This window comes from Streptomyces sp. NPDC048623 (assembly GCF_040650755.1).
In the GTDB taxonomy this organism is placed as follows: domain Bacteria; phylum Actinomycetota; class Actinomycetes; order Streptomycetales; family Streptomycetaceae; genus Streptomyces.
On the sequence record NZ_JBEZHV010000022.1, the window covers coordinates 54994 to 110075 of the forward strand.

52 protein-coding genes and 4 pseudogenes (2 of these 56 only partly in view) are annotated in these 55082 nt (G+C 72.8%); 28 read left to right on the forward strand and 28 right to left on the reverse strand.

Features of this window, described 5'->3' with window-relative positions; translation table 11 throughout:
• Both AB0C73_RS27570 and AB0C73_RS27575 read right to left on the reverse strand, forming a co-directional pair.
• Nucleotides 1-502: the start of a ketoacyl-ACP synthase III gene (locus AB0C73_RS27570; RefSeq protein WP_362535314.1), read on the reverse strand. Its footprint begins 527 nt before the window's first position; the window shows 502 of its 1029 coding nt (coding positions 1-502); its start codon is at nt 500-502; its stop codon lies off the left edge, out of view.
• Nucleotides 503-661: 159 nt separating this feature from the next.
• Nucleotides 662-1060 carry a MarR family transcriptional regulator gene (locus AB0C73_RS27575; RefSeq protein WP_362535535.1) on the reverse strand — a complete coding sequence of 133 codons (399 nt, stop codon included), beginning with the start codon at nt 1058-1060 and terminating at the stop codon, nt 662-664.
• 184 nt (nt 1061-1244) lie between these two features.
• Here AB0C73_RS27575 and AB0C73_RS27580 point away from each other — a divergent pair, with 184 nt between their 5' ends.
• The gene (locus tag AB0C73_RS27580; RefSeq protein WP_362535316.1) at nt 1245-2372 is read left to right on the forward strand and encodes an NADH:flavin oxidoreductase; all 1128 of its coding nucleotides are present in this window, start codon (nt 1245-1247) and stop codon (nt 2370-2372) included.
• Between the two features lie 184 nt (nt 2373-2556).
• On the opposite strand, the gene AB0C73_RS27585 is transcribed toward AB0C73_RS27580, so the two are convergent.
• Entirely contained in the window at nt 2557-3669 is a 1113-nt protein-coding gene (locus tag AB0C73_RS27585; protein WP_362535319.1) for a hypothetical protein, read from the reverse strand.
• 151 nt (nt 3670-3820) lie between these two features.
• Between AB0C73_RS27585 and AB0C73_RS27590 the strand changes: the two genes are divergently transcribed.
• Nucleotides 3821-4768: an ankyrin repeat domain-containing protein gene (locus AB0C73_RS27590; RefSeq protein WP_362535537.1), complete on the forward strand. Its 948-nt coding sequence runs from the start codon at nt 3821-3823 to the stop codon at nt 4766-4768.
• Between the two features lie 128 nt (nt 4769-4896).
• On the forward strand, nt 4897-6048 hold the full coding sequence (locus tag AB0C73_RS27595) for a hypothetical protein (RefSeq protein WP_362535320.1): 1152 nt from the start codon (nt 4897-4899) through the stop codon (nt 6046-6048).
• Nucleotides 6049-6059: 11 nt separating this feature from the next.
• On the opposite strand, the gene AB0C73_RS27600 is transcribed toward AB0C73_RS27595, so the two are convergent.
• Nucleotides 6060-7019 carry a LysR family transcriptional regulator gene (locus AB0C73_RS27600; protein ID WP_362535323.1) on the reverse strand — a complete coding sequence of 320 codons (960 nt, stop codon included), beginning with the start codon at nt 7017-7019 and terminating at the stop codon, nt 6060-6062.
• Between the two features lie 153 nt (nt 7020-7172).
• Here AB0C73_RS27600 and AB0C73_RS27605 point away from each other — a divergent pair, with 153 nt between their 5' ends.
• Nucleotides 7173-8399, forward strand: a complete 1227-nt coding sequence (locus AB0C73_RS27605) for a cysteine desulfurase-like protein (protein WP_362535324.1) — start codon at nt 7173-7175, stop codon at nt 8397-8399.
• Between the two features lie 3 nt (nt 8400-8402).
• Here the strand turns inward: AB0C73_RS27605 and AB0C73_RS27610 are convergent, their stop codons facing one another.
• A complete protein-coding gene (locus AB0C73_RS27610; protein WP_362535327.1) occupies nt 8403-9122 on the reverse strand; it encodes a TetR/AcrR family transcriptional regulator in 720 nt (239 codons plus the stop codon).
• Between the two features lie 111 nt (nt 9123-9233).
• Between AB0C73_RS27610 and AB0C73_RS27615 the strand changes: the two genes are divergently transcribed.
• Nucleotides 9234-10427, forward strand: a complete 1194-nt coding sequence (locus tag AB0C73_RS27615; protein WP_362535329.1) for an FAD-dependent monooxygenase — start codon at nt 9234-9236, stop codon at nt 10425-10427.
• A 7-nt stretch (nt 10428-10434) separates the two neighbouring features.
• On the opposite strand, the gene AB0C73_RS27620 is transcribed toward AB0C73_RS27615, so the two are convergent.
• Nucleotides 10435-12075, reverse strand: a complete 1641-nt coding sequence (locus AB0C73_RS27620; RefSeq protein WP_362535332.1) for a hypothetical protein — start codon at nt 12073-12075, stop codon at nt 10435-10437.
• 171 nt (nt 12076-12246) lie between these two features.
• Here AB0C73_RS27620 and AB0C73_RS27625 point away from each other — a divergent pair, with 171 nt between their 5' ends.
• The gene (locus AB0C73_RS27625; RefSeq protein WP_362535540.1) at nt 12247-13983 is read left to right on the forward strand and encodes an immunity 49 family protein; all 1737 of its coding nucleotides are present in this window, start codon (nt 12247-12249) and stop codon (nt 13981-13983) included.
• A 48-nt stretch (nt 13984-14031) separates the two neighbouring features.
• On the opposite strand, the gene AB0C73_RS27630 is transcribed toward AB0C73_RS27625, so the two are convergent.
• Nucleotides 14032-14601 (reverse strand): TetR/AcrR family transcriptional regulator, encoded by a 570-nt coding sequence (locus AB0C73_RS27630; RefSeq protein WP_362535334.1) that lies wholly within the window; start codon nt 14599-14601, stop codon nt 14032-14034.
• Nucleotides 14602-14672: 71 nt separating this feature from the next.
• On the opposite strand from AB0C73_RS27630, the gene AB0C73_RS27635 reads away from it, so the two are divergent.
• On the forward strand, nt 14673-15164 hold the full coding sequence (locus tag AB0C73_RS27635; RefSeq protein ID WP_362535337.1) for an FBP domain-containing protein: 492 nt from the start codon (nt 14673-14675) through the stop codon (nt 15162-15164).
• 53 nt (nt 15165-15217) lie between these two features.
• On the opposite strand, the gene AB0C73_RS27640 is transcribed toward AB0C73_RS27635, so the two are convergent.
• The 7 genes from AB0C73_RS27640 to AB0C73_RS27670 all read right to left on the reverse strand — a co-directional run bounded on the left by AB0C73_RS27640 (nt 15218) and on the right by AB0C73_RS27670 (nt 19976).
• Nucleotides 15218-15556: a hypothetical protein gene (locus tag AB0C73_RS27640; RefSeq protein ID WP_362535339.1), complete on the reverse strand. Its 339-nt coding sequence runs from the start codon at nt 15554-15556 to the stop codon at nt 15218-15220.
• Nucleotides 15557-15748: 192 nt separating this feature from the next.
• Nucleotides 15749-16162, reverse strand: coding sequence for a hypothetical protein (locus AB0C73_RS27645; RefSeq protein WP_362535543.1), 414 nt, complete (start codon nt 16160-16162; stop codon nt 15749-15751).
• Nucleotides 16163-16170: 8 nt separating this feature from the next.
• Nucleotides 16171-16557 carry a roadblock/LC7 domain-containing protein gene (locus AB0C73_RS27650; RefSeq protein WP_362535342.1) on the reverse strand — a complete coding sequence of 129 codons (387 nt, stop codon included), beginning with the start codon at nt 16555-16557 and terminating at the stop codon, nt 16171-16173.
• Between the two features lie 96 nt (nt 16558-16653).
• The gene (locus AB0C73_RS27655; protein WP_362535345.1) at nt 16654-17523 is read right to left on the reverse strand and encodes a MarR family transcriptional regulator; all 870 of its coding nucleotides are present in this window, start codon (nt 17521-17523) and stop codon (nt 16654-16656) included.
• Between the two features lie 227 nt (nt 17524-17750).
• On the reverse strand, nt 17751-18569 hold the full coding sequence (locus AB0C73_RS27660; RefSeq protein ID WP_362535348.1) for an isocitrate lyase/phosphoenolpyruvate mutase family protein: 819 nt from the start codon (nt 18567-18569) through the stop codon (nt 17751-17753).
• 111 nt (nt 18570-18680) lie between these two features.
• Complete coding sequence (locus AB0C73_RS27665) at nt 18681-19307, reverse strand: hypothetical protein (RefSeq protein WP_362535350.1); 627 nt, start codon at nt 19305-19307, stop codon at nt 18681-18683.
• A gap of 69 nt (nt 19308-19376) precedes the next feature.
• Nucleotides 19377-19976 carry a TetR/AcrR family transcriptional regulator gene (locus AB0C73_RS27670; RefSeq protein ID WP_362535352.1) on the reverse strand — a complete coding sequence of 200 codons (600 nt, stop codon included), beginning with the start codon at nt 19974-19976 and terminating at the stop codon, nt 19377-19379.
• Between the two features lie 123 nt (nt 19977-20099).
• Between AB0C73_RS27670 and AB0C73_RS27675 the strand changes: the two genes are divergently transcribed.
• Nucleotides 20100-21113 (forward strand): zinc-binding dehydrogenase, encoded by a 1014-nt coding sequence (locus AB0C73_RS27675; RefSeq protein ID WP_362535354.1) that lies wholly within the window; start codon nt 20100-20102, stop codon nt 21111-21113.
• 36 nt (nt 21114-21149) lie between these two features.
• Here the strand turns inward: AB0C73_RS27675 and AB0C73_RS27680 are convergent, their stop codons facing one another.
• The 4 genes from AB0C73_RS27680 to AB0C73_RS27695 form a co-directional block, all read right to left on the reverse strand.
• Nucleotides 21150-21965: a hypothetical protein gene (locus AB0C73_RS27680; protein ID WP_362535356.1), complete on the reverse strand. Its 816-nt coding sequence runs from the start codon at nt 21963-21965 to the stop codon at nt 21150-21152.
• The gene (locus tag AB0C73_RS27685; protein WP_362535358.1) at nt 21962-22864 is read right to left on the reverse strand and encodes a sigma-70 family RNA polymerase sigma factor; all 903 of its coding nucleotides are present in this window, start codon (nt 22862-22864) and stop codon (nt 21962-21964) included. Before AB0C73_RS27685 ends, AB0C73_RS27680 begins: the two co-directional genes overlap by 4 nt.
• Nucleotides 22861-23082 (reverse strand): hypothetical protein, encoded by a 222-nt coding sequence (locus tag AB0C73_RS27690; RefSeq protein ID WP_362535360.1) that lies wholly within the window; start codon nt 23080-23082, stop codon nt 22861-22863. The genes AB0C73_RS27685 and AB0C73_RS27690 overlap by 4 nt, the downstream gene beginning before the upstream one ends.
• 676 nt (nt 23083-23758) lie before the next feature.
• Nucleotides 23759-26683, reverse strand: a complete 2925-nt coding sequence (locus AB0C73_RS27695; protein ID WP_362535363.1) for a glycoside hydrolase family 48 protein — start codon at nt 26681-26683, stop codon at nt 23759-23761.
• Between the two features lie 273 nt (nt 26684-26956).
• Between AB0C73_RS27695 and AB0C73_RS27700 the strand changes: the two genes are divergently transcribed.
• Both AB0C73_RS27700 and ligA read left to right on the forward strand, forming a co-directional pair.
• The gene (locus AB0C73_RS27700; RefSeq protein WP_362535366.1) at nt 26957-28531 is read left to right on the forward strand and encodes a cellulase family glycosylhydrolase; all 1575 of its coding nucleotides are present in this window, start codon (nt 26957-26959) and stop codon (nt 28529-28531) included.
• A gap of 132 nt (nt 28532-28663) precedes the next feature.
• Nucleotides 28664-30718, forward strand: a complete 2055-nt coding sequence (gene ligA, locus AB0C73_RS27705; protein WP_362535369.1) for an NAD-dependent DNA ligase LigA — start codon at nt 28664-28666, stop codon at nt 30716-30718.
• A gap of 103 nt (nt 30719-30821) precedes the next feature.
• On the opposite strand, the gene AB0C73_RS27710 is transcribed toward ligA, so the two are convergent.
• Entirely contained in the window at nt 30822-30950 is a 129-nt protein-coding gene (locus tag AB0C73_RS27710) for a helix-turn-helix domain-containing protein (RefSeq protein WP_362535545.1), read from the reverse strand.
• A 142-nt stretch (nt 30951-31092) separates the two neighbouring features.
• Nucleotides 31093-31413 (reverse strand): annotated as a pseudogene (locus AB0C73_RS27715) (cupin domain-containing protein); the annotation flags it as partial.
• On the opposite strand from AB0C73_RS27715, the pseudogene AB0C73_RS27720 reads away from it, so the two are divergent.
• The 7 genes and pseudogenes from AB0C73_RS27720 to AB0C73_RS27750 form a co-directional block, all read left to right on the forward strand.
• Nucleotides 31404-31604, forward strand: a pseudogene (locus tag AB0C73_RS27720) (oxidoreductase); the annotation flags it as partial. The pseudogenes AB0C73_RS27715 and AB0C73_RS27720 overlap by 10 nt on opposite strands.
• 311 nt (nt 31605-31915) lie before the next feature.
• A complete protein-coding gene (locus AB0C73_RS27725; protein WP_362535371.1) occupies nt 31916-32383 on the forward strand; it encodes a MarR family transcriptional regulator in 468 nt (155 codons plus the stop codon).
• Between the two features lie 225 nt (nt 32384-32608).
• Nucleotides 32609-33814, forward strand: coding sequence for an MFS transporter (locus AB0C73_RS27730; RefSeq protein WP_362535373.1), 1206 nt, complete (start codon nt 32609-32611; stop codon nt 33812-33814).
• A 25-nt stretch (nt 33815-33839) separates the two neighbouring features.
• Entirely contained in the window at nt 33840-34196 is a 357-nt protein-coding gene (locus tag AB0C73_RS27735) for a nuclear transport factor 2 family protein (RefSeq protein WP_362535376.1), read from the forward strand.
• A gap of 17 nt (nt 34197-34213) precedes the next feature.
• Nucleotides 34214-35062 (forward strand): aldo/keto reductase, encoded by an 849-nt coding sequence (locus AB0C73_RS27740; protein ID WP_362535378.1) that lies wholly within the window; start codon nt 34214-34216, stop codon nt 35060-35062.
• 134 nt (nt 35063-35196) lie between these two features.
• A complete protein-coding gene (locus AB0C73_RS27745) occupies nt 35197-36261 on the forward strand; it encodes a TIGR03571 family LLM class oxidoreductase (protein ID WP_362535381.1) in 1065 nt (354 codons plus the stop codon).
• A 91-nt stretch (nt 36262-36352) separates the two neighbouring features.
• Nucleotides 36353-37363, forward strand: a complete 1011-nt coding sequence (locus tag AB0C73_RS27750) for an aldo/keto reductase (protein ID WP_362535384.1) — start codon at nt 36353-36355, stop codon at nt 37361-37363.
• A 104-nt stretch (nt 37364-37467) separates the two neighbouring features.
• On the opposite strand, the gene AB0C73_RS27755 is transcribed toward AB0C73_RS27750, so the two are convergent.
• The gene (locus AB0C73_RS27755; protein ID WP_362535387.1) at nt 37468-39120 is read right to left on the reverse strand and encodes an ADP-ribosyltransferase domain-containing protein; all 1653 of its coding nucleotides are present in this window, start codon (nt 39118-39120) and stop codon (nt 37468-37470) included.
• A gap of 139 nt (nt 39121-39259) precedes the next feature.
• Nucleotides 39260-39937, reverse strand: a complete 678-nt coding sequence (locus AB0C73_RS27760) for a macro domain-containing protein (protein ID WP_362535390.1) — start codon at nt 39935-39937, stop codon at nt 39260-39262.
• Between the two features lie 191 nt (nt 39938-40128).
• On the opposite strand from AB0C73_RS27760, the gene AB0C73_RS27765 reads away from it, so the two are divergent.
• The 3 genes from AB0C73_RS27765 to AB0C73_RS27775 all read left to right on the forward strand — a co-directional run bounded on the left by AB0C73_RS27765 (nt 40129) and on the right by AB0C73_RS27775 (nt 42520).
• The gene (locus tag AB0C73_RS27765; protein ID WP_362535393.1) at nt 40129-41649 is read left to right on the forward strand and encodes a carboxylesterase family protein; all 1521 of its coding nucleotides are present in this window, start codon (nt 40129-40131) and stop codon (nt 41647-41649) included.
• Between the two features lie 215 nt (nt 41650-41864).
• Nucleotides 41865-42239: a hypothetical protein gene (locus AB0C73_RS27770; protein ID WP_362535395.1), complete on the forward strand. Its 375-nt coding sequence runs from the start codon at nt 41865-41867 to the stop codon at nt 42237-42239.
• Nucleotides 42236-42520, forward strand: a complete 285-nt coding sequence (locus AB0C73_RS27775; RefSeq protein WP_362535396.1) for a hypothetical protein — start codon at nt 42236-42238, stop codon at nt 42518-42520. Before AB0C73_RS27770 ends, AB0C73_RS27775 begins: the two co-directional genes overlap by 4 nt.
• 21 nt (nt 42521-42541) lie before the next feature.
• Here AB0C73_RS27775 and AB0C73_RS27780 read toward each other — a convergent pair whose 3' ends face one another.
• Together AB0C73_RS27780 and AB0C73_RS27785 are read right to left on the reverse strand one after the other, a co-directional pair.
• Nucleotides 42542-43138 (reverse strand): hypothetical protein, encoded by a 597-nt coding sequence (locus AB0C73_RS27780; RefSeq protein WP_362535399.1) that lies wholly within the window; start codon nt 43136-43138, stop codon nt 42542-42544.
• Between the two features lie 106 nt (nt 43139-43244).
• Complete coding sequence (locus AB0C73_RS27785; protein ID WP_362535400.1) at nt 43245-44723, reverse strand: glutamate-cysteine ligase family protein; 1479 nt, start codon at nt 44721-44723, stop codon at nt 43245-43247.
• A 246-nt stretch (nt 44724-44969) separates the two neighbouring features.
• Between AB0C73_RS27785 and AB0C73_RS27790 the strand changes: the two genes are divergently transcribed.
• Both AB0C73_RS27790 and AB0C73_RS27795 read left to right on the forward strand, forming a co-directional pair.
• Nucleotides 44970-45194, forward strand: a complete 225-nt coding sequence (locus AB0C73_RS27790; RefSeq protein ID WP_362535403.1) for a hypothetical protein — start codon at nt 44970-44972, stop codon at nt 45192-45194.
• A complete protein-coding gene (locus AB0C73_RS27795) occupies nt 45187-45945 on the forward strand; it encodes a 2-phosphosulfolactate phosphatase (RefSeq protein ID WP_362535405.1) in 759 nt (252 codons plus the stop codon). Before AB0C73_RS27790 ends, AB0C73_RS27795 begins: the two co-directional genes overlap by 8 nt.
• A 482-nt stretch (nt 45946-46427) precedes the next feature.
• On the opposite strand, the gene AB0C73_RS27800 is transcribed toward AB0C73_RS27795, so the two are convergent.
• Together AB0C73_RS27800 and AB0C73_RS27805 are read right to left on the reverse strand one after the other, a co-directional pair.
• On the reverse strand, nt 46428-47186 hold the full coding sequence (locus tag AB0C73_RS27800; RefSeq protein ID WP_362535408.1) for a hypothetical protein: 759 nt from the start codon (nt 47184-47186) through the stop codon (nt 46428-46430).
• Nucleotides 47187-47269: 83 nt separating this feature from the next.
• Nucleotides 47270-48511 carry an MFS transporter gene (locus tag AB0C73_RS27805; RefSeq protein ID WP_362535411.1) on the reverse strand — a complete coding sequence of 414 codons (1242 nt, stop codon included), beginning with the start codon at nt 48509-48511 and terminating at the stop codon, nt 47270-47272.
• A gap of 174 nt (nt 48512-48685) precedes the next feature.
• Here AB0C73_RS27805 and AB0C73_RS27810 point away from each other — a divergent pair.
• The 5 genes and pseudogenes from AB0C73_RS27810 to AB0C73_RS27830 form a co-directional block, all read left to right on the forward strand.
• A pseudogene (locus AB0C73_RS27810) lies at nt 48686-48959 on the forward strand (NAD(P)-dependent alcohol dehydrogenase); the annotation flags it as partial.
• A 42-nt stretch (nt 48960-49001) separates the two neighbouring features.
• Nucleotides 49002-49121: pseudogene (locus AB0C73_RS27815) on the forward strand (IS5/IS1182 family transposase); the annotation flags it as partial.
• 94 nt (nt 49122-49215) lie between these two features.
• A complete protein-coding gene (locus tag AB0C73_RS27820; protein WP_362535414.1) occupies nt 49216-49566 on the forward strand; it encodes a metalloregulator ArsR/SmtB family transcription factor in 351 nt (116 codons plus the stop codon).
• A complete protein-coding gene (locus AB0C73_RS27825; protein ID WP_362535417.1) occupies nt 49563-50036 on the forward strand; it encodes an SRPBCC domain-containing protein in 474 nt (157 codons plus the stop codon). Before AB0C73_RS27820 ends, AB0C73_RS27825 begins: the two co-directional genes overlap by 4 nt.
• Nucleotides 50033-50632, forward strand: a complete 600-nt coding sequence (locus AB0C73_RS27830) for a TIGR03086 family metal-binding protein (protein ID WP_362535420.1) — start codon at nt 50033-50035, stop codon at nt 50630-50632. Before AB0C73_RS27825 ends, AB0C73_RS27830 begins: the two co-directional genes overlap by 4 nt.
• Before the next feature lie 149 nt (nt 50633-50781).
• On the opposite strand, the gene AB0C73_RS27835 is transcribed toward AB0C73_RS27830, so the two are convergent.
• Entirely contained in the window at nt 50782-51582 is an 801-nt protein-coding gene (locus AB0C73_RS27835; protein WP_362535423.1) for a DUF4389 domain-containing protein, read from the reverse strand.
• Between the two features lie 339 nt (nt 51583-51921).
• On the opposite strand from AB0C73_RS27835, the gene AB0C73_RS27840 reads away from it, so the two are divergent.
• A complete protein-coding gene (locus tag AB0C73_RS27840; protein WP_362535548.1) occupies nt 51922-53022 on the forward strand; it encodes a nitric oxide synthase oxygenase in 1101 nt (366 codons plus the stop codon).
• Between the two features lie 102 nt (nt 53023-53124).
• Here AB0C73_RS27840 and fusA read toward each other — a convergent pair whose 3' ends face one another.
• Nucleotides 53125-55082 carry the 3' portion of an elongation factor G gene (fusA, locus tag AB0C73_RS27845; RefSeq protein ID WP_362535426.1) on the reverse strand. The gene runs 91 nt beyond the window's last position, so the window shows 1958 of its 2049 coding nt (coding positions 92-2049); its start codon lies off the right edge, out of view — the gene reads right to left on this strand; its stop codon occupies nt 53125-53127.

Sequence of the window (55082 nt, forward strand, 5' to 3'; positions counted from 1 at the left end):
CGGACGGGGCGTACCGTACCGCGCGGCTCGGGGTCTCCCCCGTGACGACCAGGGCCCGGCGGGCGCGGCCGGCGAGGATCATCGCCCGGGCGGTGTCGATGCCGTTGACGAAGCTGTTGCACGCGTTCGTCACGTCCAACGCGTGGGCCCGGGAGCCGAGTTCGGCCTGGACGATGTGCGCGGTGGCCGGTTCGACGACATCCCGGGTGGCGGAGGCGAACACCAGCAGGTCCACGTCGTACGGAGTGAGGGAGGCCCGCTCGATGGCCGTACGCGCCGCCCGCACCGCGAGCGTGGAGGCGAACTCGTCCGCGGCGGCGGCCCGGCGCGTGACGATACCGGTGACCCGTTCGAGCATCCGCGCCGGCAGGCGCTGCCCGGAGGCGGCGGTGATCTGCTCCTGGAGCTCCCGCGAGGTCACTTCGCGCTCCGGGAGACAGGAGGCCACTGAGGTGATGCCCACCCGGCGCACCGGCGCGGGAACGGCGTGGTCTATGTGCATGGCCTGGACGCTACGAGCGCGTCGGCACCGTTCGCCTGAGCGCTGGTACTCAACCGGCCTAGGTGATCGGCACGGTGACCGTCAGCGGATCACCCGGGTCAGGGTCGGGGTCACGGTCAGGGTCCGGGTCAGGCGGAGGGGCGGGGCCGGCGGTCCGGGTCAGGCGGAGGGGCGGGAGACGAAGACCCGTTCCAGCAGGGTGTACAGGGCGTCCCGGTCCGCGTCGCCGAGCCTGCTCAGGCCGTCCTGCGTCGTGTGCATCTTCGCGCGGATCGCGTCGGCGACCCGCTCCCCCTCGGCCGTGAGGATGACGTTCTTGACGCGCCGGTCGGACGCGTCGGCCTCCCGGCGCACGAGGCCGCGCTTCTCCAGGCGGTCGATGATCCCGGTCATGTTGGAGGCGTCGCAGGTCAGGGTCTCGGCCAGGGCGCGCATCGCGGCGGGTCCCCGGCGCAGCACGGTCAGCGCCTTGCCCTGGCTCGCCGTGAGGTTCTCGCTCGCCGCGGCGACGGTGAAGTCGCCGTAGTAGACGCCGAGCGACACCGAGAGCAGCTCCATGAGCCGGGCCGTGTCCGCGCCGGCCGTGTCCGCGCGGGGCGCTGCTGTGCGAGGAGCTTCTGTCATGTGGGCCACTCTACCCCGAGAAACTTGACTACCTCAAATATCGACCTCTACCGTCTTCTCGTTGCATGAAGTTCTCAAGCATCAAGGTTGTCAAGTAGTGACCCCGAGGAGCGTCCCTGTGACCGTCACCGCGTCCCCCGCCTCCCGCGCGGCCGAGATCCTGTCCCGGCCCGTCGCGCTGAACGGCCTGACCGTCCCGAACCGCATCGTGATGGCGCCGATGACGCGCATGTTCTCCCCCGGCGGCGTCCCCGGTGAGGACGTCCGGTCCTACTACGCCCGCCGCGCCGCCGCCGGCGTGGGCCTCATCGTCACCGAGGGGACCTACGTCGGCCACGACTCGGCCGGACAGAGCGACCGGGTGCCGCGGTTCCACGGCGAGGAGCAGCTGGCGGGCTGGGCGAAGGTCGCCGAGGACGTGCACGCGGCGGGCGGCACGATCGTGCCGCAGCTGTGGCACATCGGCATGGTGCGCAAGCAGGGCCAGGCGCCGGTTGCCGACGCCCCGGCCATGGGTCCGTCCGGCATCCGCGTCGACGGCACCGAGGGCACGGGCAAGGCGATGACGCAGGGCGACCTGGACGACGTCATCGGTGCCTTCGCCGAGGCCGCCGCGGCCGCCGAGCGCATCGGCTTCGACGGTGTCGAGCTGCACGGCGCGCACGGCTACCTCGTCGACCAGTTCCTGTGGGAGCGGACGAACCGCCGTACCGACGCCTACGGCGGCGACGCCGTGGCCCGTACGACGTTCGCGGCCGAGATCGTGGCCGCGGTCCGCGCGGCCGTCTCGCCCGAGTTCCCGGTGATCTTCCGCTTCTCCCAGTGGAAGCAGGAGGCCTACGACGCGCGCCTCGCCGAGTCCCCGCAGGAGCTGGAGGCGATCCTGGCCCCGCTCGCCGCGGCCGGCGTCGACGTCTTCCACGCCTCCACCCGCCGCTACTGGCTCCCGGAGTTCGACGACTCGGACCTGAACCTGGCCGGCTGGACCAAGAAGCTCACCGGCAAGCCCACCATCACCGTCGGCTCGGTCGGCCTCGACGGCGACTTCATCCGCGCCTTCGCGGGCGAGGGCGCCGAGCTCGGGGGCCTCGACAACCTCCTCGACCGCATGGAGCGCGACGAGTTCGACCTGGTCGCCGTCGGCCGCGCCCTGCTCCAGGACCCGGAGTGGGCGGCGAAGGTCCTGGCGGGGCGGACGGACGAGCTCAAGGCGTACGACGCGGCCGCGCTGAAGACGCTGAGCTAGTCCGCGGTACGGAAGGCCGGCGGGCCGCGGTCTCCTTCGAGCCGTGGCCCGAATCGACAGATGGTTCAGGGGCGTCGATCGCCACGCCTCCGGCGCCGCGCCGGACCAGGGCGGCCGGCGCGGAGACAGCGGGCCGCCGCCTCTTCTTGCCGACGGAGCGCCGCTCGGCCGGGCGGCCGGGGCGTCAGAGCGGCATCGTGACCGTTCCCTTGGAGGTGCCCTGGAGCTTCGCTCCCTTGGCGGCGAGACCCCGGGCGCGGTCGAACGCGGCTACCGCGTCGCCGGACTCGGTCCACGGGTACGCGCCGCACCAGCGTCCGATCAGACGGAACTGCTCCAGGGCCGCGTCGTGACTGCGCGCCGCGAGCAGGTAGTGCGCCAGCAGGTGCCGCAGCCGCGGAAGGGCCTCGTCGTCGGGGGAGACCTGCCCGAGCGACTGGGCCACCCGTTCGAGAACCTCGCGGGACCTGCGGGCTCGCATGCCGCCGGTGCCTCCCCGCTTGTCCAGTTCCTGGAGGGCGTGGAGGTAGATGCCGGCGAGCGGGCTCCCGGCGGGGGCGTAGCCGGCAGCCCGCCTGGCGAAGGCCAGCATCAGCCGGTCCGAGCCGTGCCACTTCCCGCACCAGTACTGCAGGGCCTGCCAGTGGCCGGAATAGTGGTATGGGGCACGGGCGGTCAGCCCCTCCCACAGGGCGCGGAACTGCTTGTGGGAGTACGACATCGCGCGCGCCGCCGTGATCATGACGACCCACGGGCCGGGGTTGCGGGGGTCGAGCTTCGAGGCGTCGACCGCGGCGCTCATCGCCTGCGGCAGCATCGCGCGGAACTGGTTCATGCGATCGGCCGGAACCTCGTCGGCGTACCCGGAGCCCCGGATCTGCCAGGCCCGGTGCAGGAGCAGACTCGCGTACAGCGTGGCCGCGTCGGCGTTCTCCGGCTCCACGGACCGCCACTTCTGCAGCCAGCCGTCGCCCCTGCCCTCGCCCGCGATCTCCTGCAGCACTTCGGTACGGGACCAGCGGGCGTCCCAGTCGTCACCGGCGGCCGCGACGTACGCGGCGGCCGGACGCCAGGCGCCGCCCCAGGCCGCGTCGGCGACGGCCTGCATCTCCTGGAGCCGGTGCGCCGGCTGCGGAGGCCCGGCTCGCCCGGCGTCCAGGACTTCGCGCGGGACGAGTCCGTACGCGGCGGGAGCGAAGTCGGCAGCGGGGCGCCCGGGTCTCCGGGAGCGGGAGCGGTGCTTGCCGGTCAGCACGCCCATGAGGCCGATGACCAGGGCGATGACGAAAATTGACATGCCCCGGATCATCACCGACGGACGTCCCGGGCAGCAACAGAGATCACCTGCTTCGGCCGGGTTGTCAGACCCGTGTGCGAGCGTGTGCATTGCGAGCGTGTGCGGACGGAGAAGCCGTGCGATCGAGTGGTGGGGGGATGCGGTGACAGCGATGAATGACGGCTGGGCCGGTACGGGCTGGGACTGGACCGACCATGACGCCGTTCGCCGGCGCCTCGACGAAGGCGCCGATCCGGAGAGATGGAACGGCGGCCGGCCGCTGCATCGTGCCGCGTTCTCCGGCTCTCCTGAGGTCGTCGCGGAGCTGGCCGCTCGCGTGGAGGACGTGGACGCGCTGGAGAACGGGGTGACGGCCCTGTGGGAGGCCGTCGTCTCCAGAAGGCCGGAGAACGCGCGTGCCCTCGCCGCTGCCGGGGCCGATCCCTGGCGACCGTCGTTCGGCGGCTGGTCACCGGGGCGGCTGAGCCTCGCTGGGCCGACGCCGGACCTCTTCCCACCCGTGGCAGGGGTGTGCCTCACCGCCGCCGAGCGCGCGGCGGCGGAGGAAGCCCGTCGGCTCATCGCGGCACTGGGCGAGTTCCACTACGACGGCACGGGCCTGGCCTGTGTGGCCGGGATCGACGCGGCCGAAGCGGTGCGTCGTCTGGAGGCGGCACCGGTGGAGGACGAAATCGTCGACGAGTTGCTCGAAGACCCGTACGCGTACGACATGGACGAGAGCCTGCGTGTCATCGGCGTGACCTCCGTGCCGGGCGGCTGCATCGTGACACAGCCCTGGGGATACGCGCCGCAGATGCCGGGAGTGCTCACCCGGCTGTCCGCCGGCACCGTCTGCTACGGCCTGTACGCCAATCCCAAGAGCGGCAACCAGGGCAGCATCGCCCGCCACGGAGCCGTCGAGGGCTGGGACCTCCACCCGGGTGGCGGACCGTACGAGAACGACGGCCCCGAAGCGGTGCTGCACTCCTACCTCTACCAGTACAGGGCCGTGGCCTACTCCTGCGCGTTCGCCGGACTGCGTCCGACCGACGCACGCGCCGTGGTCGGTCCTCCGGACATATGGGTCGAGCTTCCGGAGCGCGACTACTGGAGTCACTGACGGGGTGAACCTGTCTCGCCCACGGGCCCGGCCTCCGATTCACGGCGCCGCGAACGGGGTACTGCTTGCCTCGCCCGGGCCGCGGACCATACTGGTCGGGCTGCCCCGATCACCCACCGAACGGTTCCATGGCCAAGAACAGCACTCCACCGACCCTCGTCCCCGACACCGCGTGGCTCGGCCGCGGGCATCACCTCGGCGCCGAGCCCGAGCGGGACGTCCGGCGCAACCTGATCGCCCTCAAGGCGGCCGGGGTGATCGACGACTTCCTGGACCTCGACCCCGTCGAGGCGGCTCGCTCCACCGACCTGTACCCCCGTGACGAGTCCGCCGACCCCGGCCCGTCCGCCCGCCGCCTCTTCGAGGCCCGCTGGCGGGTGGCCGACGGCATCACGGTGCGCGCGCAACTGACCACGTACGAGCCCGAGTCCCGCCGCAAGGAGGGCGAGGGCGTCGCCTGGGTCCTCGCCGCCGAGGCGGAGCAGCCGTGGCAGGCGGGCTGGCCGTCACCGGCCACCGTGTTCTGGCCCGACAGCGACCAGGTCCCCTGGGACCACGAGGACGGGCCGGATGTGCGTCTGCGGGCGGCGAACCACCTGCCGAAGGACGACGACGAGGTGCGCCGTCTGCTGCGGGCCTGCGCCCGGCAGAGCTGGTTCATCCATGTCGTGGTGCACGAGGCGATGACGCCGGACGCGTTGGGGCGGCAGCCGGTCACGGCGTTCCTGCCGCCGAGCCTGCGGCACCGGGTGATCGAGCACCGCGCCGCGCCCGAGCAGGCGCTGATCGCCGACTTCGCGATGAAGCGTGAGCTCGGCGTGGGAATTCCGCGCGGCGGCGCCGTCGTGCTGCCCACCACGCCCAAGGACCCGGGCCACGACGCCGAACGCTTCACCGTGCGCAACGTCTTCCTCGACGGCACCGAACCCACCGAACTCCTCGGCAAGATCAAGGAGTTCGCCGCACTGCCACGGCCGCTGCCGGCCGACGCCGAGCCCGTCCTCACCCGGCTGCGCCAGGGCTGGCACCTGCTGACCCCGGACGAGGAGCTGGTCCACGCGAAGGCCATGGTCACCAGGTACGCCAAGGCGCTCGAAGCCATGACCGCGTCCTGCGACCTGTACCGGGAGGCGGCCGAGTCGGCGCTCGCCGCACTCGCCGAGGCGAACAGCGGCAAGCCCGCGCCCCAGGTGCCCGCACCTGCGGCGGCCAGGCAGGACGCCTCACCGCTGAAGAGCGTCGCGAACGCGTTCTCCCTGTTCCGGGGGCCGAAGAAGTAGGGGTCGCCGAGTCAGGCCGGTTCCACGTACGACGACGGGATGCTCTTCAGCGCTTCGGCCAGGAGCGCCACCAGCTCGTCGATGACCGGCGGGCGGATGCCGGGTCTGCTCACGGCCAGCACCTCGCGGTGGAGCGGTACGGAGCCGGCCGGCAGGGCGACCCGCTGGACGGCGGGCCGACCAGTCTCCTCACCTGGGCCGGTCTCCTCGCCGAGGAGGGTGACCGGGATCAGCCCCACGGCCAGTCCGGCTCTGATCATGGCGAGCATGCTGTGCAGGTCCTCGGTCTCCAGGGTGACCTCCGGAGCGATCCCCAGTTCTCCGGCCCAGCGGTGCAGCAGCCGCCGGTCGGGATTGTGCGGCTGGCCCGAAGTCCATCCCATTCCGAGGCAGTCCGCCAGTTCCAGCGGGCGACGGCCCGGCCGTGCGCCCGCGACGAGGACCAGCGGCTCGAACCCCAGGGAGGTGACGGCCCACTCGGGGGAGGAGGCCGGCGGGTCCTCGGGCAGATAGCGGTAGGCGATGAGCAGATCGAGGTCGCCCGCCTTGACCCTGGGCAGCCCTTCAGGGGTCTCCACGATGACGAGACGGATACGGGCGCCTCGGTCACGGGATTCGAGAGCCGACAGGACTCCGGGCAACAGGTGGCTCACCGCGCTGGGGTAGGCGCCGACACGCAGTTCGGCGATCTCACGGTGCGCGATGCCGTCGGCGGCGTCCTGGAATCGGGCGGTCGCCTCGAAGAGGGTCCGCGCAGCCTGCGCGAGGGAGCGGCCGGCGGCGGTCACGATCAGCCGGCTGCCCGGGCGGCGGACGAGCAGCTCGATGCCCATGTCGCGCTCCAGCGCGGCGATGTGCTGGGACACCGCCGAGGGTACGTAGCCGAGGGCTGCCGCCGCCTCGGCCATGGAGCCGTGGTTCACCACGGCCAGGAAAGTGGAGAGGAGCTTCAGGTCGGGCTGAGGCTTCATGAGCCGTGAACTCTCTCTTCTTGATCCATCGCTTTACGTGTTCCGCCGCCGGTGCCAGAGTCTAGGAAGCCCGCCGGGTGAACGCACCCCACCCGGTGTCCCGTCCCCTCCCGGCGGCCGCGGGACCCGCTGCTCCCTCCGAAAGCCGAGGCCATGGCCATCGACCTGTCCGCTCTGCGAGCCCACTTCCCGTCGCTCGACACCGGCCTCGCCTTCTTCGACGGCCCGGGCGGGACCCAGACCCCCCGCCCCGTCGCCGACGCCATCGCCGCGACGCTGACCGGCCCGCTGTCCAACCGGGGGGTCGTCAGCCCGTCCGAGCTCAACGCGGAGCGCGCCGTGGCGGACTTCCGCGCCGCCTACGCGGACCTGCTCGGCGTGCCCGCGGGCAGCGTCGTCCACGGGCGCAGCGCCACCCAGCTCACCTACGACTTCTCCCGTCACCTGGCCAAGGACTGGAAGGCCGGCGACGAGATCGTCCTCAGCCGTCTGGATCACGACTCCAACGTCCGCCCGTGGATCCAGGCGGCCGAGCGGGCCGGAGTGACGGTCCGCTGGATCGAGCTGGACGACGCGACCACGGAGCTCGACCTCGACTCCTTCGAGCGGGCGCTGTCGGCCCGGACGCGGCTGGTCGCGGTCACCGCGGCCTCGAACGTGCTGGGCACCAAGCCGCCCGTCCGCCGGATCGCCGACCGGGCGCACGAGGCCGGTGCCCTGGTGTACGTGGACGGAGTCCACTACGCCGCGCACCATCTGGTGGACGTACCCGCTCTCGGTGCCGACCTGTTCGTCTGCTCGCCGTACAAGTTCCTCGGACCGCACTGCGGTGTGCTGGCCGGCCGGCCCGAACTCCTGGGGACCCTGCGCCCGGACAAGCTCCTGCCGTCCCCCGACACCGTGCCGGAGCGCTTCGAGTTCGGCACGCTGCCGTACGAGATCCTGGCGGGGGCCACCGCGGCCGTGGACTTCCTCGCCGCCCTCTCCCCCGGCTCCCCCGGCTCCCCCGGCTCTCCCGGCGCGGACGTCACCCGCAGGGAGCGGCTCACGCGCTCGCTGGAAGCCCTGCACCGGCACGAACTGGCGCTGCGCGACCGGCTCGAAGCGGGCCTGCGCGCCCTGGGCGACTCCGTCACCCCGCACTCGAAGGCGGCCGACCGCACCCCCACCCTTCTGATGAGCCTCGAAGGCCGCGACGCGCGCGAGGCCCAGAGGCACCTGGCCGCTCGCGACGTGCTGGCCCCCGCCGGATCGTTCTACGCGCACGAGCCCTTCACGGCCCTGAAGCTGGAGGACCCCGCCCTGCGCGTCGGCCTCGCGCCGTACAACACCGCCGACGACGTGGACCGGCTCCTCGACGGTCTCTCCTCCTTCCTCTGAGCGTCAGGGACGTGCGCGCCGGTCGATGAGGGCGGCCAGGCCGTCCAGGATGCGCTGAAGGCCGAAGTCCCAGGCCTGGTCCTGCCCGTCGGTCTCGGCGGCTGACGCGAGGGCCGCGGTGAGCGCGGGGAAGCGCTCGCCGTGGGCCCGCATCAGGTCGCCGAGGAAGGCGTCCAGTTGGGCTTCGGGGTGGTCCGCGGGGCCTGCCGCCCGGGCCTGCTGGGTGATGACACGTACGTGACCGACCAGCAGGACGGCCGCGTCCATCCGCTCGGCACCGTTCAGACCCGTGCCGTCCAGGGCGGACACGGCACGCTCCAGCCAGGACAGCTCCGCGGGCCCCATGATCCGCGGCCCGACCGTGGCGTCCAGCGCCCAGGAGTGCCGGCGGAAGACGGTGAGCAGCCGCTCGGCCCACTCCTCCAACTGCTCGCGCCAGCCGCCGCGGCGCGTCTTCGCCGCCGGGTAGGGGCCGATCGCGGCGTCCACCATCAGCGCGACCAGCTCGGCCTTGCCGGGCACGTACCGGTACAGGGCCATCTTGGTCACGCCGAGTCGCGCGGCGACCCGCTGCATGGAGACCTCGGCCAGCCCCTCCGAGTCGGCGATCCCGATCCCGGCCTGCGCGATGCGGTCCAGGTCGAGGGTCGGCCTGGGACCTCGCGCGGGCTTGGGGTGCGGGCCCCACAGCAGACGTACCACCTCGGCGTGCTCGGCACCCATGTCCGCCACCTTCCCGGCTTCGCCGCCCTGACCTTGCCCCAACAACTGTGTCTAGGGTACACAGTAAATATCAGTGTCCACCGGACACAGTTTCAGTACAGGGGGAGAACCGTGAACAGGAACGTCCTCATCTCCGGCGCGAGCATCGCCGGACCGGCACTGGCCCACTGGCTGGGACGCCACGGATTCCGGCCCACCGTCGTCGAACTCGCCCCGGCCCTGCGCGAGGGCGGTCAGGCCGTCGACTTCCGTGGCGAAGCGCACCTCACCGTGCTGGAACGCATGGGCCTGCTCCCCGAACTGCGCCGCCTCCAGACCGGTGGCAGCCCGATGCGCTTCGTCGACGCACGCGGCCGCACCCTGCTGAACCTGCCGGCCGAGTTCGCTGGCGGCGAGCTGGAGGTGCTCCGCGGCGACCTCGCCCGGGTGCTCCACGAGCACAGCGCTCCCTGGACCGAGTACCTCTTCGGCGAGTCGATCGCCGGCCTCACCGAGACCTCCACCGGCGTGCGGGTCGAGTTCCGCAGCGGAGTCTCGCGCGAATTCGGCCTGGTCATCGGAGCGGACGGACTGCACTCCAACGTCCGCCGCCTCGCCTTCGGGCCCGAGAAGGACTACGTCAGCCACCTCGGCCACTACGCCGCCACCTGGCACCTGCCCAACGACTTCGGAGTGTGCAAGGGTTCGGTCGGGTACAACGCGCCGGGGCGGCTGGCCTCCGTCGGCGCCGACCACCGGGATCCGGCACGGGCGGGCGCGTTCTTCGTCTTCGCCGCGCCGGAGCTGTCGTACGACCGCCACGACCCCGATCAGCAGAAGCGGCTGATCGCGGACGCGTTCTCCGGCCTCGGTTGGGAGGTGCCCCGCCTGCTCGACTCGCTGCGCGGGGCCACCGACCTGTACTTCGACTCGATCAGCCGGGCGGACGTGGGCACCTGGTCCACCGGGCGCGTGTGCCTCGTCGGCGACGCCGCCTGCGGGGCCACCATCGGCGGCATGGGCACGGGGACCGCCGTGGTCGCCGCGTACGTCCTGGCCGGCGAACTCGCGCGGGCCCGGGGCGATCACCGGGCGGCCTTCACCCGCTACGAGAACAGGCTCCGCAGGTACGCCGAGGGCTGCCAGGCCGGCGGCGACCGCACCGGGAAGTTCCTCGCCCCCTCCACCGCCACGGGCATACGCCTCCGCAACACCCTGCTGTCCCGGCGCCTGCTCCTGAACGGCATGCTCAGGCTGTTCGAGAAGACCAGCAGCACCGTGGCCCTGCCCGACTACCCGGTCGGCCGAAGCAGCGTCGGCTCGTGACCGGCCGTCAGTCCGCGCAGCCGTACGCCGCGGTCACCTCCGCAAGGCCCTCCAGCCCGCCGTCCGCGCTGCTGCCCCCGCCCACGCGGGCGAGCAGGAGCACGCGGGCGGGCACGCCGGCCGCCGCGTAGGCGGTGAGCCGGTGATGGCCGTCCAGGACCGCACCGACCAGCCAGCGCTCCTCGTGGCGGGCCTCCACGTACCGGTCGTCGATCCAGCCGAGGACCACGGCGGCGGGCCGCTCCCCCGCCGCGATCGCGGCGGTGTACCCGGCGACGGTCGCCGGGTCGAGCGCCTCCGGCGGCTGCGAGGGCAGGAGGGCGCCGTACGTGGACGGCATCCGGCCGCCCGGGACGGGCGTGGGGAGCTGGAAGTGCGCGACGCCGGGCCAGTGGTCCGCGGGGCTGTCGTCGGCGTACGCGGATGCGTCGTCGTCCTCCTCCGGCCGGGCCGTCGTACGGCGCCACCACCACGACCGGGCCGGGTCGGTCACCCGCTCCAGCGGGAGGTCGAGCAGCAGGGCGCGGTAGTGGCCGGTCTCCAGCTCGCCGAGCACGGGGCTCCACTCGGCGAGCAGCGCGGCGTCGAGCCGGTCCAGGCCGGCGAGGCGTCCGCGCAGGCGGGCCGCGATCCGGGCCGCCTCGTCGTCCGGCCAGCCGAGGAGCGACAGGCCGAGCTCGCACGTGTCGCAGAACGAGCCGACCCGGTACAGCGGTTTGCGGTCGAAGGTCAGGGACCGGTCCCAGCGCGGCCAGGCCGAGCCGGGCGCCGGAGGGTCGAAGTCGATCCGGATCCGGCCCGCGCCCCCGTCGACGGAGAACCGGGCCCGCGCGCCGGACTCGACGACGACGTCCCGCACCACCGCGGGCGCGCGCTCGGTGCCGCCCTCGGCCCATGCGGCGCGCACGGCCGCCGCGTACGCCGCCCCGCTCGCCCCCTCCGGCAGGAGCGGGTCGCGTCCGGTGAGCCGTACGAGCGCGTGGTGGACGTCGTACACCCGCTCCTCGCCGCTTTCGGCCAGCCATCGGAGCAGGTGCGGTACGGCGGCGGGGTCGCCCATCAGCTCCAGGGCGACGGCGAACGCGACGTGGTCGAGTCCGGTCACCTCGGACAGGCGTCCGGCGATCGGCGCCGTCCACTCGCGCGCACCGAGGCGGCCGAGCGCGAGCGCGGCGCGGCCGCGCGGGGCGGCGGGGTCCGCGAGGAGCTCGCCGAGGCGCGGCGCGAAGGACGGATCGCCGGAGAGCCCCATGGCGTCGACGAGTTCGGGGGCGGGCGGGTCACCGGCGGGAGCGTCGCCCCCGCCGGACGCCGGGGTCTCCCCCGCGTACGTGCGCAGCAGCGCGGCGGGCAGGCGCAGCCCGCGCGTCACGGCGGTCCTCAGCAGGTCCTGGCGGTCTTCGGCGGCGAACGCGGGCTCGGCGAGCAGTCGCAGCAGCGCCACGTCGCCGGGCTCACCGAGGGTCCGGAGGAGCCAGGTGAGGTAGCGGCGGTGGGCGCCCCGGTCCGCGTCCGACCGGTAGAGCTCCTCGACGGCCTCGGCGAGACGGCCGCTCGGGCCGGTGTTCAGCGCGCTGAGCGCGGTCCACGGGTCGTCGGCGCGCAGGGCGGCGCGGAGACGGGCGTGGACGGTGTCGTGATCCCCCATGCGGCCAGTATCGGCCACCGCCGGGCGCGGCAGCGGCGGCGGGTGGCGGCGGACGTGGGTGCGGGTGGGGGCGGGTGCCGAACGGCGGCTCCCGGTCTGTCAGTTCCTGCGCCTAGGCTGTGACGGAGAACCGATCAAGGAGCAGGTGCAGTGCGGATAGAGCGTCACCAGGTGGGCGGGCCCGGCGTGTCGGCAGCGCGCGAGGACTTCACGAACCGCATCGGGGGCCAGGTGCGGTCCATGTCGCGGGCCGGCCGGATGGCCACCTACGAGTGGCAGTCGATCGCGGACGAGTTCCTCGGCTACCTGGGCGCCCTGTCCGTCGAGACACCCGGCCTCGACACGCCCGAGGCCGAGGCCGCCCTCAAGGACGCCGCCGAGGCCGCGGCCGGCGCCGTCGCCTACGCGGCGTACCACCCGCACTGCAGCTTCCAGATCTTCCTGGAGTACGTGAACTTCGGCATGACCTACGGCCCCGGTGAGGACGCTCCCAAGGAGAGCGTCACACCCGGGGAGTGGATCGACGCGCTGTGTCTGTCGGTCCTGACGGAGAGGGCCAGGCACCACGGCGAGGCCTTCCATTTCGCCCGGGAGAAGTTCGCCGGGCAGGTGGCGGGTACGCCCGTCGGCGAGCTCGCCACCGGGCTGATGGCCGTGGTCCTGGACGACACCGGCGACGACGAGGAGTACCCGCCGAGCGCGCAGGCCAAGCTCGCCGCCGTCGACGCGGCCCTGGACCGCGTCCGTGTCCGCGCCGGGGAGACCGGCGAGCCTCTCCTGGACCATCCGAACAGCGCGGTGCTGCGCACCGTGCGTGCCCTGGCCGCCGAGGACCAGGAGGCCTTCGATGCCGCGCTGGCCGGCCTGCTGGTCAGGCACAGCACCCTGCACGGCCCCTCGGCCACCCCGAGCAGCCTGCTCCCGCTCGTCCCCATCGCCCTGGCCGCGCTCGCGTACCGGACCCTGGGCTGGACGCCCGCCGTCCGCACCGACTACCTCCCGCATGCGCTGATCACCGGCTTCGAGACCCGGGGCCCGCGGGTCGCGGGCTTCGGCCGGAACCGGCGGCCGGACGCGGTCGCCGCGCTCGACGCGGGACCGCTGGTGGTGGAACGCCCGGCCTGCGACTGGTCGGTGCACCCGCAGACCGAGGCCCTGTACGAGGAGGAGATCCAGGAGGCGTTCACCGCCACCGGCGGAAGGCCTCTCTCCGTCCGGCGGCTCGGCGGTGTCATGGGCGATCAGGAGCGCCTGTTCAAGTGGCGCGCCGGGAACCCCGACGGCATCACGGACGCCCAGCTCGCCGCTCTTCGGCTGGCCTCCCAGGCGGGGGCGGCGCTGTTCCGCGTCGCCCTCGCGGAGCCGGGCACCGAGGCCGAGGTGACCGTCGGCGGCCGGACGCTGCGCTACCCGGCCAAGCGGGGCGAGGAAGCCGGTGCCGCGAACTGGCAGACGGCCACCGCCCTCGCCCTCATCACCGGCGTACGCGAGGATCTCGCCCCGCTGGTCCTCACCGGCCCCGCCTTCGCCCGCCCGGACGGCTCCGCCTTCACCGCGTACCGCGAGGCCCTGCACGCGTATCTGACGGGCACGGATCCGGAGACGGCCGCGCAGCGGGCCCTGGAGCAGGCCGAGAAGGCGAGGAACTGGGGCTTCGCCATGCCGCCGGCCGTGCTCCTGTCGCAGCTCGTGGAGGGTGACGAGGAGAGCTTCAACCTGGCCCTGGCCGACGCGCTCGAAGCCCACCGCGACCATTACCGGGTCGCCGACCGCGCCGATGATCCGGACGCCTCCGTCAACCTCGACATCCTCGCCCTGGCCTGCCACGCCCGCCGCCGCGGCTGGGCCATCCGCGTCGAGTCCCCTTACCTTCCGCAGCGTCTGCTGCAGGCCGCCGAGCCGTTCTGAGGGGCCGGCCCACCGAACCCCCTGGCATCCGGCACGCCGGACCGGACGTCAGGGGGTCTTCCCGTTGCGCAGAACGGTGTCGAGGGAATCCAGCATCCAGAGCCACGACTCCTGCGAGTCGACGGGGGTGTGGCTGAAGCCTCCGGCAGCCTCCAGGCTGATGTAGCCGTGGAAGGCACTGCCCAGCATCCGGACCGCGTGCGTCTGGTCCGGCTCCGTGAGGTCGTAGGCGCGCAGGAGGGCGCGCGACATCTGGGCGTGCCGGACGCCGGCACTGGCGGCCGCCGTCTCGGGGTCGAGCCTGAGCCGGGTGGCCGCGTAGCGGCCGGGGTGCTCGCGGGCGTAGTCGCGGTAGGCGTCCGCGAAGGCGACCAGGGCGTCCCTGCCCGCCCGCCCGGCGAGGTCGGCGGCGACGCGGTCGGCGAGTTCCTCCAGCGCGAACAGGGCGATCCGGGTCTTGAGGTCCTGCGAGCTCTTCACATGCGAGTACAGACTCGCGACCTTGACGCCGAACCGCCGCGCGACCTCCGAGACGGTCACCCGGTCGAAGCCGACCTCGTCGGCGAGTTCCGCCCCGGCCCGGGTCACGCGTTCCGGGGTGAGCCCCACTCTGGCCATGACCTTCCTCCCGTGCGACTAAAGCCATTATTAAGTTGCCTAATAGGTTTAGGCAACTTAGCCTGCCGCTCATGAAGCCACTGACCGAGCAAGAGATCCGCAGCGCGTTCGTGAACTGCACCAAGGGCGAGGCGAAGCGCCTGTCGGTTCCCCGCGACCTCGCCGAGCAGCCGTGGGACGACCTGGACTTCCTCGGCTGGCGGGATCCCCAGGCCCCCGACCGGGCCTACCTCGTCACCGAGCTCGACGGCCGGCCGACGGCGCTCGCCCTGCGCACCACCGGCACCACCTCCTGGCAGACGCGGCGCAGCATGTGTTCGCTCTGCATGACCGTGCACACCGGAGGCGTCTCCCTCATGGTCGCCCCGAAATCCGGCAAGGCCGGGCAGCAGGGCAACACCGTGGGCGCCTATGTGTGCAGCGACCTCGCCTGCCCCCTGTACGTCCGGGGCAAGAAGGACGCGGGCATGGGATCCCGGCTGAACGAGTCGCTCACCCTGGAGGAGCAGATCCAGCGGACGGTCACGAACCTCGCCGCGTTCATCGCCAAGGTGACCGCTTGAGGCGGTCGGCGTGGTGAACGCCGCCGCCTTCGAGCTCCTCGTCGGGCGCGGTGTCACACGGCGCGGCTGATCCAGCGGCGGAGTGCGACGTGGGTGGTGTCGTCCAGTCGGCAGATGGCCTCGATGGCGTCCAGATCGCCCGGGCGGGGCGCGATGCCTGCCGTGGTCAGGGCCGCGTGCAGCTCCAGACGGCGGCGGTCGGCCGGCTCGAGCGGAGCGGACAGGCGGCTCGCCGGCTCCGGGGCGGGAAGGAGATAGTCGCCGGGCTCCATGGAGCCGCAGACCGTCGACGTGTACTCCGGGAAGTCGTCGACGAGCACGGCGGGAAAGCGGTACGGGTCGAGGTCCCGAAGCGCGGCGGTACCCGAGGTGAAAGCCTGAAAACCAGTCACAATTGCCTCCTTGGTCGTCATGCCACTGCACGGGACGACGGGGAGGAAGTGGCGGGCAGTTGCGGCATTCGCGGTTGTCCACCCGAATGCCCCCTACAACATCTCGTCACAAAAGAGATGAACCAACCGGCCCGTGCCCTCGGTCCGGGCGGACCGGACCGAGGGCACGGGTGACGCGTCCGCGCGGTGCCGTCAGAGGCCGTGGGCCTTGACCACGCGCCTGGCCTGGGCGAAGAGCATGCCCACGTTCACCGACTTGCGGCAGACGACGACCGCGACGACGTCCTGGCTCTCGGTCATACGGATGAAAAGATGCGTCAGGTTGGCGCTGTTGACGAGGATCTCCTGGAAATAGTGCTGGGTGCTGTCGACACCGCGCCGCTCCTTGAACACGTCCTCGATCAGAACCACGGTGCGGCCCTGGAAGAGGTCCAGCGTGGCCCCGGCCAGCAGGTCCAGGACCTCGGGCGGGTGGCTGTCGATCGTCTCGTAGGAGAGGAGCATGCCCGTCCCCATGTCGACCACCCCGGCCGCGAGGCAGTCGGGGGCCTCGGACCGGAGTTCCTTCACCAGTCCCTGGATCGCGTCCGAGAATCCCTGCGCCATAGGTTTCGTCACTTTCCTCTTCGCTTCTTTCCGGACAGAATTGCCTCGACCCGCTTCAACACCGGCTGGGATTCGAGGTGGAGCCGCTCGATGTCCATCCCCTCGTCGCCCAGGACGACCATCAGCGCCGTGTCGGCCACCGCGTAGACCGCCGCGCAGCCGGAGCTGCCGTACGCCACGGTCCGGCGCAGAGCCCCCCGGCCGGTCGCGCCGGCGGTGCGGCGGGCGAGGCCGAGGCTGGCCGCGGCGAGGGCGGCGAGGCCGTTGGGTTCGATGCCGTCCTCCGTGTCGGCCGCGATCAGGAGTCCGTCGACGGCCGCCAGGGCGGTGTCGGTGATTCCCGGGATCTGATCGCGGAGCCCTCTCATCTCCCCGGTCAATGCCTCATGGTCCATTCGGTTTCCCTTCGCACATGTTCATGGCTTCCCCGAGCGCAATGGGCCGGCGGCCCGTTCCTCACCGCTCGGGTACGGTTCCGTCTTCGGGGCCCTTCAACCCGTCGCGGACTCGTCCGGGACGAGAGCCTTCGTCGTGAATCCGCTGGCCCCCGGAACGCGGTACGGCAGGCCGCCCGCACGCTCCCCCACCGGCTGCGCACCGGGGGCCGGGCGACGTGGTTCGAGTGCCGGGATCGACCACGTCGTCGCCGTGTCGAGCCCTTCGCCCCAGCCCGCTCGTTCCAGCAGTCCCTCGCCGAGCATCCGGGAGATCTCGACCGTGACGTGGTAGACGCCACGGCCCACGACGAAGGCGATGTCGCGCGCGGTGCGCCTGCCGTTGGCGTGGAAGAGGATCTCCCTGCGGTGCGGGGCCAGGTCCTCGGCCGGCCCCACGACGCCGTGGCCGGCGACGACCCGTTCGCGGTCGGGGAGAACGGCGTGCGGCAGCGCGGCGAGCCCGGCGACCTTGCGGGCCGCCTCGTCCAGGAGCTTCAGCGGGTCCTCCCCGCCGGCCGCGAGGGCCGCCGGCACGCTCTGCCTGACGGCCACGCACTCGGCGGTGTCCCCCGCGACGACGGCGAAGACCGCGTCGCGGAGGGCCATCATCGTGACCACCTTCAGTTCGGCCGCCCCGATGTGCCCTCGCGCGACGAGTTCCTCGCCCGGCGTGAACACCCCGGCCGGCGACAGCGTCGCCCAGTCCGCCGCGCTGACCCGGCCGGAGCGCAGCAGCAGTGCCTCCACCCCCGGGGCTCCGGGGGTCTCGACCGCGATCACCTGCCCCTGCCGGAGATGGAAGACGCCGCCGGGCCTGCCGTGCACCCGCAGGACGAGGGTGGAGCGGGCCGCCCGGCACTGGGCCAGGGCGAGGTGGAGCAGCCTGTGTCCGGCACGGTGAGGGCTGTTGCACGTATCCAGCAAAGCCCGCCCTTTCCACGCCTGACACAGGCTCGACCCGACGAATCTCGTACTGGCGTCCGAGGTGTAACGCCTGCGGGGAAATATGTATCAGCCGATGGGACAAAGATTCCATCGGAGACACCATGTGACAGAACCTGCAACATTACGGCGAAGTAGGCCTATTGAGAGACCGACCCGAAAGCCTGAACCGCCCGAAATCCTTCGTGATCGTGCATAGCTGTCGAGCCTCAGCGCGAGTCGGGGAACAGGCCATCGAGCTCGGGGAAGGGGATGGCGTCGGCGAGCGGCTGATAGTCGCCCGTGCCGTAGAACTGCCGCGCGGCATGGCGGACGGCGGTGTACGCGGCCTGGGCGACGCCCGCGCCGAGGCTGACGCGGGCGACACCGAGGCCGCCGAGCTCGGCGACGGCGGGTGCTCCGGGGCCGGCCATGACGTTCAGCGGTACGGGGATCCCGGCGGCCAGTTCCGCGAGGGTGGCGGGGTCGGTGACGCCGGGGACGAAGACGCCGTCGGCGCCCGCGTCCACGTACCCGCGCGCCCGCTCCAGGGTGTCCTTCAGGCGCGTGGCGGGGTCGCCGAGGCCGAACAGGTAGGTGTCGGTACGGGCGTTGAGGAAGAGCGGCACGCCCGCCCGTTCCGCCACGGCCCGGGCCGCGGTCAGGCGTGCCCGGAGCTCGGCCGGGTCCCGGGTGCCGTCCTCGATGTTGACGCCCACGGCGCCGGCGTCCAGCACCCGTGCGACGGTCTCGGCGACGCCGGCCGCGTCCGGTGCGTACCCGCCCTCGATGTCGGCACTGACCGGTACGTCCACGGCCGCGACGATACGGGCGACCAGGTCCACCACCCGGTCGGGAGAGAGGTTCTCGCCGTCCGGGAGACCGTGCGACCAGGAGATCCCGGAGCTGGTGGTGGCGATGGCGGGAGCCCCCGCGGACTCGACGACACGGGCACTCGCGACGTCCCAGACGTTGGCGAGCGCGAGGGGGCGCGCGGAGGTGTGGAGGGAGCGGAAGAGCAGGGCCTTGTTCTGCTGCGCTGTGATCATGCGGTCAGCCAACCAAGGCCCCGCGCCCGCTGTCCGGCAGGAATCCGACACCAACGTCACGCGTGGATCCCGGCACCCCCACGGCTTGTCCTTCGCTCGGCCGCCGGCGGATCAGCCGCGCGGTGCTTCGCCGGCAGCCGGGCGGCGGCCTCCGGCGGAGGCGGCCAGCGCGTCCGCCACGATCGCCGCATCCGCTTCCGCGACATCCGCCGGGTACTCGGGCAGCAGATCGTCCCAGACGGGCATCCACGATCCGTACATCTGGGCCTGGCCCTCGGGCCTGGCGAAGAACCAGATGTGCAGGTGGGCTCCTCCGTCCCCGATGCGGTAGACGTGGGCGCGCGAAATGTGCGGCAGGGCCTGTATGTGGCGTACGAGGTGGGCAGACAGCACACCCAGTTCGGCCGCCAGCTCATCCGGCAGGTCGGCCATGTCGTGGTGGTCGCGCGGGTGCAGCATGAGCACCAGCGGCACACCGACTCCCGGGATCCGGGTGAGCCGCCAGCTGTCGTTGAGCCAGATCCCTTCGTCCCGCCTGCGGCACGACTCGCAGTCCGAGGGATCCTCACCGTGCCGCGCGGGCTCGGGCAGGACCGGAGGGCGCAGCCGGGCGACCCGCAGGCCGTCCTGTTCGAAGGGGCTGATGTCCCAGCCTGTCATGCGCGCGAGCGGGAGCCGGTGCTCGCCGTCCGCGGCGGCGAGCGCGTGGGCGTAGAACTCGTCAGGTCGAAGTGCCATGCCCCGAAGACTAGTTCGAGATCGCTGCCGGTGATGCCTCGATGATCGCGCGGGCGGCCTCCGGAGGAATCAGGAGCCGGCCGGAGGGCGCGGGAGCGCGCCGGTGAGGGTGAGGGTGACGAGCCGGGCGGCGAGGGCCTCGTCGAGGGGGGCGCCGCTGATGAGGGCGCGGGTGAACAGGGCGCCGCTGATGGCCTCGATGACGAGGCCGGGGTCCGTGTCCGGTGCGAGTTCGCCGCGTTCGACGCCCCGGCGGACCATGACGGCGCCGCGTTCGAGGCGCTCGGTCCAGTAGGAGAGGCGGCGGTCCGGGAGGGTGTCGTCGCGTTCGGCGCTCAGCCGGAGCAGCGCCTCGCCCTGCGCCGTCGCGAGCAGGCGCGCCAGGGTGCCGAAGTAGGCGCTGAGGTCGTCGTGGACGTGTCCGGTGTCCGGTACGGGCATCGCCGCGTCGAGCTGCGTGGTCAGCGCTTCCAGGATCAGGTTCTCGCGGGTGCCCCATCCCCGGTAGACGGAGGTCTCGTGGACGCCGGCCGCGCGGGCGACGGCGCCGACGGTGGTGCCCGCGAGTCCGTGTTCGGTCAGGACGTCCACGGTGGCGGCGAGGACGGCGGAGCGCATCCGGGCCCCTCGGCGGCGCAGGGGCGGTGTGGACGGGTCGGGCGTGGCCATGCCCCATCGTAACGCAGGGCTACTTGCATTACACGGGGTGCGGGCGTACGTTGTATTGCAAGGTGACTTGCGTTGAAGGCCGCAAGGCCTCGCGGGCCGCCGCCGCGACAAGGAGGTCATGTCATGGAGCAGATGCTCGCCGCCCGGCTGCACGTCCCCAGCCGCACCCTGCGGATCGAGGAGGTGGCGAAGCCCGTACCCGGTCCCGGCCAGGTCCTGGTGAAGGTGGAGGCCGCGGGTGTCTGTCTGTCGGACGTCCACCTCATCGACGGCACCCTCACGCCGCTGCTGCTGCGCGGCGAGACGGTCACCCTGGGCCACGAGGTGTCCGGCACCATCGCGGAGACCGGCCCCGGCGTCACCCGCTGGACGCCGGGTCAGCGGGTCGTGCTGTACGCGGGCGAGGTCCGCGACGGCGTCACGTACACCCGCGGAGTGGACTACGACGGCGGCTGGGCCGAGTACGCCCTCTCCGCCGCGAACGCGCTCACCGCGCTGCCCGACGCGATCCCCTTCGACCAGGGCGCGATCATCCCGGACGCCGTCTCCACGCCGTGGGGCGCGATCACCGTCACGGGGGCCGTGAAGCCCGCCGAGGCCGTCGGCGTCTGGGGCGTCGGCGGTCTCGGCGTCCACGCCGTCCAGCTCCTCCGGGCCGTCGGCGCGTGCCCCGTGGTCGCGGTCGACCCCAATCCCACCGCCCGCGAACGCGCGCTCGCACAGGGTGCGGACCTGGCGCTGGACTCCGCCGACCCGGCGCTGCGCGAGCGGATCGGCGAGGTGACCGGCGGGGCCGGTCTCGCCGCCGCCTTCGACTTCGCCGGCGTGCCGGCCGTCCGCGAGCAGGCGCTGTCCGTGCTCGCGCCGAAGGGCCGGCTGGTTCTCGTGGGCCTGACCGACAAGCCGCTGACGGTCGCCGACGGCACCCGTTTCAGCTACCTCCAGCAGCAGATCCTCGGCCACTACGGCTCCGACATGCCGGTCGCGCTGCCGCAGTTGCTGAACCTGCTCCAGCGCGGCCGGCTGGACTTCTCCGGGTCGATCAGCGGTGAACTGCCGCTGGCGAAGGCCGCCGAGGCGGTGGAGCGGCTCGAGAACAAGACCGGCGACCCGATCCGGCTGATCCTGCGCCCCTGACCGGGCCCCTCGGAGAGGCGGGTCCGGCCGGCCGGTTCAGCGGGTCGCAGCCTCGTCGGTCTCGCGGGAGACCAGCGCGGGGTGGCCGGTGCCATGCCGCGGGGCGGGGCGGTCGCCGGGGCGGTCCGGGCGGGCGGCGGCCGCTTCGAGCAGGCGACGGATCGTCCGGGCGAAGGCGGGTCCCGGCAGCGGGAGTTCGCTCTCGGGTTCGCGGAGGTAGCCGACGGCGACGGCAGTCGGCATGTACTCCATCAGCTCGGCGACCACGGCGGAGCGCGGCCGGCCCACCTGCCGGGCCAGATTGCGCAGGACCCGCACGATCGTGGTGGTCGAGGCCCTGGCCTCGTGCTGCAGGACGACGGGGTCGTCGTTCCAGGAGGCGTCGTTCCAGCGGACGGTGGTGGTGTACACGTGCCGGGCCGGTGGTCCGTCCTCGGTGGTCTGGGTGTGCCACCAGCGGGCGGTGTGCGTCTCGCCGAGCGCGAGGTGGTGCAGGTAGAGGCAGTACGCGGCGCCGGGCTGGCCCGCACCGGCGGCGTACTGCCACCAGAAGCGGGCGCCGTCGTCGGTGTCCGTCAGCTGCAGCACGCACGCCAGGATCAGGGCGCTGCGGGGTTCGGGGATCTGGTCGGTGACGAAGGCCGAGACGTCGGTGGCCGGGGTGTGGCGGACCAGGGTCTCGCACAGGGCCCGCAGATCCTCGGCCGCGGTCGCCGAGGAGGCCGGCGTCCGGCCGGGGGCGACCGGGGGCCGGCCGGCCGGCTCGGCATCACGGCGCTCGGCGGCGTCGCCCGGGACGGCGCGGTCGCGGACGAGCAGCGCCCTGGAAAGGATGGCGTCGAGCGTGGTCATGGGGCGGTTCCTCCGGCTTCGGGCAGCTCGATGGTGTCTTCCAGGAATCGTTCGGCGTGGCGCTCGTTCGACCGGACCGCGGCGAGCGGGATGCCGAGGAGGTCGGAGACCTTCTCGGTGCCGAGACCGCACAGGCGCCGCAGCACCAGCACGTCGAGCTGCGCGTCGGGCAGCCGGCTGATCGCCGCGAACAGCTCCAGGCTCTCTGTCAGCTGCGCCATCTCGCCCTCGGCGGAGGTCTGTTCGCGCAGGGCGACGGTGTCGAAGGCGGCCTCGGCGAGCAGGGGCCGGTGGTCGCGGTGGTCGGCCTTGGCGTGCACCGTGGCCCGCAGGATCTCCCAGGCGTAGCGGCGGGTGTCGGGGCTGGCGAGGGCGTCGCCGAAGGACAGCCACAGGATGGCGAAGGTGTCCTCGACGGCGGCGTCCCGGGCGGCCGGGTCGGGCAGGAACACCCCGGCGTAGCTCAGATATCCCTCCGCGGCCATCGAGCGCAGCGCGCCGTGTTCGAGGGGCGGGCCGGACGGGGCGACGGTGACGACCTTCTCGGTGGAACGGTCGATCCAGTCCCGGGACTTGCCGGCGTCCACGGCGGCCTGCTTCCACAGCCGGTGCAGCGGCCAGCCGGGGATGCCCAGTTCCTCGGCCAGGCGGTGGATGACCTCCCAGCGCGGGTAGTGGCCGACGCCCCGGAGCAGCTCGGACAGCTTGGACTTGGCCAGCGGGACGCTGCGGCTGAGGTCGCCGAGGGTGCGTCCGCTGGTGAGATAGCGCTCGCGGGTCGGATCCAGCCAGGCGCGGTGGGCGCTGCCGACCGTGGCCGCGACGGGTCCCAGCTTGCGGCCGGGGCGCAGCGGGACGGGCTCGGGGCCCGGTCCCGGTGTGGGGAACAACGTCGTCACGGGGCGTCGTCCTCCTCGTCGGGCGCCGCCTCGACGCGGCGCCCGGGGGTCGGCGCGGTCTGCGGGCGGGCCCCGTACAAGACTTGAGTGACCGTCAGACCAAGGACCGGGGCCGCCACGGCTATGAGGGCCGCGTGGCCCATCGCCGCCATCACCACGCTCCAGCCGAACACCACTAACGTCACGAGCGCCAGCGCCGCCATTTTCTTCCTGTTCAATACTGTTCCCAGGTGTCATGTCGCAGCCATCCGGAAGGCCACGCCGAAGGGGCCCCTCCGGCACGCGGGTGCCGATCCGCGGTCGAGGGAGCATCAGCATGGACCTGCGCACTGCCGCGAGGCGACGTGATCATGAAATTCCGGAACATTAGGCACCACGGGACGGTCGGTCGAGCACCCGAATCGACCATTCCCGTGCAGGTGAGTTCACCTCAGGTCAACCGTGCGGGCGAAGTTCCCGGTTTTCCTTGCATTCCCACCGGGGACCCCGTCATATGGAAACAGCACACCTCGGTGTCGCCCTTCCATCCGGAAGAGGACCGGCCCCCGTGCCGAAGAAAGAGGGGGACGTGCCGACCCGTTCCCGCCCGGCCTGAGTTGGAGGCCGGGCGGGGACGGGGGCACCCCTCGCAAGGGGAAGACGACCGTAGCGCAGAGCGTGAAGTACGCCGTCCCGGACGCGGCCCGGTTCGCCGGCCGCCGGGTGGCCGGTATGAGCGGCGGGACCGGGAGGCGTCCCGAGGGGCTGCGCAGTCACCGGTGGTACGGCACGGAGGCCGGTGCGAGCCGCGCGCTGCGCCGAGCCGTCGGACCGGCGTACCAGGGCGGGGCGGCCCCTTCCGGGACCGCCCCGCCGTGCCGTACGCGGAAGCCGCTGCTCTGCGCGGGGCGGCGATTATTCGAGCAGGTCCGCGTACGAGCCCATGGCCAGGGCGATGTCCGCCTGGGCCCAGAACCGGTGGTAGGTGAAGACGGGGGCGGCGCCGCCCGCCAGGTAGGCCTCGATCTTCGGCCAGGCCGGGTCGTTCTTGTAGAAGGAGCGGATCGAGGCGAAGGTGGACGAGGAGTTCACGGCGTCGCCGTTCGGCATGGTGCCGGTCCAGCCGCTCGGGACGTACACGGGGTCGTCGAAGCGGTTGTAGTCGGCGCGGGTCTCCGGGACGGCGATGCCGAGCGCGTCCTGGTCGTGGGTCCACATCCCGTCGAGGAGGGCCTTGGCGACCCGCTTGGCCTCGGCGTGGCCGGACTTGGCCGCGTAGTAGGTGAGGGTCTTGGCGTAGGCGGCGGCCACGCCGACGTCGTCGGTGTAGTCGGCGACGGTGACGTGGAGTCCGGCGTTGGCGCCGGGGCTCGCCGCGTTCCAGGTGTCGGGCGCGCCGGACCACTGGAGGGTGGAGGGGATGCGGAAGGTGCCGTCGGGGTTGACCGTGGTCTTGGACAGCGCCCAGGTGACCCACTTGTCGAGGACGGTCTTCGCGTCGGCGTCGCCGGTCTGCTGGTAGTACTCGGCGACCCGCTCCATGGACCAGGCCTGGAAGCCGAACCACTGGTTGGAGGGCGGGTCGTGGTAGACCGGCTTCTCGTCGTAGTACATGCCGTGGAAGGTGGGCGTGCCGGCCGGCGGGGTGGCGTAGCGGCCCTGCCAGCTGTTGGTGGCGCCGCCCGCGATGGCGCCCTCGCTCGACTGGAGCCAGCGGTAGAACTCGAGCTGGCGGTCGAGGCTGGTGGCCCAGTCGGCCGCGCCGGTGGCGGACTTGGGCTTGAGCGGGGCGTAGGCGCTGAGCGCGTAGGCGGCGAGCGGGTTCTGGTAGCCGCCGTGGGCGTGGCTGGAGCCGATGCGCCAGGACCAGCCGGCGGAGGTGTCGGTGGCGCCGCCCCAGGCGTAGTACCAGGACAGCAGGTAGTGGGAGCTGTCCTTGCCGGTGCCGGCGGGGCAGGTGGTCGGTCCGACGCAGTCGCCGACCTTCTTGAAGTACTTGTCGAACATGGAGTAGCGCAGGTAGTCGCCCATCTTGGCGGCCTTGCCGACGGTCGTGGCGACCTGGGCGCCCTTGCCCTGTTCCTTGGCCCAGACGTCGGCCCAGTAGGCGGCCTGGACGGCGCGGGCGTCGGCGTCCGGGGCGTTGGTGAACTTCCACTGCCTGGCGTAGGAGGAGTCCCCGGTGAAGAGGTCCAGGTAGCCGTTCCTGCCGCCGTAGGAGAAGTTGTCGCAGGTGGGGTGGGTGACGGTCTCCCAGACGGACTCCTGGGGTCCGCGCTGGAAGGTGTTGATGTACGAGGGGCCGGTCGCCGTGGGGCCGGTGGAGCACTTTCCGGGCTCGTTGCCGTAGCCGTAGACGTTGTCGACGTCCTGGATCCAGTGCATCCCGTAGATGTCGTCGGTGCCGTACGCGCTCTTCAGCTCGCCGGCGATCGGGTCGGGGCCGGCCGTCACGGCGGTGTCGAGCCGCGCCGGGTACTGCGACGGCAGGTCCCACTCGGGTGCGTAGGTGGCGGGCTTGCCCGGGGTGTAGGAGGAGTTGGTGGGCTGGTCGGCGTGGGTGGGGATCATGTACCGCTCAAGGGTGTCCCACGCGCCGTTGAACTTGGACCAGTCGCCGGTGATCTTCCCGTACATGGCCTGGAGCCAGACGAGGTAGCTGTACGCCTCCGAGGTCGTCTCGTGGCCGTGGTCGGGGGCCTCGACGATCAGGGTCTCGACGGAGTGGTACGGGATGCCCTCGGGCGAGAAGTAGCCGTTGGCCGGGTCGGTGATCTTCCCGTACAGGTCGAGGAAGCGCGCCTCGTACGCGGAGCTCGCGGCGAGCTGGGCGACGGTGACCTCGGCCTCGGTGTGGCCGGGGGCGGTCGCGGTGAAGACGGCGGTGCCGGTGCCGGTGGACGCGGCGGTGACGGTCACCTTCTGGGCGGTGTTCCAGTTCGCCGGGGTGAAGGTGAGGGTGGCCGGGCTCGCGGTGAGACCGGTGACGCCGGAGGTGCGGGCGACGCTCACGGTGACGTTCGCCGCCGGCTGGGTGGAGAGCCGGAGGTCGAAGGTGCCGGTCGTGCCCTGGCGTACGGCGAGCTGGGCGGGGCTGGCGACGAGCGCGGCCCCGGCGGCGACGGTGATGCCGACGGGGGCGGATTCGCCGGTGGCGCCGAGGGAGTCGTAGGCCTTGGCGTAGAGGGAGTGGGTGCCGGCGGGCAGGGAGGTGGCGCCGAGGGTGTAGGGGGCGGTGGTGTCGGTGCCGAGCAGGGTGGTGTCGCTGTAGAACTCGACCTTGCCGATGGTGGCGCCGTCGGCGGCGGCCGCGGTGGCGGCGAGCGGGACGGGGTCGCCCTGGGTGTAGACGGCGCCGGGCGCCGGGCTGGTGAGGACGGCGAGCGGGGGCTGGTGCGCGCCGGTGCAGGGGGTGCCGTTGACGGTGAAGGAGGTGGGCGCCGTGTTGGTGCCGCTGTAGGAGAACTGGGCGCCGGTGGTGACGGCGGCCCCGGCGGCGACGGTTCCGTTCCAGGCGGCGTTGGTGACGGTGATGTTCTTGCCGGACTGGGTCCAGGTGCCGTTCCAGCCGTTGCTCAGCTTCTGGTCGCCCGTGTAGGCGTAGCCGAGGGTCCAGCCGTTCAGGGCGGTGCCGGAGCGGTTGGTGAGGGTGAGCTCCGCGGTGAAGCCGGAGCCCCAGTCGTTGGTCTTGTAGTCGACGCTGCACTGCACGTCGGCCGCCCGGGCGGCCGGGGGCCCGACCGCCAACAGGCCGCCGGACAGGCCGAGCACGGCGGCGAGCACGGTGAGGGGGCGAACCGGGCGGCGTAATCCGCGGGTTCGGCGGGGGTGGGGTGGCATGCGGTGGTTCTCCTCGCGGCTCGGTGGAGGTGGGTGGTGCGAGGCACCCTCTCGGGTGAGTGGTCAAGCTCTGAACCAGTGGGAGCGCTCCCACTGTGCAGATCCGGCGAGACGCCGTCAAGACACCCGAAGAGTCGAAGGCATCCGACCCGGAAATTTGCTCAACTCCTCTTTTCCTTGGCGAGAGTTGGCGCTACGGTCTGCCGGACCGGTGGGAGCGAATCCATCCCTTCGGCGTCCCTCGCGGGGCGCCCTCGCTGTGAGGACTCGCTCATGCGACATCCCCCACGCCTGACGGCGCTGCTCCTGGGCACGGCGCTCGCGGCGGCGAGCGCCGCTCTCGTCGCCACGGGTACGGGCACGGCCTCGGGAGCCGCCGCGGCGGCCGCCTGCACCGTGGAGTACGCGGTCACCAACCAGTGGACCGGCGGTTTCCAGGGCTCCGTCACCGTCACCAACAACAGTGCGGCACTGAGCAGTTGGAACCTCCGTTTCGACTTCGAGGCCGGTCAGACCGTGAGCCAGGGCTGGGGCGGCACGTGGTCCCAGTCCGCGAAGACCGTGACCGTCGTGAACGAGAGCTGGAACGGGGCACTCGGCACGGGCGCGAAGGTGACGGCCGGCTTCATCGCCTCCTGGACGGGCGGCAACCCGGCCCCCACGGCCTTCACCCTGAACGGCGCGCCCTGCGCCACGGGCGGATCGACGCCCACGCCCACGCCCACCCCCACCCCCACCCCCACACCCACGACTCCGCCCCCGACGCCGACGCCGACCCCCACTCCCACCGACCCCACGACTCCTCCGGCCACTCCCCCGGTCCCGGCCGCCGGCGCGCCGCAACTGAGCGTCTCCGGCAACCGGTTGACCGACCAGAACGGCGCCACCCGCCGCCTCCTCGGCGTGAACCGCTCCGGCGGCGAGTTCATGTGCGTGCAGGGGCACGGCATCTGGGACGGCCCGGTCGACGACCCCGCGATCCAGGCGATCGCCGACTGGAAGGCCGGCACGGTCCGCATCCCGCTCAACGAGGAGTGCTGGCTCGGCCTCGACAACATCAAGCCCGAGTACCGTGGCGCGAACTACGTCACCGCGGTCAGGGACCTGGTGAACCGGGTGCTCGCGCACGGCATGACGCCGGTCGTCGAACTGCACTGGACGTACGGCCAGTACACCGGCAACTCGGCGGGCTGTTCGGACGTGCACGCGAGCTGTCAGAAGCCGATGCCCGACGCCCAGTACACCCCGGCGTTCTGGACCTCGGTCTCCAACACCTTCAAGAACGACCGGCGGGTCGTCTTCGACCTGTTCAACGAGCCCTACCCGGACCGGGCGACCTCCACCGCCGCCCAGGCCTGGAGCTGCTGGCGGGACGGCGGGAACTGCCCCGGCATCGGATACGAGGTCGCCGGCATGCAGGACCTGGTGGACGCGGTCCGCGCCACGGGCGCGGACAACCTCGTCCTCGTCCCGGGTGTCGCGTACTCCAACGACCTGACCCAGTGGCTCGCGCACCGCCCGAGCGACCCGACGGGCAACCTCGCCGCGGCGTGGCACATCTACAACTTCAACGCCTGCGCCGACGAGGCGTGCTGGAACACCACCCTCGCGTCGGTCGCCGCCCAGGTGCCCCTGGTGGCGGGCGAGATCGGCGAGAACACCTGCGGGCACGCGTTCGTCGACCGTGTCATGAAGTGGTTCGACGACCGCGCGCTCTCGTATCTGGGCTGGACCTGGAACACCTGGAGCTGCGGCTCCGGGCCGGCTCTGATCAGCGCGTACGACGGCACGCCCACGGCCTTCGGCCTCGGGCTGCGGGACCATCTGCGGGCCCTCGACGAGCACTGAACGACCTCGTGCGCGGACCAGGCGTGCGAACGGCCGCACCGCCCTGCCCGGGGCGGTGCGGCCCTCGTCGCGGCAGCCCCCGGCGACGCTGCGAGCAGGCCCGTTGTCAGACCCCCGCGCAATGATCGACACATGACGACGACCACTGCCGCAACCGCTGTTCCGCTGACCGACCGCTCCGCCTACACCCGTGCGGTCGAGCAGGCCCTCGCCGCGAGCGCCGCGTACTACGGCGACGGGGAGACCGCGCTCGACGACGCCTCCTACGACGCGCTCGCCCGCGGCATCGCCGCGTACGAGCTGGCGCATCCCGGTCACGTCCGGGCCGACTCGCCCACCGGGAAGGTCGGCGGCGGCGTGGCTCCCGTGGGCGAGGTGGCGCACACCGTGGCCATGCTCTCCCTCGACAACGTCTTCGACGCCGAGGGCCTGGTGAAGTGGGACGCGTCCCTGGCCCGCCGGATCGACCACCCGGTGGAGGGCGGCTACGCGGTGGAGCCGAAGCTGGACGGGGCCGCGCTGGCGGCGCGCTACCGCGACGGGCGTCTGGTGCAGCTCGTGGGACGGGGGAACGGTACGCAGGGCGAGGATCTCAGCCATGCGATCGGCTCGATCGCCGGCCTTCCGGCCGAGGTTCCGGGCGGGGTCACGGTGGAGGTGCGGGGTGAGGTGCTGCTGACCCGCGAGCAGTTCGAGAGGGCGAACGAGATACGGGCCGCGCACGGCGCGAAGCCCTTCTCCAACCCGCGCAACGGCACGGCCGGAACGCTGCGGGCCAAGGACCGGCCCTACACGATCGAGACCACCTTCTTCGCGTACGGGGCGGTGGAGCTGGACGGCGGCGGCTTCCTCACGGGCGCCGGCCACGAGGCCGTCATGGACCAGGTCGCCGCCCTGGGTGTGCAGACCACGTCCGCCACCGAGATCGGCCTGCGGGTGTACGCCACGCTGACGGAGGCGCAGGCGCGGGTGGAGGAGATACAGCGGCTGCGTCCGGGGCTCCCGTTCGGGATCGACGGCGTGGTCGTCAAGGCGAACGCCCACGCCGAGCAGCAGGCCGCCGGCTCCGGTACGCGGCACCCGCACTGGGCCGTCGCGTACAAGCTGCCGCCCGTGGAGGCGCGGACCAGGCTCCTCGCGGTCGAGTGGAACGTCGGCCGCACCGGGCACATCGCGCCGCGCGCCGTCCTCGAGCCGGTGGAGGTGGACGGCAGCACCGTCACGTACGCGACGCTGCACAACCCCGCCTTCATCCGCAACACCGGTCTGAAGGTGGGCGACACCGTCGTGCTCTACAAGGCCGGCGACATCATCCCGCGGGTGGAGGCGCCCATGGTGGCGCTGCGTACGGGCGAGGAGACGGACATCGTCCTGCCCGAGGCGTGTCCCGGGTGCGGCGGGGACATCGACACCTCCGGTGAGCGGTGGGAGTGCGCGGGCGGAGCGAGCGGCGGGTGCGGCAGGCTGCCGTCCCTCAGGTACGCGGTGGGGCGCGACCAGCTCGACATCGACGGTCTGGGCGTGACCTACCTGGAGGCGCTCGTCGAGGCCGGCCTGGTCGACGACGTCGCCGACCTGTTCTTCCTCACCCGGGAGCAGCTGGCGGAGGCGACGGGGAGCGACAAGCGTGCCGACTCGCTCCTCGACCGGCTCGCCAAGGCGAAGGAGCAGCCGCTGAACCGGGTGTTCTGCGCGCTGGGTGTGGTGCGTACGGGGCGGACGCTGTCGCGGGAGATAGCCCGTCACTTCGGCACGATGGACGCCATCCGTGCTGCCACGCCGGACGAACTGACGGAGGTCAACAAGCTCCCGGGCGCCAACGCCCCGAAGATCGCGGCCCATATCGCCGCGCTTGGCCCGGTCATCGACAAGCTGGTGGAGGCCGGGGTGAACATGACCGAGCCCGGCACCGGCGACGCGGACGGGACGGGGAGCAAGCCGCTGGCGGGCGAGGCGGTCGTCGTGACCGGCGGCATGCACGGGCCGCTCGCCGGGCGCAACCGCAACGAGATGAACGAGCTCATCGAGCGCGCGGGCGGGACGGCCTCCGGCAGCGTGTCGAAGAAGACGACGATCCTGGTCGCGGGCGAGGGCGCGGGTTCCAAGCTGGCGAAGGCGGAGCAGCTCGGGACGAGGGTGCTCACGGAGGACGAGTTCGCGGCGCTGGTGGCCGAGTACCTCTCGTGATCCGTGGTTCAGGGAGATCTGACCGATCCGGACAGCCTCGTCGCCCCACGCAGGCCCGTGGCTCGGCCGGGCACGGAAACGGGGGTCTCCGTGCCCGGCGGCTTCACACTCGCTTGCGGTAGTCGCCGGGAGGCAGGCCCGTCACGCGCTTGAACGCGACGCTGAAGGCGCTTTCGGAGCCGTAGCCGACGGAGTGGGCGATCGTGGCGAGGGTGTCGGGGGTGGAACGCAGCGCGGTGGAGGGCGGCCAGGGCCGCGGCGACCACGGGGTCGGTGAGACCGGCCGGCCAGCCGGTGGCCGTGTGCGGTTCGCGTGCGAGGTGGAGGCGCAGCACGTGGACGAGCATGACGACGGCGAGGTGCTCGGCGACCAGGGTCGAGCCCATCTGCCGGTGGGTCAGTTCCCGGTCGATGGCTGCGAGCGCCCACTGCACCGTCTCCGCGTGGGGAGTGCCCGCCGGGATGTGGATGACCGGGGGCAGGTGGTCGAGCAGCAGTTCCTGGGCAGGGGCGCCGAAGGAGAAGCGGCCACCGGCAAGCCGGACGTCGTCGCCCTCGCCCGCTCTCGCGACCCCGCTCTCCGCTCGGGCGAAGATGGGCCCGGCCGCGACCGGCTCCGGCCGCGGGTCACCGCGGAGGGTGAACGGGCGCTGCCGGGCGAGGAGGTAGCAGTCGCCCTCGCACCCAGGGGGCATCCACCTCAGTCCTGCTGGCCGCCTCCCCGCTGCTCGACGGCGTCACCGGCCGCTGCTTCGAGGACAACCAGGAGGCGCGTGTCGTGGCGGGCGGCGAGGAGCGGCCGGGCCTTGTGGCCGCCCACGCGCTCGACGCGGAGGCGGCGGACCGGCTCTGGGAGTACGACACCACGGCGCTGCGCTCCCGCTGAGCGGTCGGGCATTCGGCTCCGCCGCCGTGACTCGTACGGCGAGCGGATCGACCTCGGTGCGCTCGCGTACGAGGAGGTGCCCGTGGTGCGGCTGCGGGCGCTCGGCGCCAGGCCGGGGTGGCGCGCCGGGCTGTCCGCCGGAATGCTCACGATCCGGGGCCTTGAGCCGGGCGGCGGCGCCCTGACGCCCTCCGCGGCGCCCGATCGCTTCCGCACCACTCATTGCAGTCGCGCTATATGCGCTCTGGCCGATTTTCGCGTAGATGGACTATCCTGGGCCGCACACCCTCCCGGAAGGAGGCCGGAACCCCATGACCGCCACCGACCCCGCGCTCACCGCACTCGCGAGCGGATGGGGCGCACTCTCCCTCCTGCACGACAAGATCGAGTCGCACATCGAGCGCGCCCTGCAGTCCGGGCACGACCTGAGCGTGCGGGAGTACTCGCTGCTCGACGTGCTCAGCCGCCAGCACGACGACGAGGGCGGGCATCTGCAGATGAAGCAGGTCGCCGACGCGGTCGTGCTGAGCCAGAGCGCCACGACGCGCCTGGTCACGCGCCTGGAGGACCGCGGACTGCTCTCGCGGTACCTGTGCCCGACCGACCGGCGTGGGATCTACACCGACGTCACCCCGGCCGGCCGGAAGCTTCTCGACGAGGCCCGGCCCACGAACGACGCCGCACTCCGTCAGGCGCTGGACGAGGCCGCCGTGAACCCGGAGCTGGCCCCGTTGGTCGCCGCGGTCGAGGCCGTCGACGTACCGGCGCGGCACGCGTAACCCCCACCCCCGGCGCGCCGCACCCGACCCCCCGCCCCCGCCGAGCCCAGCGCCCGGACGGGGGCTCTTTTGCGCGCCCGCGCAGCAGCGACCGCGCCACCACACATGCCCGCACTCGCCGATTCCCCGACCTCACCCCCTGCCCGCGCTTGCACTTAACGCGCGCATGCAACTATTGTGAGAGCACGCAAAGAGCTCACTCAAGCAACAAGGAGGGTCGAGCCCATGCCTCTCGCACTTCTCGCCCTGGCCGTCGGGGCCTTCGGGATCGGCACCACCGAATTCGTGATCATGGGGCTGCTGCCCGAGATCGCCGGTGACTACGGCGTCTCCATCCCCACCGCGGGCCTGCTGGTCACCGGGTACGCGCTCGGTGTCGTCGTCGGCGCGCCGGTGCTCACGGTGCTCGGCACGAAGGTGAGCCGGAAGCGGATGCTGATGCTGCTGATGGGCCTGTTCGTGCTCGGCAACGTGCTCTCCGCCCTCGCGCCGAACTTCGGACTGATGCTGACCGGCCGCGTGGTCGCCTCGCTCGCCCACGGCTCGTTCTTCGGCATCGGCTCCGTCGTCGCCGCCGGACTCGTCGCCCCGGAGAAGAAGGCCGGCGCCATCGCCACCATGTTCACCGGGCTCACCGTCGCCAACATCGTCGGCGTGCCGCTGGGCACGTTCATCGGCCAGGCGGTGGGCTGGCGCACTACCTTCGCGATCGTCGCCGCGCTCGGCGTGATCGGACTGCTGGGCATCGCCCGGCTCGTGCCCGCCATGCCGCGGCCCGAGGGCGCGCGACTCGGCCGGGAGCTGACCGCCTTCCGCAATCCGCAGGTACTGCTCGCGATGGCGATGACGGTGCTCGGCTTCGGCGGCGTCTTCGCCGCGGTCACCTACATCGCACCGATGATGACGCATGCCGCCGGCTACTCGGACGGCGCCGTGACCTGGCTGCTCGTGCTCTTCGGCATCGGCATGTTCCTCGGCAACCTGCTCGGCGGGCGTTTCGCCGACCGGGCCCTGATGCCCCTGTTGTACGTGACCCTCGGCGGCCTCGCGGTCGTGCTCGCCCTGTTCACCGTGACAGCGCACCACAAGATCCTGGCCGCGATCACCATCCTGCTCGTCGGGGCACTGGGCTTCGCGACCGTGCCGCCGCTGCAGAAGCGGGTCCTCGACCAGGCGCACGGTGCGCCGACCCTGGCCTCGGCCGTGAACATCGGCGCCTTCAACCTCGGCAACGCGCTCGCGGCCTGGCTCGGCGGGCTCGTCATCTCCGCCGGTCTCGGCTACACCGCCCCGAACTGGGTCGGTGCCGTCCTGGCCGCCGCGGCGCTGCTCCTCGCCTTCTGGTCCGCCGCCCTGGAGCGCCGCGCCCCCGCGCGTGAGCCCGAGGCCGCCGAGGTCATGGCGCCCGCCCCCACCCCCGTACACCACTGATCCCACCCACCGCAGGAGCACCGACATGAGCACCTTCACCCGCACTCCGGAAGAGGTCTTCGCCGACCACGGCAAGCGCCTCGGCACCGGCGACCTGGACCTCATCAGCGAGAACTACACGGAGGACGCCGTCTTCCTCACGCCCGAAGGCGTCCTGACCGGGCGCGCGGGAGTCCGCGAGGGCATCGGCCGGCTGCTCGCCGACCTTCCCGACGCCGAGTGGCAGTTGACGCCGCGGTTCGCCGGGGACGTGCTGTTCCTGCAGTGGGCCGCCGCCGGCTCCGCCCACGAGGTCACCGACGGCGTGGACACCTTCGTCTTCCGCGACGGGCTCATCAGCGCCCAGACCGTCCGCTACACCCTCTCCGCCCGCACCAAGTAAGGGAGCACCCGCACACCATGGCACCGTCCACCATCCCCGCCACCCCCGCCGTCCCCACGGTCAAGCTGAACAACGGCGTCGAGATCCCCCAGCTCGGCTTCGGCGTCTTCCAGGTCGCCGACGACGCGACCACCGCCGCCGTCAGCTCCGCGCTGGAGGCCGGTTACCGCAGCATCGACACGGCCGCCATCTACGGCAACGAGGCCGGCGTCGGCCGCGCCCTGGCCACCTCCGGGATCGCCCGCGAGGAGCTGTTCGTCACCACCAAGCTGTGGAACGCCGACCAGGGCTACGACGCCGCCCTGCGCGCCTTCGACGACAGCCTGGCCAAGCTCGGCCTGGACTACGTCGACCTGTACCTGATCCACTGGCCGACCCCGGCCCGTGACCTGTACCGCGACTCCTGGCGCGCCCTGGAGCGGCTCGCCGAGGAGGGCCGGATCCGCGCCGCCGGCGTCTCCAACTTCCAGCCCAAGCACCTGCGGCGGCTGATGGACGGCGCCACGCTGACCCCGGTCGTCAACCAGATCGAGCTGCACCCCGCGCTGCAGCAGTCCGAGCTGCGCGCCTTCCACGGCGAGCACCGGATCGCGACCGAGGCGTGGAGCCCGCTCGCGCAGGGCGCGGTCCTCGACGACCCGGCGATCGTCGCGATCGCCGCCGCCCACGGCAAGTCGCCCGCCCAGGTCGTCATCCGCTGGCACCTGCAGCTCGGCAACATCGTCATCCCGAAGTCGGTCACCCCGGCCCGGATCCGCGCGAACTTCGACGTCTTCGACTTCGTCCTGTCGGACGAGGAGCTGGCGGCGATCGCCGGACTCGACCGCGGCCTGCGGACCGGTCCGCACCCCGACGAGCTGAACTGACCCCGCGCGCCCGCTCGAAGGGCGCATCCCTCCCCCTCCCCCGCCTGCTCGCGCTCGCGCGCCGCGGCCCCGTTCCGGGCGACCGGCCCGGAACGGGGCCGGGGCCCAGGCGCGGGCGTCCGGAAGGACCCGCCGTGCCCACCCCCGCCCCTGTCTCGACACAGCTCTCCACTCCTCATCCCGCGCTCGTCCGGCTGGCTCCCGCCGCCGGACGGCTCACTCTCGGTCTCGAACTCCCCCTCGACAACGACTGGGGCGTGGAGCGCGGGCGCGCCGGCCGTGCGGCCGGCCGTCCCTTCGGCGTCCCGGACCTGACCGCACAGACCCGGCTGGCCCGGCTCGCCGACCGGCTCGGTTTCGCCGCCCTGTGGCTGCGTGACGTCCCCCTCTACGATCCGGTCGCCTTCGGCGACGCGGGCAGCGTCTTCGAGACCTTCACCCATCTCGGGCATCTGGCCGCCGTCACCGAGAACGCCGTCCTCGCGACCGGTGCCGTCGTCCTGCCGCTGCGCGAGCCCCTGCTCGTCGCCAAAGCGGCGGCCACCGTCGACGTACTCTCCGGCGGCCGCATGCTGCTCGGTCTGGCGAGCGGCGACCGGCCGGTGGAGTACCCGCTGTTCGGGCGGGACTTCGACGGGCGCGGCGCGGCGTTCCGCGACGGTGTCGAGGCGCTGCGCGCCGCCTGGCGCCCGGGCCCGCTCGAACTGCCCGGGGCCGGTCTCGACGCGGACCGGAAGCTCGAAGTGCTGCCGCGGCCCGTCGGGCCGGCGGGGATCCCGATCGCCGTCGCCGGCGGTGCGCAGCAGGCGCCCGCGTGGATCGCGGAGCACGCCGACGCCTCGCTCAACTATCCGCGCGACCTGGGCGCGCTGCGGCTCAAGGCGCGTGAGTGGCGGAAGCTGAGTGGTGGCGGGGCCGGTGGCGGCAAGCCGTATCTGACTCCGATGGTCCTCACCCTCCAGGAGGACGCGGGCGCGGCGCCGCGGCCCATCCGCCTCGGTCTGAGCACGGGCCGCGAGGCCCTGATCGAGCGCCTCGGGCGGATGGCCGAACTCGGCGTCTCCCACGTCTCCTTCAACCTGCGCCCGAACGAGCGGCCGGTGGACGAGCTGCTGCACGAGCTCGCGGAGTACGTGCTGCCGCACTTCCCCGCCCCGGCGGCGGCGCGGAACGAATCCGCGGCCACCTCCTCACATTAGTCCGCGCATGCAACTATTGTTTACACATATAAGGCGTGCTCGCATCTAGCGACGGCCCGCCCTGCTCACCCCCACACCGAAGGCATCCTCCATGTCTCTCACCGACATCCTTCCCGGCCGACTCGGCTTCGGCACCGCCCCGCTCGGCAACATGTTCCGCGCCATCCCCGAGGACGAGGCCCTCGCCACTGTCGAGGCGGCCTGGGACCAAGGCATCCGCTTCTTCGACACCGCCCCGTTCTACGGCGCGGGCCTGGCCGAGGAGCGCCTCGGCCGGGTGCTCGCCGCCAAGCCCCGCGACGAGTTCGTGCTCTCCACCAAGGTCGGCCGCGTCATCCTCGACGAGCATGAGACGGCAGTGCCCGACTTCGGCGAGAAGGGCGGCCTGTTCGAGCACGGCAACCCGAACAAGATCGTCCACGAGTGGACCGCCGAGGCCACCGAGCGCTCCATCGAGGACAGCCTCAAGCGCCTCGGCACCGACCGCCTGGACATCGTCTGGGTCCACGACATCGCCCAGGACTTCCACGGCGACCTGTGGCTCCAGAAGTACGAGGAGGCCCGCACCGGCGCCTTCCGCGTGCTGTCCCGGCTGCGCGACGAGGGCGTCATCAAGGCCTGGGGCCTCGGCGTCAACAAGACCGAGCCCATCGAGCTGACCCTCGCGCTCGACGAGCCGCAGCCCGACGGCTTCCTGCTCGCCGGCCGCTACACCCTCCTCGACCACGAGCACGCCCTTCAGCGCCTGCTGCCCATGGCCCAGGAGCAGGGCGTCGACATGGTCGTCGGCGGACCGTACAGCTCCGGCATCCTCGCCGGCGGCACCCACTTCGAGTACCAGCAGGCCCCGGCGGAGATCGTCGAGCGGGTCGGGAGGCTGAAGGCGCTCACCGAGCGCCACGGCGTCTCCATCAAGTCCGCCGCCCTGCAGTTCTCCCTCGCCCACCCGGTCGCGGCCGCCGTCATCCCCGGCGCCACCCGCCCCAGCCGGATCGCCGAGGACGTCGCTGCCCTGAACGAGACCGTCCCGGCCGCGTTCTGGACCGACCTCCGCGCGGCCGGCCTGGTCAGCCCGGCCGCGCCGCTCCCGAACAACGCCTGAGCCTCGCGCCCCCCCACTTCCCCAGCTGCTTTCTCTCTCCCCCCACGCAGCAACAGGAGCAGCACCATGGCTTCCACTGCGGGACGGACCGGGGCGCCGGTGTGTCAGGAGACGAGCGGCGCCTCCACCTCGGTGAGCTTCACCGTGCACAGGCCGCCGCGTTCGGTGGTCACGTCCGTGACCTCCAGTTGGGTGCCCGGGGCGAGGATGTACTCCTCCTCTCCGGTGAAGGCGGAGAAGCTGCGGATGCCCACCGCGCGGGCGGGGGTCACCTCGAAGAGGGTGCGCTTGCCGCGGCTGCCCAGGAAGGAGCGGGCGACGCCCAGCTCGGAGGTGCAGGAGGAGACACCCCACCAGGTGACCGTGGAGCCGAGGGGGTACTGGCGGCGCAGGTCGAGGGCGACGCCGCGCCACAGCGGCTCGGTGCGGGCGGGGAGTTCCGAGACCGCCGAGAACAGCAGCCGCAGATACGGCAGGTAGGGCACGACACGGCTGCGGTCCGGAGAGCGCAGGACGGCGTTGATGTTGCGGTAGAAGCCCGACTCGCAGGTGTAGAGGAACAGCGCCGCGATGGCGTCGGCGGACAGCCCGCCGCCCGCCGGCTCGTCGGCCCGGCGCTTGCCGAACTCGCGCGAGCGGTCGATGTGACGGCCGAGCCCGGCGAGCACCTCGGTGACGGGGGCGACGGCGTCCTCGAAGGGCATCAGCGGCGTGTCGAGCACGCCGGTGACCGGGGGCAGGACGTGACCCTCGTCCCGGACGCTGGTGAGGCGCTCCAGATACAGCTGGTGCAGTTCCATCGTGGAGGCGATGAAGGCGCCCATGCGTGCGGCGACGTCGTCGTCCGGACCCGCGGAGCCGGTGCCGGAGCCGGTGCCGGCACCGGCCTTCGACTTGTTCCACCCCTTGCTGGGCAGCCAGTCGACGGGGTCGGCGCCGAGCGAGAGCAGGGCGTCGTTGACCGTGGCGAGATGGTCGCCCTCGCAGAAGATGTCGCCCTGCGCCGCCGGGTTGGCGTGGTCGAGGTGCCGGACCTCCACGTCCGGGTACTTCTTCTGCAGGCGCAGCACGATCCGCTTCAGGCTGCGGGCGTGGGCGCCCCACCAGGCGAACACGACACCGCGGTCCTCCGGGTCCTCGGCCTCCTGCTTGGCGCGCAGGATCTCCTCGACGATCTTCTCGGCGACCGGGCGCCAGAAGGTGGTGTGCTGGTCGGTGCCCATGGCGCCGTCGGCGCTCGCGGTCAGCGAGGCGTTGAGCAGCAGCACGCCCTGGGTGAGCATGGCCTGGAACCACTCGGGCGGCTGGACCGTGTCCTTCTCCTTCAGGAGGGCGCGGACGTCGCCGATGGGCGTCTTCTTGACGATGCCGTACTTCCACATCGCGGCCGCCTTGATGAGGCAGCGGATGCTGACGACCCGTCCGAACTGGCTGTCCTTCCAGTCGTTGAAGGTGTTGTCGAACATGGCGATGCCGGTGGCGCTCTCCGGCCGCGGGTAGGGGTTCTGGCCGAAGACGACCACCTTCCACTTGTGCGGCGGGTTGGGCTTGAGCGCCTGGAAGGTCAGTTCGCGCACCGGCACGACCTGGGGGCTGCGGCCGGGCCCGATGAACTGGGCGGCGTCGGGGCGGGCCTCGATGACGGGCTTGAGGACCGGCAGCCAGGGCTCGCCTCCGCCGCTGAAGAGTTCGGCGAGAGCGAGCGGGTCGTTCGGGTCGGGCTGCTGCGGGGTGGGCGTGGCGGTGGCGTCGCTCATGGCGGACGGACTCCCGGTCGTGGTGCCTGAGGGGTGACAGTGGGGGTGGGGATGGCCGGCGACGGGCGGGGGCGGAGTGGCGGGGGCCGGCTTCGCGGCGGCCGGGCCGTCGGCCGTACCGGCGGCTGCCCCGGTGCTGTCAGGGACGAAAGGAATGCCCTTTCGGCGGCATGATCCGCACCCTCGTGGTCTGCGGGGCCTGGTCGATGCCGGCAAGCTGGGAGGTGATCGTGGCGCGCAGCTCGTCGTCGTCCTCGAACCAGTGGTCGTGGAAGAGGGTGTAGCCGGTCCACATGAGGTTGGCGCAGATCCGCGCCGGCACGCGGCCGGTCGCGGCGCCCATCCCGACCAGCGCGACCGAGCGGATGCTGCCGGGCGCCTTCCGGTTCTGCCGGTGCACGGCCTGGAAGGCCGCCGCGCAGGCCATGGCGACGTTGAGGGTCTCGCTCACGTTCTGCGAGGAGCCCACCATGGTCGGTGTCGAGATGAGGAACCGCGGCACGGTCGCCCCGGACGGCACGCACACGGCGCTGCCCACCGGCAGGCGGCCGGCGAACCGGTCCCGGATCGCCCGCTGCACCCGCAGCTGGATCCCCGCCCCGAGGTGCCGCTTGATGACGGCGTCGACACCGCCGTCCATCCGCCCCGCCGCGTTCGTCGGCGTGACCCACGCGTCCACGTCCTCGTCGAGGATCGAACCCCGCCGGATCTCGATCCCCCGCGTATCGGCGAAGGCCGCGCGCCAGGCCTCCACCACACCCGCGTTGACGTCCGTCAGAACCACCCTGAGCGTGGTCGCCACACTGCCCTCGGTCATCGATGCCCCCTGTCAGGAACGGTCTCTTCCAACACCCACGACGCTATCGGCCACCACTGACAACGCCCTCGGACGACGGGGGCGCTGACCTGCCGTCACCCGTGCCGACGGTTCCCGTCCGGGGCGGGCGGTCCGGTACAAAGGATCTTCCGTCGGACGGCGAGGGCCGGGAGAAGAGACAGGGGGCGCGCGTGAGCGGGACGGCAGGGGCGGGGACCGAGTTCCATACGCCGAAGGGCCGGGTGCGGGGCCGGCGGACGGACGACGGGGGCGTGGCCGTGCTCGGCATCCCGTACGGCGCCCCGCCCTTCGGCCCGTACCGGTTCCGGGCGCCGCGCCCGGCGGCCTCGTGGAGCGGGACGCGGGACTGCGGGGACTTCGGGCCGATCTCGCCGCAGTCCGCGCGGCTGCCGGGCGCGCCGGTGTGGCGGCCCGGGGACGAGGACGTCCTCACGCTCAACGTGTGGGCCGGGCCGGGGACCGCGGCCGGGGGCGCGAGGCCGGTGCTGGTGTGGGTGCACGGCGGCGCGTACACCTTCGGTTCGCCGGCCCAGCCCGACTTCGACGGGGCCGCGCTGGCCCGCGCCGGATTGGTCGTGGTGAGTGTCGGGCACCGGGTCGGGTTCGAGGGATTCGGCCATGTGCCCGGCTTTCCCGACAACCGGGGGCTGCTCGACCTGGTGGCGGCACTGCGCTGGGTCCAGGACGGCATCGCCGCGTTCGGCGGCGATCCGGGGCGGGTGACGGTCGCCGGGCAGTCGTCGGGCGCCGGTTCGGCCGTGTGCCTGATGGCGATGGAGGAGGCGCGTGGGCTGTTCCACCGGGTCGTCGCGCACAGCGTGCCCAGCGCCTTCTACGTACCCGAGGTCGCCGCGGCGATCACCTCGGCCGTCGCGGCGGAGGCCGGTGTGGCCGCGACGGCGGACGGGCTGCTGTCCGCCGCGCCGGAGCGGCTCGTGGCCGCGTCCGACGGGGTGGCGGCGCGGTGCCGGGAGGGCGGTCCGGTGGCGGCGGTGCAGGCGTACAACCCGGTGGTGTACCAGCCCGTCGTCGACGGCGAGGTGCTTCCGGCGACCCCGCTCGACGCGCTGGGGGCGGGTGCGGCGCGGGAGGTGGACCTGCTGGTGTGTCACACGCTGGAGGAGTGCTGGTTCCTGCACCGGGTGGGAGCGATCCGGGACGTCACGTCCGAGGAGGAACTCGGCGCCTTCGCACGGGCCTTCGGCCTTCCGGCCGCCCTGCCCGACGCATACCGGGAGCTGATGCCCGGAGCGCCGGTACGGGACCGCTATCTGGCGCTGTTCGGCGACGCGCAGTTCGGCGAGTACAGCAGCCGGCTCGCCGAGCAGCACGTCCGCGCCGGCGGCCGGGCCCACCTGTCCCGCTTCGCCCGTAGGCGCCAGGTCGAGGGCGGACCCACCCGGCCCTGGCACACCGCCGATGTGCCCTTCGCCTTCGCCAACCTCGACGCGGAAGGCGCTGATTTCCTCCTCGGTGCGGCTCCCGACGCGGCCGACCGGGCTCTCTCCTCCCGCATGGTCCGGGCCTGGGCCGACTTCGCGGCGACCGGCGACCCTGGCTGGCCCGCACTGACCGAGGGCGCGACGCCGGTCCATCACTGGGCCGTGCCTGAGGACCGCGTCACCGACGATCGCGGGTCCGCGCGGCGCGCGCTCTGGAGGGGCGTCGGCTTCGGTCCGATCCGGCGGTGACCGTTCCCGAGAGGAGCGAACCGTGACCCTGGACGTGAGGGTGAGGGTTCACTCGACGAGAGGTGCCGGGATGTGACGAGGTCTCACCGGTGTTCGCAGGCGCGGCACCTCGATCCCCTGACCTCGCCGACGGCACATTCGCCGTGACCGGAGCCTCCCGCCCGGGGCCGGGCCCGCAGTACCGTGGAAGCCGTACGAGACGAGGAGGCACGCTCATGAGTCCTCTGCCGCACGACACCACGTCCGGGTCCGGGTCCGCGTCCGCTCCCGCACCCCTGTCCGTATCCGCTCCCGTCTACGCCAGTCCGTACCGGCTGGAGGACGACGAGGGGCCGCAGACGCTTGCCGAGCTGCGGGCGGCGCTCGCCGACATCGATCCGGCCGAGCTGACCGCTTTCGACGCGCGTCTCGACGCCGCCCGGTTCGGGACGGGGCACCGGACGGTCATCACGCAGGCGCGGCAGCTGGTCGCGATGCGCACGCGTCCCGAGGTGCGGGAGGCGATACGCGCCTCGCTCGCCGGCGAGACGGAACTGATGACGGTGGAGGACCTGTTCGCCGAGCTCGACAAGGGCGGCGCCGCCTCGTGACCCACTGGAGCGTCGAGATCCCCCGCAGGCTCTACAACGAGATCGCCCATCTCTCCCCCGGCGGCCGCCGCGCCCTCCATGACGCCCTGGCCGCGCTGGCCGAGGAGCCGCGCCCACCGGAATCCCGCCCCCAGCCGGTACGGGGCGCGGAGCTGCGCCGCGTCGCCACCTTGCCGGCGAGCGACAACGGCCTCACCATCACGCTGCTCTACCGCGTCCACGACCCGGCGGGCGACGCGCCGGGCCGCGTCGAGATCATCTTCCTCATCGCCGGGCCGTAGCCGCCGGCAGAGCCCCCGGTGTCAGAACTTGCCCGTGTGCTGTGCCGTACGGTGCCCCAGGCAGGCGGTGACATCCGCGACGAAGGCGTCCGACAGCGGGGGCCAGCCCCAGAATTCGAGGCAGAGCGTGCCCAGGGCGTAGGAGTCGCACCACTGCCAGTCGGTGACGGGCGACGGGGTGGCGCAGGCGGGACATATGGCCTCGCCCGTGCCGGTGGCCTCCCAGGCTTCGACGGCCGCGCGGAAGGGGGCCCAGGTCGGTTCGTCGGCCTCGAAGGAGTTCGGGTAGTCGATGAAGGTGGTGCGGGTGGCGCAGCGCGGGCAGACGGCGTATTCGGCGTCGTCCTCGCCCTGGCCGCCGACGAAGTGGTGGCGGCCGGTGATGACGGCGAGCGGGCCCGGCGGCCGGCCGAGGTCCGCCTGCACGGCGCGGGTCCACCGGGGGCCGGGGGCGTAGCCCCCGTCCGCGTACTGGCTGTACATGCCCGTGCCGTCCGGTGCGCGGGTGATGACACCCTCGGCGACGAGCCATTCGGTGATCCGGTCCGCGAGCAGGCCGGCCTCCTCCGCCGTCGCGTCGATGTCGATGTCGACGATCCGCTCGAAGTAGTCCCCCATGCTTCCCGTTCCCTCCCGTCCACGGGCCGCGGTCCGGCCCCGTACGCCCACTCTGGCATCCGGCACTGACAACGGGGGCAATGGGCGGCGGGCGGCCGGCGGCCGGTCAGTCGACCGGCCAGGTGTGCGCCGGGGCGTTGAGGTGCATGTAGTCGATGTACTGGCCGGTCATCCGGCGCAGTGCCTCGGCGCGGGGCAGGTGGGTGACGTCGTGGAGGCGGTGGAACATCTCGGACTGCCACACGGCGCCGTTGCGGCCGGTGACGCAGCGCTGCTCGATGATGCCCAGGAGCGGCTCGCGCCACTGTGCGTCGAGGCCGAGGCGTTCCAGGCCGCGGTGGGCCAGCGGCAGCAGGCGGCGCAGGACGAGTTCGCTGGCGGGGACCTGGCCCATGCCGGGCCAGAAGAGCTCGGCGTCGATGCCTCGGCGGGCCGCGGTGTGGAGGTTGTCCTCGGCGGCGGAGAAGGACATACGGGTCCACACGGGGCGGTCCTCGTCGACGAGGGCGCGGAGGAGTCCGTAGTAGAAGGCGCCGTTGGACATGACGTCGGCGACGGTGGGGCCGGCGGGCAGGACGCGGTTCTCGACGCGGAGGTGCGGGACGCCGTCGACGACCGCGTAGACGGGCCGGTTCCAGCGGTAGACGGTGCCGTTGTGGAGGGTGAGTTCGGCGAGGTGGGGGATGTCGCCGCGGTCGAGGGCGGCCTCGGGGTCCTCGTCGTCGACGAGCGGCAGCAGGGCGGGGAAGTAGCGGGTGTTCTCCTCGAACAGGTCGAAGACGCTGGTGATCCAGCGCTCGCCGAACCACACGCGCGGGCGTACGCCCTGGATCCTGAGCTCGTCGGGGCGGGTGTCGGTGGCCTGTTCGAAGAGCGGGATGCGGGTCTCGCTCCACAGTTCCCGGCCGAAGAGGAAGGGCGAGTTGGCGGCGAGGGCGATCTGGACGCCGGCGACGGCCTGGGCGGCGTTCCAGTGGTCGGCGAACTCCTCGGGTGCGACCTGGAGATGGAACTGGGTGCTGGTGCAAGCGGCCTCGGGGGTGATGGTGTCGGCGTAGGTGCGGAGCCGTTCGACGCCGTCGATCTCGATGAGGAGGTCCTCGCCGCGGGCGGCGAAGATCTGCTCGTTGAGCAGGTGGTAGCGGGGGTTCTCGGAGAGGGCGGAGTGGTCGACGTCGGCGCGGTCCAGGGTGGGCAGGGTGCCGATCATGACAAGGTGGGTGCCGACCTGCGAGGCCCGCTCCTCGGCGTGGTCGAGGGCCGCGCGGATCTCGCCCTCCCAGGCGTCGGGGCCGCCCGCGGCGAGACGCCGGGGCGCGATGTTGATCTCCAGGTTGAAGCGGCCGAGCTCGCTGTCCCAGGCGGGGTCGGCGATCGCTTCGAGGACCTCGGTGCTGCGCATGGCGGGGCGGGCGGCGTCGTCGACGAGGTTGAGTTCGATCTCCAGGCCGACCTGGGGCCGCTCGACGTCGAAGCGTGCCTCGCGCAGCATGCGGGCGAGGACGTCGAGGCAGGTGTGGGTTCTGTCGCGGAACCGGCGGCGGTCGTCACGGGTGAACGTGAGCGCCGGGACGTCGCGGCCCATCGGGTCCTCCCGCCTGTCGTCGGTACGGATCCCTCGTCTCCCTCCTCTCAGCGTGCCACCGGGAGGCGGAGGGCGGCCAGCGGGGCGGCGGGTGGGGGCAGGGGCGGATGGCGCGGTCGAGGGGTCGGGGGCGGGGTCGGGGGGTCGGGGGCGGGGTCGGGGTCCGCCGGCTGTCGGAGCGAGCTGGAAGAATGGCGCCGACCACGCAAGGTGCCGGGAAACCGGGAGATCAAGGGGGGAACGGGCATGATCGTGCTCGTACTGAGCGCCGTCCTCGTGCTGGTGGCCGCGGGATGCGGCTGCGTCGTCTGGGCGGCGCGGGGCGGACCGCGCTGGGTACGGGGCGTGGCGGCCGCCACGCTCGCGGCCGGGGAACTCGTACGGGGCGCGCAGCGCGCGAGCCGTAAGCGTCAGGGGTCGGACCAGCATCTGCTGGGCGGTGGGGGCGGTGACGGTGGCGGCGGTGAGTGAGGCGGTGCCCGCGGGGTGCCACGACCGGCACCGTTTCCTCGGCATACCGGAGTTGACCGGGCGCCCGCCGCGCGTCGCCGTCGTCGTCGACGTCATGCGCGCCTTCACCGTGGCCGCGTGGGCCTTCGCGCGCGGCGCGGAACGGATCGTCCTGGCGGCGTCGGAGGCCGAGGCGCTGGCCCTCAAGGCCGCCCGTCCGGGGTGGCTCGCGCTCAAGGACGGGACACCGGCTGAGGGGTTCGACGCGGTGAACTCGCCGGGCCTGGTCAGGGCGTCCGACCTGGCCGGCCGTACGGTGGTGCAGAAGACGACGGCGGGGACGGTGGGCGCGCTGGCCGTCGGCGGCGCCGAGCTCGTCCTGTGCGCGAGTTTCGTGGTGGCGGGCGCGACGGCCGCGTTCCTGCGGGGCGCGGGTGCGGGAGTCTCCTCGCCGGTGACGTTCGTCGTCACCGGCGAGGACGGGCGGGCGGACGAGGACCTGGCCTGCGCCGAGTACATCGCGGGGCGGTTCGACTCGGGCGGCGCGAGCGAGGCCGGTGGGGTCGGCGATGTGGCCCCGTATCTGCACCGCGCCCGGACCTCCCGGGCGGCGGCCGACCTCGCCGAGGGGCTGCGCCGGGGCTACCGGGGTGTGCACGCGGACGACGTCGCGCTGTGCCTGGAGGCGGACCGTTTCGGCTTCGCGATGGTGGCGCGCCGCGAGGGCGCGCTGACGGTGGTCCGGCCGGTCGAGGTACCCGGGCGGCCGTGACGGGCGCCGCAGGCGGGGCGCTCACGACGCCTCGGCCTCGTACCGGCGACGCCTCGGGCCGCGCCACGACGGACGGCGCACTCGCCGTACGGCGCGGCGCGGAGCGGGTTCTGACACCAGGACCCTACGCCTGGGGCCCTCGACCCTGTCGGAATCCAGGACGCGCGAGACCAGCGCGGTGCGGGGGTGGCCGTGTCCGGCGTTCAGCGCAGCCGAAGTCTGGGCGCCTCCGCCGCGCGCAGGCGGCGCCCTGGGACGAGCCTCGACAGGCGGCCGCACTCACCGTGCGGCAAGGCGCAGAGCGGGTTCTGACACCGAGGCCCTACGCCAAGGGCCGCGCCGCGCCCCGGCCGGAATCCGGGTCGCGCGGGACCGGCACGGCGCAGGGGCGGCCCGCGTCGACGTTCGACTCAACCGAAATGCGCCCCGGGCCGTGCCCCCCGTAGGGCGCAACCGGGCCGTGCCGCTCCCCCCGGCCTTCTTCATTCCCCCAGGGTCGGCGGCCAGGGGTAGCCGAGCCGCTCGGCGTCCGCCGAGCCTCCCCACACCTCGGCCACTGCGCGTGGGTCAGCGGCGGTCAGCTGGGCCTCGAAGCGCCCGGCCTGCTCGGTGGGGTCGCCGTCGTCGACGAGGAGGGTCAGGCCGAACTGGAGCCAGGGCCGGCCGTCCTCAAGGTCGATGCCAGGGTGCCCCAGGACGACGTGGATGCGGTCGGGTTCGCGGCGGGCGGCCCAGACCGCCTCCAGTTCGCACTCCCAGCGGGCGAGCCAGTCCTCGCGCCTCCGCAACGCGGCCTCCAGGAGCCTCGCGACCGCGCAGGCCGGCCACTCCCAGCCCCGGTCCGCCGTCGCCCGCCGCACCTCCGCCTCGTACGGCTCGGCGTCGAAGCGCAGTTCGGGTAGCCGGATTCCGGGTCCGGCCGGGTCCCGCCAGCCCGACCAGACCACCTCGTCGCCGTCCCGCACCACGGTCACGTAGAGCGCGCCGCAGCAGCTCTCCACGCCGCATCCGCCACCCGCGAGCCGCACCTCGCGCGGCACGGCATCGGCGTGCAGCGGCCTGTCGTCCGGATCCAGCAGGTGACGTGGGCTCGCGCCGCGCCAGTGGGAGGAGCCGTCCACCAGCAGGTCCTGGCCGTCGACGACGGGGCGGACCTCGGGGACGCCGCGCTCAGAGCCCGCCGGCGGGGAGACGATCCGGAGCTGGAGCAGCGGGCGGCGAGCGGGTTCCGTGGTCATCATCGGTCGATGGTCGCGGAGGCGGGTCCGCCTGTCACGCGGAATTCCCGCGGGAGGCCCGGGCCGTACCCACCCGACACCGGTCGTCACCGCCCCTCCCCCACCCTCACCGGCCTCCGCAGCAGATACCCCGCCGCCGGAACGATCAGCATCAGCATGCAGGCGATGAAGACGAGGCCGGCGCCCTCCAGGCCGAGGGGGTCGGAGAGCAGGCCGACGCCGATGACAGGGAGGGAGATGCCCGTGTAGGCGACGACGAAGAGGGTGGAGATGACCGCCGCGCGGCGGTCGGCGGGGGCGGCCTGGGCGACCGCGGCGATCGCGGCACGGAAGGCGAGGCCCTGGCCGGTGCCGCCGACCAGGGCGGACAGGACGACGAGGGCGAGGGTGTCGGTGGCGAGGGCGCCGGCGAGGAGGAGCAGGCCGGCGAAGAGGACGGCGCAGCCGACGGGCAGGGAGCGGGCGACACCGACGCGGCCGACGGCGAGTTGACCGGCCGTGGAGGCGAAGAAGGCGAGGGCGACGACGAGGCCGCTGACGGCGTGGTTGTCGACGTGGAGGTAGCGGGCGAGGAAGGCGGGGCTCACGGAGGTGAAGACGCCGAAGAGGGCGAAGCCGACGAAGGCGGCGATGGCCGCGGGCACGAAGACGGCCCGGACCTGCGGGGGCAGGGCGGGGCGCTGGGGGCGGACCGAGGACAGCGGGCGCCGGTCGGTGACGGTCTCGGGCAGCCGCAGCAGGACGAGGGCCGAGGCGATCACCAGGGTGAGGTGGACGGCGAAGGGGAGCGTGAGCGGGTCGGTCGCGTATTCGGCGAGGAGCCCGGCGAGGAGGGGGCCGCAGCCGAGGCCACCCATGTTGGCGGCGGTGGCCACGAAGGTGGCGCGGGAGGCGCCGCCGGGCGGGGCGAGTTCCAGGACGTAGGCGGTGGCGGCGCCGGTGAAGAGGCCCGCCGACAGGCCCGAGAAGAGGCGGCCGGCATACAGCCAGGGGAGCCCGTCGGCGGCCAGGAAGCAGCCGGCACTGGCGGCGGCGCAGCCGAGGCCCCAGAGCAGGGCGGGCCGCCGGCCGACGGTGTCGGAGGCGTTGCCGGCGAGGAGAAGTACGCCGATGACGCCGAACGCGTACACCGCGTAGACGACGGTCACGGTCAGCTCGGAGAAGCCGAATTCCTGCTGGTAGAGAGGGTAGAGCGGGGTCGGCAGGGTGGTGCCGGCCATGCAGACGACGAACACCGCTCCGGCGAGCAGGCACGGCAGCCATCCCCGCCGTGCCGCCCGGTCCTCACCGCCGTGCTCACTGCTGTGCTCACCGCCGTCTTCGCGCATGGCGCCGACCGTAACCCGGGTGGTCCCACCGGGCCCGGCCAACGCACCGGGACGGCGGCGCGCCGCCCTCTTCCGCGCGCTCGTCAAGGCACCTCCTCGCTCTGCGCGCCGGGACGTCGCGGGTTCTGCTGGAGGGAACGGACCGCCGCGGCCGGGCCGCCGACCGCCACCGCCGCGGGCACCATGGTCGCGGTCGAGGGGGACGTCACCATCGTCGGACTGGGCGGCGGCATGCTGCCGGTGGGTTTCGGCGCGCTGCCGTACGAGGCGACGGTCACCGCGCCGTACTGGGGCACCCGGGCCGAGCTGATCGAGGTGCTCGACCTGGCCCGGTCCGACGCCGTGGACGTGCACGTCGAGACGTACAACATGGACGCGGCGCCACTGGCGTACGAGCGGCTGCACGAGGGACGCGTCAGGGGGCGCGCGCGTCCTGCCCAACGGCTGACGGCACCAGTGCCGGTCCCGCCACCGCTACCGGCACCGCCACCGGATTCTCGAGCAGCTCCAGGCCCGCGCCGATGCGAAGGGCCTGATCACCTGGGACATCTCCGTCTACCCCGCGATCACCCGCGCGCACCAGCACGCGGCCGGTGCGCGCAAAGAGGGGATCTGCAGGTCGAGCCGCCCGGCAGCGTCTTCGCCGAGGCCAACCGTTAACCAGATGGTTGAATGAATGGCCGGGCCGGCGTATTGTCAACCACATGGTTGAAGGTGCTCCGGCGCTGGACGCGGTCTTCCACGCCCTGGCCCATGATGCGCGACGCGAGATGCTGCGCCGACTCGCCGCAGGTGATCTCACCGTGGGCGAACTCGCTGCGCCGCTGCAGATGTCGCTGGCGGCGGCGTCGAAGCACCTGAAGGTGCTCGAACAGGCGGGCTTGGTGCGGCGCACCGCCACCGGACGGCGTCACATATGCCGCTTGCGGCTGGAGCCGCTGTCCAGCGCGGTCGCCTGGCTGCGCTTCTACGAGCACTTCTGGGACGAGCGACTCGACGCCCTGCAGGACGCCGTGGAGCGGACCACCGATTTTGACGAGGAGGAGTCTCAATGACGTCCAGCCCCACCCCCTTCCCGACGGTCCGGCGTGAGCGCACGCTCTCCGCTCCTCCGGCCGCCGTCTACCGAGCCTGGCTCGACCCGGAAGTCCTGCAACGATGGCTCGCGCCAGGCGCGTTGGAACTCGCCCGTGCCGAGGTCGACGAGCGCGTCGGCGGCCGCTTCCGCATCTGGCAAACCCATTCGGACACGCCGGTCGGCGGGTTCGAGGCCGAACTGCTGGAGCTCGTGCCGAACGAGCGTATCGCCTTCCGCTGGGGCTTCGTTGGTCCCGACCGCGACGCCGGACCCCGATTCGACTCCCTGCTGACGGTTACCCTGCGCCCGGTGCCCGAAGGGACCAGACTCGTCATCGTCCACGAGCGACTGGACGCGCTCGCTGCCGCCATGCCCGATGCCGCGCAGCAGATCGGCGGTGGTTGGGACTCCGTGCTTGACCGGCTGGCCGTGGCGGTGAAGGCATGACGACACCGGACCTGCGACCCGCGACGTCGGTCCTGGCCGAGCTCGTCCGGGGCGTGCGCGACGACCAGCTCGACGCGCCGACGCCCTGTGGTGGCCTCACGGTCGCCGAGCTCCTCGACCACATCGACAGCCTGTGCATGGCCTTCACCGCCGCCGGCACCAAGGAGTTCCGCGCGGACGGTGGTCGGGCCCCCGTGCCGGCCGCATCGAGGCTGGGCACGGACTGGCGCGATCGCCTGCCCGCCCGGCTGGACGAACTGGCTCAGGCATGGCGACCGTCCGTTGCCTGGGCCGGCACGACGCAGGTCGGCGGTGGTGAGCTGCCGGCACGGGCCGCTGGGGCCTCCGCCGTGGACGAGGTGGTGGTGCACGGGTGGGAACTCGCCGTCGCGACAGGTCAGCCCTTCCCCGGTGGCGACCCGTCGCTGGTCGAGGCGTTGGAGACGGCTTACGACTGGGTCCGGTCGGTTGTCGAGCAGAACCCGGACGGCAGCCCGGGCCTGTTCGGGCCCCCGCTGCCTGTCCCCGACCATGCGCCGCTTCTGGACCGACTCCTTGGCCTGACTGGCCGTCATCCAGGCCGGCGACCGAGCTGAGTCGAGCTCAGCTCGGTCCGCCGGGCGAGGCCCTCTGTGTCCGATCACCGCGGCGAGGGCTGCTCCGGATGTGAACTGGTCTTCCCCGAGACCGCAGCACCCACACGACGCCAGACCATGTTCGGCTGCTCCCCGGCGTGCAGCACGCCTTACGGCGCGATGCGCACGGGTCCCGCCTGGCGGCCGTCGTCGTAGTAGTCGTCGTCACCGCCGGTGATCACGCTGTTGGTGATCTGGCCGGCGAGGCCGAGGATCAGGAACACCCAGACGAGGACCTTGGCAGAGGTGCCGAGGACCAGCGGGCGGGTGGCCGACAGGGGCTTCTGGGCGGCGGGCGCGGGCTCGTCGCCGAAGACGCCCTTGGGGTACACCGGGGTGAGCATCATCGCGTACGCGCTGAACCGCATGCGGTAGCGGACGACGGCCGCCGTCGCGGCGAACACGGGCTCGGGCAGGCGGCCCAGGATGATCGTGATGATCCAGAACACCCAGCCGATGGCGAACCAGCCGGACTGGGCGAGGCCGCTGACGATGGACGCCGGGATCATCAGGATGAGGCGGAAGAGGACGGCGAGCCGGTTGAGCGGTGTCTGGCGCAGTTCGATCTGGAGGGGGTAGTCCGGGGCGTCGAAGGCGAACGGCGGGTAGCGGTCGACGAGCAGCATCGAGCTGGCCGTCACCCGGGTCTGGTAGGCGAGGACGTCGCCGAGGAAGGAGTGGATCGGGTCGGGCAGCCGGCCGAGGACGAGGGCGGCGAACCAGCCGACGATCGCCACGAAGAACGCCGCGACGGACAGCACCACGACCACGACGAACTGCGGGATGAGCAGCAGCCAGCGCAGGAACACGGTCCAGCGGCGTTGTCGTCCCGGCGCGGACACGTCGAGCGGCGGGCGGAACTCGCCCTCGTCGGTGTCCGCCATGGGACGGGGTTCCCAGCCTGCGCTCATGGCCGCCTCCGTGCGGGTCCCTGGGTGGCAGAGTCCCCTCGATCCTGGCGCGGCGGTACGGGGTGCGCACGGCCACGGGGGCCGTGCGGGGCATCGGGCGGGCACGGGACGGCTGCGAGAGGCCGCTGCGAGAGGCGGGCACGATACCAGCACAGAGGCCGCGTCAGGCACGTTTTCAACTACTCTCCACACCCGCGTGGATGCGTACGGTAGTCATGAGGCCAGGGAGGGAACACCTTGGTCTTCAGTCTGAGTCGTCGCCGCAAGTCCGCCCCGCCGGTCGCACCGCCAGTCGCACCGGTCGCACCGCAGGTCGCACCGCCGGTCGCCGCGCCCCCGGTGCCACCGCTCCGGCGGGAGGCGGAACGGTTCGTCCGTCAGTTCCACGAGGAGCAGCCGCAGGCCGGGGACGCGGAGCCTCGGGTACGGGAGGTGCTCGCCGAGATCGACCGGACCGGGACGTATGTCCACTCCCCCGCCGAGCTGGCGTTCGGCGCGCGGGTGGCCTGGAGGAACGCGGCCCGCTGCATCGGCCGGCTCTACTGGCGCAGCCTGGTGGTGCGCGACCTGCGGCAGGTCACCGCGCCCGGTGAGATCGCGGAGGAGTGCTTCGAGCATCTGCGGCTCGCCGCGAACGGGGGCCGGATCCGCCCGGTGATCTCCGTCTTCGCGCCGGACCGGCCGGGGCGGCCCGCGCCGCGGATCGCCAACGACCAGCTGATCCGCTACGCCGGGCACCGTACGGCCGGCGGCTCCTGGGTCGGCGATCCGCGCAGTGCCCGGCTCACGGCCGAGGCCCGGGCGCTCGGCTGGAAGCGGGACGAGGAGGCGTTCCAGGTGCTGCCGCTGATGGTGCGGGAGCGGCCCGGAGCGCGCCCCGAGTGGTTCGAACTGCCGGACGGCACGGTGACGGAGGTGCCGCTGCGGCACCCGGACCACCCGTGGTTCGCCGAGTTCGGGCTGCGCTGGTACACGGTCCCGGCGATCAGCGAGATGGTCCTGGAGATCGGCGGGATCCGGTACCCGGCGGCCCCGTTCAACGGCTGGTACATGGGCACCGAGATCGGCGCCCGGAACCTGGCCGACACCGAGCGCTACGACCTGCTGCCCAGGATGGCCGACCGGCTGGGGCTCGACCGGTCGAGCGAGCGGACGCTGTGGCGGGACCGTGCCCTGGTCGAGCTGAACGTGGCGGTGCTGCACTCCTTCGAGGAGGCGGGCGTGACGATGGCGGACCATCACACCGAGTCCGAGCGCTTCCTGCGGCACATCGCGCAGGAGATCCGGCACGGCCGGCCGACCCCGGCGGACTGGAGCTGGATCGTTCCTCCTGTCTCCGGCTCCGCGACCCCGGTGTTCCACCGCTACTACGACCCGGTGGAGCCGGACACGCGCCCCGCCTTCCTCCCCCGGGCCGACCGGCCCGACGCGACTCATTAGGCCCGACACGCCCCAGACCCGACGCACTTCAGGCCACGACGCACCCCGGGCCCGGGCCCGGGGCCCGGGGCCCGGCGCACGATCGCGCCGGGCCCCGGCCGCTCACCGGCGCTCGGCCGCCGGGGCGTAACCCGCCGGGCGGGTGGTGAAACCGGCCCGGCCCTGCGTACGGCTGCGCAGATGGGTCGCGTAGCCGAAGAGCGCGGCGAGCGGGACGGTCGCCGTGAGGACCGCCGTGTCCGCGTGGGTGGTGGACTCGGTGATCCGGCCGCGCCGGGCGGTCAGGTCGCCGAGCACCGTGCCGACCGTGCTGTCGGGCGCGGTGACGGTGACCTCGACGACCGGTTCGAGCAGGGTCGTGCCGCCCGTGCGCAGGGCCTCGCGCAGCGCGAGCCGTCCGGCGGTGCGGAAGGCGAGCTCGGAGGAGTCCTTCACATGGGTGGCCCCGTCGGTGAGGGTGACCCGGACGCCGGTGACCGGATGGCCGCCGAGCGGGCCGTCGGCCAGGGCGTCCCGGCAGCCGGCCTCGACCGCGCGCACGAACTCCTGCGGGACGCGCCCGCCGGTCACCGCGGACCGGAACACCAGGTCCCGCCCCGAGGCGTCCACGCCCTCGCCGTCCGCGTCGCCGTCGCCGTCGCCGTCACCGAGCGGGGCGACGTCGAGGACCACGACCGCGAACTGGCCCGACCCGCCGTCCTGTTTGACGTGCCGGTACGTCAGTCCGGTGACCGTCCCGGAGGGCGTCTCGCGGTACGCCACCTTGGGGCGGCCCACCGTGACGTCCAGGCCGTGGGCGCGGCGCAGCTTCTCCACCGCGACCTCCAGGTGGAGTTCGCCGAGGCCTGACAGGACGGTCTGACCGGACTCGGGGTCGGTCCGCACGGTCAGCGAGGGGTCCTCCTCGCCGAGCCGGGCAAGCGCGACGGCGAGCCGTTCCGTGTCGCGGCTCTGCCGGGCCTCGACGGCGACGGACACCACCGGATCGGCGGAGACCGGCGGTTCGAGCCGTACGGGCGGCGCGTCGGCGGCGCACAGGGTGGCGCCGGTGCGGGCCGCCTTCGGGCCCACGACGGCGACGATGTCACCGGCGACGGCCCGGTCGGTCTCGGCGGTGCGGTCGGCCTGGACGCGCAGGATGCGGGCGATGCGTTCGGTGCGGCCGGTGGTGCTGTCGAGCACGGTGTCCCCCTTTCGCAGGGTGCCCGCGTAGACGCGGAGGTAGGTCATACGGCCGAGCGGTGTGGTGGTGACCTTGAAGGCGAGCGCGGTGAGCGGTGCCGTGGGGTCGGCGGGCTCGTCGCCCCGTACCGGCGGAAGGTCGGCGGGGGCGGGCAGATACGCGACGACGGCGTCGAGCAGCGGTTCGACTCCCCGGTTGCGGTAGGCGGAGCCGCACAGCACCACCACGGCCTCGCCGGACAGGGTGAGGTCGCGCAGTGCGGCGGTCAGGGTCTCCGGGCTCAGGGTGCCGTGGGCGCAGTACTCCTCCAGGGCGGCGGGATGCAGTTCGGCGACGGTCTCGGCGAGCCGGTGCCGTCGGCGTACCGCCTCCTCGGCCAGGTCTTCGGGCACGGGTCCGGTCCCGTACGTGTCGGTGCCGGCCCGCCACAGGTGGGCGCGCAGGTGGACGAGGTCGACGACACCGGTGAAGGCGTCCTCGCGGCCGACGGGCAGCTGGACCGGCAGCGGCACGGTGCCGAGGCGGTCGCGAATGGACGCCACGGCGGTGTCGAGGTCGGCGCCGGCCCGGTCGAGTTTGTTGACGAAGGCGAGGCGCGGGACGCCGTGCCGGTCGGCCTGGCGCCACACGGACTCGCTCTGCGGTTCGACGCCCGCGACGGCGTCGAAGACGGCGACGGCGCCGTCCAGGACGCGCAGCGCGCGTTCGACCTCGTCGGCGAAGTCGACGTGCCCGGGGGTGTCGACGATGTTGAGGCGGTGGCCGGCCCAGTCGCAGCTGACGGCCGCGGCGAAGATGGTGATGCCGCGGTCGCGTTCCTGCGGGTCGAAGTCGGTGACGGTGGTGCCGTCGTGGACCTCGCCGCGCTTGTGGGTGG

Coding starts and splice junctions, on each gene's coding strand:
- AB0C73_RS27585 (WP_362535319.1), bottom strand. CDS start 3,669: ATGTCAATTTTCGTCATCGCCCTGGTCATCGGCCTCATGGGCGTGCTG.
- AB0C73_RS27630 (WP_362535334.1), bottom strand. CDS start 14,601: ATGGCCAGAGTGGGGCTCACCCCGGAACGCGTGACCCGGGCCGGGGCG.
- AB0C73_RS27595 (WP_362535320.1), top strand. CDS start 4,897: ATGGCCAAGAACAGCACTCCACCGACCCTCGTCCCCGACACCGCGTGG.
- AB0C73_RS27645 (WP_362535543.1), bottom strand. CDS start 16,162: ATGGCGCAGGGATTCTCGGACGCGATCCAGGGACTGGTGAAGGAACTC.
- AB0C73_RS27590 (WP_362535537.1), top strand. CDS start 3,821: ATGAATGACGGCTGGGCCGGTACGGGCTGGGACTGGACCGACCATGAC.
- AB0C73_RS27635 (WP_362535337.1), top strand. CDS start 14,673: ATGAAGCCACTGACCGAGCAAGAGATCCGCAGCGCGTTCGTGAACTGC.
- AB0C73_RS27785 (WP_362535400.1), bottom strand. CDS start 44,723: ATGGGCCGCGACGTCCCGGCGCTCACGTTCACCCGTGACGACCGCCGC.
- AB0C73_RS27730 (WP_362535373.1), top strand. CDS start 32,609: ATGCCTCTCGCACTTCTCGCCCTGGCCGTCGGGGCCTTCGGGATCGGC.
- AB0C73_RS27760 (WP_362535390.1), bottom strand. CDS start 39,937: ATGACCGAGGGCAGTGTGGCGACCACGCTCAGGGTGGTTCTGACGGAC.
- AB0C73_RS27680 (WP_362535356.1), bottom strand. CDS start 21,965: ATGACCACGCTCGACGCCATCCTTTCCAGGGCGCTGCTCGTCCGCGAC.
- AB0C73_RS27725 (WP_362535371.1), top strand. CDS start 31,916: ATGACCGCCACCGACCCCGCGCTCACCGCACTCGCGAGCGGATGGGGC.
- AB0C73_RS27800 (WP_362535408.1), bottom strand. CDS start 47,186: ATGATGACCACGGAACCCGCTCGCCGCCCGCTGCTCCAGCTCCGGATC.
- AB0C73_RS27650 (WP_362535342.1), bottom strand. CDS start 16,557: ATGGACCATGAGGCATTGACCGGGGAGATGAGAGGGCTCCGCGATCAG.
- AB0C73_RS27605 (WP_362535324.1), top strand. CDS start 7,173: ATGGCCATCGACCTGTCCGCTCTGCGAGCCCACTTCCCGTCGCTCGAC.
- AB0C73_RS27830 (WP_362535420.1), top strand. CDS start 50,033: ATGACGACACCGGACCTGCGACCCGCGACGTCGGTCCTGGCCGAGCTC.
- AB0C73_RS27755 (WP_362535387.1), bottom strand. CDS start 39,120: ATGAGCGACGCCACCGCCACGCCCACCCCGCAGCAGCCCGACCCGAAC.
- ligA (WP_362535369.1), top strand. CDS start 28,664: ATGACGACGACCACTGCCGCAACCGCTGTTCCGCTGACCGACCGCTCC.
- AB0C73_RS27675 (WP_362535354.1), top strand. CDS start 20,100: ATGGAGCAGATGCTCGCCGCCCGGCTGCACGTCCCCAGCCGCACCCTG.
- AB0C73_RS27770 (WP_362535395.1), top strand. CDS start 41,865: ATGAGTCCTCTGCCGCACGACACCACGTCCGGGTCCGGGTCCGCGTCC.
- AB0C73_RS27805 (WP_362535411.1), bottom strand. CDS start 48,511: ATGCGCGAAGACGGCGGTGAGCACAGCAGTGAGCACGGCGGTGAGGAC.
- AB0C73_RS27660 (WP_362535348.1), bottom strand. CDS start 18,569: ATGATCACAGCGCAGCAGAACAAGGCCCTGCTCTTCCGCTCCCTCCAC.
- AB0C73_RS27740 (WP_362535378.1), top strand. CDS start 34,214: ATGGCACCGTCCACCATCCCCGCCACCCCCGCCGTCCCCACGGTCAAG.
- AB0C73_RS27610 (WP_362535327.1), bottom strand. CDS start 9,122: ATGGGTGCCGAGCACGCCGAGGTGGTACGTCTGCTGTGGGGCCCGCAC.
- AB0C73_RS27750 (WP_362535384.1), top strand. CDS start 36,353: ATGTCTCTCACCGACATCCTTCCCGGCCGACTCGGCTTCGGCACCGCC.
- AB0C73_RS27780 (WP_362535399.1), bottom strand. CDS start 43,138: ATGGGGGACTACTTCGAGCGGATCGTCGACATCGACATCGACGCGACG.
- AB0C73_RS27700 (WP_362535366.1), top strand. CDS start 26,957: ATGCGACATCCCCCACGCCTGACGGCGCTGCTCCTGGGCACGGCGCTC.
- AB0C73_RS27835 (WP_362535423.1), bottom strand. CDS start 51,582: ATGAGCGCAGGCTGGGAACCCCGTCCCATGGCGGACACCGACGAGGGC.
- AB0C73_RS27735 (WP_362535376.1), top strand. CDS start 33,840: ATGAGCACCTTCACCCGCACTCCGGAAGAGGTCTTCGCCGACCACGGC.
- AB0C73_RS27620 (WP_362535332.1), bottom strand. CDS start 12,075: ATGGGGGATCACGACACCGTCCACGCCCGTCTCCGCGCCGCCCTGCGC.
- AB0C73_RS27575 (WP_362535535.1), bottom strand. CDS start 1,060: ATGGAGCTGCTCTCGGTGTCGCTCGGCGTCTACTACGGCGACTTCACC.
- AB0C73_RS27825 (WP_362535417.1), top strand. CDS start 49,563: ATGACGTCCAGCCCCACCCCCTTCCCGACGGTCCGGCGTGAGCGCACG.
- AB0C73_RS27790 (WP_362535403.1), top strand. CDS start 44,970: ATGATCGTGCTCGTACTGAGCGCCGTCCTCGTGCTGGTGGCCGCGGGA.
- AB0C73_RS27820 (WP_362535414.1), top strand. CDS start 49,216: ATGGTTGAAGGTGCTCCGGCGCTGGACGCGGTCTTCCACGCCCTGGCC.
- AB0C73_RS27600 (WP_362535323.1), bottom strand. CDS start 7,019: ATGAAGCCTCAGCCCGACCTGAAGCTCCTCTCCACTTTCCTGGCCGTG.
- AB0C73_RS27670 (WP_362535352.1), bottom strand. CDS start 19,976: ATGGCCACGCCCGACCCGTCCACACCGCCCCTGCGCCGCCGAGGGGCC.
- AB0C73_RS27695 (WP_362535363.1), bottom strand. CDS start 26,683: ATGCCACCCCACCCCCGCCGAACCCGCGGATTACGCCGCCCGGTTCGC.
- AB0C73_RS27665 (WP_362535350.1), bottom strand. CDS start 19,307: ATGGCACTTCGACCTGACGAGTTCTACGCCCACGCGCTCGCCGCCGCG.